We start from the raw sequence: 55,693 nt of genomic DNA, 5'->3' as shown, positions 1-55,693 counted from the left end.
GCAACAGGGCCAGGGCGCCCAGGAACAATCCCATGGGTTTGATCATGATGTCTCCATTTATCTTGATTGAAGGAAAACCGCGGACGGCTAGCCGTAGCGCCCGCCGCTGATATGCAGGACTTCGCCCGTGATGAAGCCGGCTCTTGCCGAGGCCAGGAAGGCGACCGCGTCGGCGACTTCTTGCGGCTGGCCGATGCGCTTGATGGGCATGCCGGCCAATGAACGGGCCTCGATGCCCGCGAATTGGGGCAGGTTCCGCAGCCGCTCTGTCTCGATGATGCCGGGCGCCACGGCATTGACCGTCACGCCGCGGGGTCCCAGCTCAATGGCCAGGGCGCGCGTCATGCCGATGAGGCCGGCCTTGGAGGCGGAATAGTTGGCCTTGTTGACGTCGCCGAAATGCGCGCGCGACGCCATGTTGACGATGCGGCCATAGGCGCGCTCGGCCATGAGGGGGGCGATCTCGCGGATGCAATGGAAGGCGCCGCTGAGATTGACGGAGAGCACGTCGGCCCATTGCGCATCGCTCATCTGCCCAATGGCGCTGTCACGCGAAAACCCCGCGTTGTTGACCAGGATGGAGATCCCGTCCCATTGCGCCAGCACATCAGCCACCGCCTGCTTGACCGATTCCGGCCGGCTGACGTCCAGCGCGCGGGCCAGCGCCGTGCCGCCCGCCTGGGCGATGCCCCTCGCCGCCTGTTCGGCCGCCGCCCCGTCGATGTCCGCCACCACCACCCGGCAGCCTTCGCGCGCCAGGGCCTGCGCGCAGGCCAGGCCGATGCCCTTGCCCGCCCCGGTGACAAACGCCACCTGATTCTCGATACCCAGTTCCATACCACCCTCGCAAGACCGGCGTGTCATCCGCCGTGATGCGAGCAGTTTGCAGGGGGTGGGCAGGCGACTGTTAGCGCGATATGGCGCTTTAATCACAATATGAACAAAGTGCTCACAGCGTGGCCCGGCCCGCGCCCCGGCGGGTTCAGCCGGCGCGCGAGAACGAGGGGATGAAGCCTCCCAGCTGCAATTCTTCGGCGATCAATTGCGCGATCCAGGCTTTGCGCTCGGCCGTCATGCGGCTGCGGATGGCCGCGACGCTGAGCGCGGCCTGGCTGCCGCTGGCAAACTCGAAGCGCATGCCCACGCCGCTGACCCCATCGGCCACCAGATCGGCGGTATCGGCATAGCCGCGGCGGCGGGTCTGCTGCACCAGCTTGCGCAGGTCGCCCAGGCTCAGGCCGCGCGGATCGAATTCGTCCTGGTGGCGGTGATACAGGGCGGCGATCTCGTCATCCGGCAGCGTGGACAACAGCGTGCTGCCGGCCGACCCTATGCCCAGCACGCGCATGCCGCCGACCTGCAAGACCAGCGCCTTGACGGGATAGCCGCCCTCTTCGCTATGCAGGCAATGACCGTAATCGCCGTTGCGCACGACCAGGAACACCGTGTCCTCGGTGCGCCGCGCCAGCCGGCGCATGATGGGCCGCAGACGCTCGACCACGGGCGCCGAGCGCATGGCGGCCAGGCCCAGCTGCATGGCCTCCACGCCCAGGCGGTAGTGGCGCGTCGCATCGCGTTCGGCCAGGCCGAACTCCACCAGGCTGGAGGCCAGCCGATAGGCCGTGGAGCGGTCCAGCCCGGCCTGGGCGGCCAGTTCGGCGATCCCTATGCCCTGCGGGTGGGCATGCGAGATATGGCGCAGCAGGCTGAGCGCGCGAAAGACCGCCTGGGCGCCCTTGGTCGAAGCCGTCATGGGCGGAGGGTGTCGTGGGGACGGTCATAGGCGGCCGCGCACAGGGCCGGCCAGGCCGGCGCGCCGCCTTCGGCCGCCTCGGCCAGCGCCGCAAAACGCGCCGGCCCGCCGGGCCATTCGCGCGCCACGCCTTGGCACAGGGCCCGCGTCTGACGGGCGTCCAGCACGAAGCCGCCGTCGCATCCGCCGGCACGGACCGTGCCGTCGGCCAGGGTCAGCGACAGGCGGCAGGCCCAGCGGGCCACCGAGGCGCAGGCGCGCACCCGCACCGAGGCCGCGCGCGCATGCAAGGGGCCGGGGCCGAACTGCGTGGAGAAATGCGCCATGCCCGGCTGGCCGTCGCGCAGCGTGGCCGCCAGCATGAACGGCGCGCTCATGATGGCTCCCGATGGCGTGGCAAACGGGCCGTGCGCGTCGATGCCCGGATAAGCAGCATCCAGCGGATGCATGGCGACGTCCACCGCGACCACCTGGCCGGCGTCCACCGTCTCCAGCAAGGCCCGCAGCGCATGCACCGCCGACTGGTTGAAGGCGCAGCCCGGATAAGGCTTGAACGCCATGCGGGGCAGATGCCAGCCCGAGAACACCGCCGTGTCAGGCGCCGGCGGCGTGCCGGCATAGGCCTGGGCAAAGCCGCTGCCGCCCTCCAGGCAGCGCGGCGCGCCTTGCATGCCGGCGCGCGCCAGCAGGGCCGAGTCGACCGCGTCGCGGCTGGCCTTGGCGACCTGCAGGCGCCACTCCTGCGAGCCGTCCACCCAGGGCTGCAATGTGCCCGAGGCATGTTGCGTGGCGATGGCCAGCGCCGACACCGCCTGCTCCGCCGGCAGGCGCAAGACGCGGGCACAGGCCACGGCCGCGCCCAATACCCCGTACAGCGGCGTGGCCCGGAACCCACGGCGGCTGGTCTCGCCCGCCAGACCCCGGGCCAGGCGGGGGATCAGCTCATAGCCCAGCAACAAGGCGTCCCAGATATCTTCCGGCGCGGCCTCGTCGGCCAAGGCCAGCACCGCCGGAATGACGATGCAGCCGATGTGCGTGACGGCCTCGGGATGGGTGTCATTCTGGCCGCGCGCGGTGATGAGCCCGGCGTTGACGAAAGCCGCGTCGCGGGCGCTGCGGCTGCCGCGCCCGCCCAGCAGCCGGCTCGTGCCGGCCTGCCCGGCCACCACCGCCAGGCTGTCGCCCAGGGGATCATCCGCGGGGTCCACGGCCAAGCCCATGGTCAGGTTGTACAGAAGGCAGTTGCGCAGCGCCTGGCGCACCGCTTCGGGCGCTTCCTCATGGCGCAAGGCATACGCCCAATCAACGAACTGGCGGGCAAGCGGAAGGTCCTGGACAGCGGTCATCGTGGCAGGGGGGCTGATGCCTCGCACAGCGCGCGGCGGAGGATGCCAACAATGGTGCCGGCCCCCCCCGGGGTCAATCCCGGCGCTGCCGATTGTTCACAATATGAACAAAACGTGCTGGGGACGAATACGGAAACCCCAATGACGTGCCTCTTTCTTCCAGAAGACCGACCGTGGCGGCCAGGGCGGCCCCCGCCTCCCACGACGAAGCCAGGGGCCCCCGCAGAGGCCAGGGCGCGGGCCGGCCCCTACGGCATTGCCGTATAATTCCGCATCCTTGGCTCTCGCCCCTGGCGCGGCGGCCCAGGCCACGGGGGCATGCCCCCCTGCCCGTGAACAGATCAAGCCATGAAAAAAGCAGCCCCGCCGCAGCGTCCCGCGCGGTGGCCGGCGTCGCGCATCAGTGAAGCCCGCAGCCGCGTCGGCCTGCCCCAGGCAGACTTCGCCGAATTGCTGGGCGTCAGTGTGCGCACTCTGCAGGATTGGGAACAAGGCCGACGCAACCCTTCGGGCGCGGCCCAGACCCTGCTGCGGGTGGCGATACGCCATCCGGAGACCTTGCGCGACCTGCCACCCATGGACGAACCGGCCTGAAAAACTCCCGCGACGCGGCCGCCCGCCGCGCGCGAACCTACGGTGAACAAGATTGGAAATCCTGGAAACATCCCGGGCCGGCAAGGGCCCCAGCATCACCGCGGGCCATCGCCCTGACAAGGACGCAGGCCATGGCGGCGGCGCCGGCAAGCCCGGCAAGGGCGGCGGCGACCGCTCTCCGCGCGTGGGCTTTGTCAGCCTCGGCTGCCCCAAGGCGCTCGTGGACTCGGAGCGCATCCTCACGCAGCTGCGCACCGAGGGCTATGAGGTCACGCCCGAATACAGCGACGCCGACGTGGTGGTGGTCAATACCTGTGGCTTCATCGACAGCGCCAAGGCCGAGTCGCTGGAGGCCATTGGCGAGGCCCTGGCCGAAAACGGCAAGGTCATCGTGACCGGCTGCATGGGCGTGGAAGAATCCGCCATCCGCCAAGTGCATCCCAGCGTGCTGGCCGTCACCGGCCCGCAGCAGTACGAGCAGGTCGTGCGCGCCGTGCACACGGCCGCGCCGCCGCGCCAGGATCACAACCCCTATGTCGACCTGGTGCCGCCGCAAGGCATCAAGCTCACGCCGCGCCACTACGCCTACCTGAAGATTTCCGAGGGCTGTAATCACCGCTGCAGCTTCTGCATCATCCCCTCCATGCGCGGCAATCTGGTGAGCCGGCCGGTGGGCGATGTGCTGAACGAGGCCGAGCGCCTGGTCAAGGCCGGCGTGAAGGAACTGCTGGTGATCTCGCAGGACACCAGCGCCTACGGCGTGGACCTGAAGTACCGCAGCGGCTTCTGGAACGGCCGTCCGGTCAAGACGCGCATGACGGAGATGTGCGATGCGCTCTCGGAACTGGGCGTCTGGACGCGGCTGCATTACGTCTATCCCTATCCGCACGTCGACGACATCATTCCGCTGATGGCCGATGGCCGCGTGCTGCCCTACCTGGACATCCCTTTCCAGCACGCCAGCCCGCGCATCCTCAAGGCCATGAAGCGTCCAGCCTTCGAGGACAAGACGCTGGCGCGCATCCAGCAATGGCGCGCCGCCTGTCCGGACCTGACCATACGCTCGACCTTCATCGTGGGCTTTCCGGGCGAGACCGAAGCGGATTTCCAGTATTTGCTGGACTGGATGAGCGAAGCGCAGCTGGACCGCGTGGGCTGCTTCCAATATTCGCCGGTCGAGGGCGCGCCGGCCAACGCCCTGGCCGATCCGGTGCCCGATGCCGTCAAGCAGGAGCGCTGGGAGCGCTTCATGGAACACCAGCAGGCAATCTCGGCGGCTCGCCTGCAGGCCCGCATCGGCCGCGAGATCGATGTGCTGATCGACGAGGTCGACGAGGACGGCGCCGTGGGCCGCTCCAGCGCCGATGCGCCGGAGATCGACGGCTGTGTGTATGTGTCCAGCGAGACCCCGGTCAAGCCCGGCGACATGGTCCGCGTGCGCGTCACCGACGCCGACGAATACGACCTCTGGGCCGACCGCATCTGATTGCCGGCGCCATCGCGGCCGGCGATGGCGCCGGCCGCGCTTCAGGGCTGGGGCCGGCTCAGGTGATCGACAAACAGCTTGGCCGCCGTGGGCAGGGCGTCGAAGGCGCGCACGCAGATCTGGATCTGGCGGCGCGCCCAGGGTTCGGTCAGCGGGATGATGCGGATGTTGAACATCACCGAGTAGCGCTGCGCCAGGTCCAGCGGCAGCACACCCACGCCCAAGCCTGAGTCCACCATGAAGCACAGCGCGTCAAAGCCGGTGACCTGCACCTTGAGCTTGACGTTGCGCTTGGCGCCGCTGGCCGCATGCGACAAGATGCGGTTGATGGCGCTGCCGCGATGCAGGCCGATGAAGTCATATTCGAGCGCATCGACGAAGCGAAACCCGGGCTTGGCCTGCAAGGGGTGGTCGGCCGGCACCACCAGCGCCAGCATGTCCTCCCGATACGGCAGGATCTCGACGTCGTGATCGGGCACCGTGCCCGAGAAAATTCCCACATCGGCGGCGTTTTCCGCCACGGCCTTGATGATGGCCGGGGTGATTTTCTCTTCGAGGTCGACTTGAACATTGGGATATTCGCCCAGGAAGTCCTTGATGTCCTTGGGCAGGAACTGCGTGATGGCCGAGATGTTCGCAAATACGCGGACAAAGCCGCGCAGGCCGCTGGCATATTCGCGCATGCGCACCGCCACCTCGTCCAGCTCATGCAGCGCGCGCCGCGCCATGGTCGACAGCGCGAAGCCGGCCGGCGTGGGCTGGATGCCCTTGTTGGTGCGGGTCAGCAGGCGTATGCCCAGGTTTTCTTCCAGTTCGCTCACGCGCTTGCTGACCGCCGCCGCGGCGATGTGCTCCTGCTCGGCGGCCGCGGCGATGGTGCCCAGCTCGACCACGCTGATGAAGAGCTTCAGGGAGGTGGGATCGAGACGCATGAAACGGCCAGCCCAGGAAAACAGTCAGGGCGCCCATTTTAGCCGCGCCGGCGCCCGTCATCGCGTTTGGCGATGGCGGCATCGCTAATGACTGCTTTAGCCGCCCGGCCCGCCATTGTTAGACTCGCCGCAAAATGGCCTTGATGTCACCGGCATCGGGCGATAAGTTCGATGTGGAAGACGAGACAGGCATGAAATTGCAGAATGCCCAGCTGCTGCGGCAGCAGGCCTATATCGGCGGGCGCTGGTGCGACGCCGACAGCAAGGCCACCATCACGGTGCGCAATCCCCACGACGGCAACATCCTCGGCACAGTACCCAATCTGGGCGCGGCCGAGACCGCCCGCGCCATCGAGGCCGCCGACGGCGCGCTGCCGGCCTGGCGCGCCAAGACCGGCAAGGAACGCGGCGCCATCCTGCGCAAATGGCAGCAGCTGATCGAGGCGCATGCCGACGATCTGGCGCTGCTGCTCACGCTGGAGCAGGGCAAGCCCTTGGCCGAGGCGCGCGGCGAGCTCAACTACGCGCTCTCCTTTGTCGAGTGGTTCGCCGAGGAAGCCAAGCGGGTCTACGGCGATGTGCTGCCCTCCCCGCGCGGCGACCAGCGCATGATGGCCATCCGCCAGCCGGTGGGCGTGGTCGCGGCCATCATTGCCTGGAACTTCCCTTCGGCCCTGGTCACGCGCAAGGTCAGCCCCGCGCTGGCCGCCGGCTGCACCGTGGTGCTCAAGCCATCCGAGCTCACGCCCTTCACCGCCCTGGCGCTGGCCTGGCTGGGCGAGCAGGCGGGGATTCCGCCGGGCGTGCTCAATGTGGTGATCGGCGATCCGGCGCCCATCGGCGCCGAGCTCTCGGGCAACACCACCGTGCGCAAGCTGACGTTCACCGGCTCCACCCAGACGGGGCGCCTGCTGATGCAGCAAAGCGCCGCCAACATCAAGAAACTCTCGCTCGAACTCGGCGGCAATGCGCCCTTCATCGTGTTCGAGGATGCCGACCTGGACGAAGCGGTGCAGGGGCTGATGGCCTCCAAGTTCCGCAATGCCGGCCAGACCTGCGTCTGCGCCAACCGGGTCTATGTGCACGGCTCCGTGGCCCAGGCGTTCACGGACAAGCTGCGGGCCGAGATCGGCAAACTCAAGCTGGGCGGCGGACTGGAGCCCGGCGTCACGCTGGGTCCGCTGATCGACCAGCGCGCCGTGGACAAGGTGTCCAGCCTGGTCGAAGACGCGCGCGCCAAGGGCGCCGCGGTGCTGGCCGGCGGCAAGCTCCAGGCGGCCGGCACGCTGCTGTACGAGCCCACGCTGCTGACCGGCGTGACCGACGCCATGGAGATTGCCCACCAGGAGATCTTCGGTCCGGTGGTCGGCATCAGCACCTTCGAGGACGAGGCCGCCGTGCTGGCCCGCGCCAACGACAGCGAGTCCGGGCTGGCCGCCTATTTCTACACCGCCGACCTGGAGCGCGTCTGGCGCGTCATGGAAGGGCTGGAGTACGGCATCGTGGGCGTGAACACCGGCGCGGTCTCCAATGAAGTCGGCCCCTTCGGCGGCGTCAAGGAGTCGGGCATCGGCCGCGAAGGCTCCAAGTACGGCATCGAAGAATTCCTGGAAATCAAATACGTCTGCCTGGCCGGCAAGACGTTCAACACCGCGCGCTAGAGCCGCCATGAACCAAGCACAGCAAGCGTCCCTGCGGGATGCGGACCGTTACGACTATGTGATCGTGGGCGCGGGCGCCGCCGGCGCCATCCTGGCCAACCGCCTGAGCGCCCAGGGCGCCACGGTGTGCGTGCTGGAAGCCGGCCCGCCCGACCACAGCCCCTGGCTGCACATCCCGGCCGGCTTCATCAAGGCCGTCTTCAACAAGAAATACGCCTGGCAGTTCTCCAGCGAGCCCACCGACCTCACCAATGGCCGCCGCGTGCCCATTCCGCAAGGCCGCACGCTGGGCGGCTCGACTTCGATCAACGGCCTGGTCTACAACCGCGGCCAGGCCGCCGACTACGACCATTGGGCCAGCCTGGGCAATCCCGGCTGGTCCTATGAAGAGGTGCTGCCCTACTTCAAGTCCATGGAGCGGCGCGCCGGCGGCGATGACCGCTACCGCGGCCGCAAGGGCGAGCTGCCGGTCACCGACATCGACTGGATCCATCCGCTGTGCGAGGCCTTCATCGCCGGCGCCGTGGAGCAGGGCCTGCCGCGCAATCCCGATTACAACGGCGCCAGCCAGGCCGGCGTCGGCTATTTCCAGCGCACCATAAGCCGGGGCTGGCGCATGAGCACGGCGCGCTGCTTCCTGCGTCCGGCCATGTCGCGCAAGAACCTGACGGTGCGCACCCATGCGCAGGCCACGCAAGTGCTGTTCGAGGGCAATCGGGCCGTCGGCGTGGCCTATTGCGATCCGCGCCAGCCTTCGGCCGCGCGCAGCGTGCGCGCCAACCGTGAAGTCATCGTCGCCAGCGGCGCCATCAACACGCCCAAGCTGCTGCAGCTCTCTGGCCTGGGCCCGGGCGATTTCCTGCGCGAGCTGGGTATCCCGGTGGTGCGGGACCTGCCTGGCGTGGGCGAGAACCTGAGCGACCACTATTCGGTGCGCGTCGTGGCGCGCGTCAAGCAAAGCCAGACCATGAACGAGCTGGTCAAGGGCCTGAACCTGGTCGGCCAGGTCAGCCGCTGGTTGCTCAAACGTCCCAGCATCATGGCCCTGAGCCCTTCGCTGCTGCACTACTTCTGGAAGTCGCTGCCCGAGCTGGATGCGCCCGACCTGCAAGGCGTCTTCACGCCGGCCAGCTACAAGGAAGGCTATGTGGGCGTGCTGGACGACTTCCCCGGCATGACGGCGGGTGTGTGGCAGCACCGTCCGCAAAGCCGCGGCCAGGTCCGCCTGCGCTCCGGCGATCCCATGCAGGATCCGCTCATCCACGCCAACTACCTGAGCCATCCCGACGACCAGATCACCCTGGTGCGCGGCATACGCCTGGCGCGGCGCCTGCTGCAATCGCAGGCGCTCGCGCCCTATTTCGATGGCGAAGCGCTGCCCGGCCCCATGTGCCAGTCGGATACCGAATTGCTGGATTTCGCCCGCCGCTATGGCGTGTCCTCGTATCACGTCAACGGCACGGCCCGCATGGGCCCGGCCGGCGACCGCCTCGCGGTGGTCGATCCCCAGCTCCGTGTCCACGGCGTGCAGAACCTGCGCGTCGTCGACTCTTCCGTCATGCCCTCGATGCCTTCGGCCAATATCTGCGCGGCCACCATGATGATAGGCAACAAGGCGGCGGACCTGATCAAGCAGTCCTGATCCACCAGCAGTTCTGATCGTTAAGGCGCCCCTGACAGGGGCAGCCCAGGAGACAACGCAGTGAAACACCACAACCCGCTCAAGGCCCTCGTCCTGACCGCCGCCCTGCTGGCCAGCGCCAGCGCCCTGGCCGACGACATCAAGATCGGCTTCAACAGCGATATGTCGGCCACCGGTTCGGCCGACTTCGGCATTTCGGCGCTGGCCGGCGCCCGCCAGGCCGCCGACGAACTCAATGCCGCCGGCGGCGTGCTGGGCAAGAAGGTCGTCATCGTCAGCCGCGATGACGTGGGCGCGCCGCCCAAGGCCATCCAGAACGCCAATGAACTGGTGAACAACGAAAACGTCGCCGCCATGCTGGGCGGGGTCAATTCCGGCAATATGCTGGCCTGGCTGCACATCGTGCAGCAACGGAAAATCCCGACGATCTCGCCGGTGGCGACCGCCACCGACATCACCGGCCGCTACGCCAAGTCGCCGCCGAACTATGTCTTCCGCGTCTCCATGCGCGACCGCGACCAGATCGCGCTGCTGGCCGCCTACGCGGCGCGCGCCAGCAAGACGGGCAAGATCGCCATCATCGCCGACACCACGGGCTATGGCCAGCAGGGCGCCAAGGACGCGCTGGAGATCCTGGCGCTGCACAACATCAAGCCGGTGGCCAACGAGAAGTTCGGGCCGAAAGACACCGACATGAGCTCGCAGCTCAACAAGATCAAGAGCGCCGGCGCCGATACCCTGATCGTCTACGCGCTGGCGGATTCCAATGCGCATGTCATGCGCAGCCTGGAGAAGATCGGCTACTTCCCGGTCACGCTGGCCTCCTGGGCCAACCTGAGCTCGCCCTTCTTGCGCATCGCCGGCCCCGACCTGGCCAAGAAGATGATCTTCACCGCCTCGATCACGGAGGATTCCTCGGCTGGGTCCAAGGCGCTGTACGACACGCTCATGAAGCGCGATGGCCGCCTGCCGACCTATGTAATGGCCGCCCAGGCCTACGACTCGGTCAAGCTGATCGCCGCCGCCATGGAGCAGGCCAAGTCCACCGAGGGCGAAAAGGTCCAGGCCGCCCTGGAGAACCTGCAGGAAGCCAAGGGCGTGATCAAGACCTATAACAAGCCCTTCACGGTGGAAAACCACGAGGCCCTGTCGGTCAAGGATTTCCGCCTGGTGCGCTGGGTCGACGGCAAGGTGGTCTCGGTCGATGACGAGATCGTCAAGGCCATCACGCCGGCAGACCTCAAGCTCTGATCGACGCAAGGCGCGCCCCTGTCGCGGCAGGGGCGCGCCGGCAAGGACTCCAGCATGCAATTACTACAAGCCATACTCAGTGGATTGGCCATGGGCAGCGTCTACGCCCTGGTCGCGTTCGGTTTCAGCATCACCTACACCACCACCAAGACATTCAACTTCGGCCAGGGGGCTTTCCTGGCGCTGGCCGGGCTGATCGGCATCAGCGCCATCGTGCTGCTCACGCAGGGCAAGCTGATCGGTTTCCCGGCGCCCGAGGACGTCACCTGGGGCAGTTTTCTGTTCGCGCTGGCCGCGGCCATGCTGGTGCTGGCCCTGCTGGGCTATGTGCTCTACATCACCGCCATCAAGCACTTCGTGGGCGAGGCGGGCCTGTCCTGGGTCATGAGCACCATCGGCTTTGGCATCATCATCCAGAACCTGGCCCTGCTCATCTGGGGTCCGGCGCCCATCGCCGTGGCGTCCCCGCTGGGCGAGGGCGTGGTCAACGTGCTGGGCGCTGGCGTGCGGCCGCAGGAAATCCTCGTCTTTGGCACCACCCTGGTCCTGATGATCGTGCTGGACTGGGCGCTGCACCGCACCAAGATGGGCAAGGCCGTGCGCGCGGTGGCCTTCAGCAAGTCGGCCGCCAGCCTGATGGGCATCAACGCCAACGCGGTCGCCGTCGGCGTATTCGCCATCAGCTCGGCCCTGGCCGCGGTGGCCGGCGTCATGGTCGCCCCCATCGCCACGGCCTCGGTCTTCGTGGGTGCGCTGCTCTCGCTCAAGGCCTTCTCGGCCGCCATCCTGGGTGGCCTGGAGAATCCGCGCGGCTGCATCTTCGGCGGCTTTCTGATCGGCCTGCTGGAGTCGCTCATCGGCCTCTGGTACTCCAATCTGCGCGAGATCGCCGTCTTTGCCCTGATCATCGTCGTGCTCTATTTCCGGCCTGCCGGCATCCTGGGCCGCGTCCACGCGGAGAAAGTATGAACCTGCGCCATCTGCTCGTGCCGCTCGGCGTGGCCGCCCTGGCCGTGGCCGCCGCCTATTCGGGCCTGAACGATTTCTACCTGCTCATTCTCTTTAACATCGGCATCTATTTCATTGCCGCCACGGGCTTCAACATCCTGGTTGGCCAGACCGGCCAGAAGTCGCTCGGCCACGCCGGCCTGTTCGGCGTGGGCGCCTACACCGTGGCGCTGCTGACCGTGAACTACCAGGTCAACCCCTGGCTGGCGCTGGCCGCCGCGGCCGGGGTCTCGGGCCTGTTCGGCGTGGCCATCGCGCTGCCCGCGCTCAAGGTCAAGGGCCCCAGCCTGGCCATGGTCACCATCGCCTTCGGCCTGCTGATCGAGAAAATCGTCTCCGAGTGGACCGATGTCTTCAAGGGCCAGGAAGGGTTCTACGGCATCGGCGGGCTGACCTGGGACGGCGCGCCGCTAGACGGGCGCCAGTGGGTGGTCGTGGTGGTCGCCATCGGCCTGGCCCTGCATGCGGCCACCTCGCTCTTGCTCAACGGCCGTTTCGGCCGGGGCTTTGCCGCCGTGCGCACCTCGGAGATCGCCGCCGGCAGCGTGGGCATCAGCGTCTACCGCTTCAAGATCCTTGCCTTTGTCATCAGCGCCATCACCTGCGGCATCGCCGGCGGCCTGGTGGCCCAGCAGAACCAGTACATCAACTCCGACTTCGTCAACTTCAACCTCTCGGTCTTCTTCCTGGTGCTGGTGCTTTTCGGCGGACGCACCCCGACCGGCTCCTTCCTGGGCGCGGTGGTGCTCACCGTGCTCGACGCCATGCTGGCGCGCTGGCCCGAGGTGCAGCACTTCGCCTATGGCCTGATCCTGCTGTTCGCCCTGTACGCCATGCCCGAGGGGCTGGCCGGCCTGCTGGCCCGGGTGCTGCCGCGCCGCAGCCTGCTCAGCCAGGATGAGCGCCGGGCCATCGAGCCCTGGTCGCCGCCGCAGGCCCGCTCCCGCGGCCAGGCCGACTTCCTCGTGGTCAAGGACCTGTACAAGGCCTTCGGCGGCGTGGTGCCCACCAACAAAGTGTCCTTCTCCCTCAAGGAGGGCAGCATCGTCTCGCTCATCGGCCCCAACGGCGCGGGCAAGACCACGACGCTGAATCTGCTGTCCGGACTGGTGACGCCCGATGCCGGGAGCATCCGCTTCAAGGGCCGCGACATCGTGGGCTTGCCCGCCGACCAGATCGCCGCGCTGGGCATCGGCCGCACCTTCCAGAACCTCAAGCTCTTCGAGGGCCTGTCCACGCTGGAGAATGTGATGGTGGGCCTGTACCGCGTGCAGCGCTCGGGCTTCTGGGCCAATCTGCTGGGCCTGCCCGCCAGCCTGGCCGAGGAGCGGCGCATGCGCCGCCAGGCCTATGCCCTCCTGAAGTTCTTCGAGCTCGAAGGCTACGCCGACGAGGCCGCCAACAGCCTGCCCTACGGTCTGCAGCGCCGCCTGGAGATCGCCCGCGCGGTGGCCGCCATGCCCGAGCTGCTGCTGCTCGATGAGCCGGCCGCGGGCCTGAACCCGGCCGAGACCGAGGCGCTGACCGGGCTGATCGCCAAGCTGCGCGACAAAGGCCTGACGGTGCTGCTGATCGAACACCACATGGACCTGGTCATGGCCATCTCGGACCAGATCGTCGTGCTGGACTATGGCGTGAAGATCGCCAGCGGCCTGCCGGCCCAGATCCAGGAGAACCCCAAAGTCATCGAAGCCTACCTGGGCGCCCCCGCGTAGGAACCAGCCATGAGCAGATTGCTAGACATCCAGAACCTGTCGGTCAACTACGGCGCGGTCAACGCGCTCAAGGAAGTGTCGCTGCACGTCGATCGCCACGAGATCGTGACCATCATCGGCGGCAACGGCGCGGGCAAAAGCAGCATGATGCGCGCGCTGTCGGGCATCGAGAAATCCACCGGAGAGGTGCTGCTCGAAGGCCGCAGCCTGGCCGGCATCGCCGCGCACCAGCGCGTGGGCCTGGGCATTGCCCACGTCCCCGAGGGCCGCCAGGTCTTCCCCGACCAGACCGTGCACGACAACCTGATGCTGGGCGCCTTCCTGCGCCGCGAATCGCAGGACGTGCTGGACCGCGAAATCCAGCACTGCTTCGACATGTTCCCGCGCCTGCGCGAGCGGCGCGACCAGTACGCCGGCACCCTGTCCGGCGGCGAGCAGCAGATGCTGGCCATCTGCCGCGCCCTCATGAGCAAGCCCCGCATCCTGATGCTCGACGAACCCTCGCTGGGCCTGGCCCCGCTCATCGTCGCCGAGATCTTCCGCATCATCAAGGCCCTCAAGGAACAGGGCATGACCATCCTGCTGGTCGAGCAGATGGCCAACCAGGCCCTGGCCATCTCCGACCGCGCCTATGTGCTGGAGGTCGGCAGCATCGTCATGCAGGGCAGCGGCCAGGAACTGCTCGCCAGCGAGCGCGTGCGGCAGGCCTATCTGGGCAAAAACAAGCATTGACGGGATTCAGCATGTCAACCAAACCCCTGAACGGCATCCGTGTCCTCGAACTCGGCCAGCTTATCGCCGGCCCCTTCGCGGCCAAGATGCTGGGCGAGTTCGGCGCCGAAATCATCAAGATCGAGCCGCCCGGCAAGGGCGATCCGCTGCGCAACTGGCGCCTGATCCACGACGGCACCTCCGTATGGTGGCAGGTGCAGTCGCGCAACAAGAAGTCCGTCAGCCTGGACCTGCGCCAGCCCGAAGCGCAGGAACTGATCCGCAAGCTGGCGGCCGAGGTCGATGTCGTCATCGAGAACTTCAAGCCGGGCACCATGGAAGGCTGGGGCCTGGGCTGGGAGGACCTGCGCGCCATCAATCCGCGCCTGGTCATGCTGCGGGTCTCGGGCTATGGCCAGACCGGCCCCTACCGCGACCTGCCGGGCTTCGGCGCCATCGGCGAGGCCATGGGCGGACTGCGCCACCTGAGCGGCGAACCCGGCCGCACGCCGGTGCGCGTGGGCGTGTCCATCGGCGACTCGCTCTCGGCCCTGCACGGCGTGATCGGCATCCTGCTGGCGCTGCGCTCGCGCGACGCCACCGGCCAGGGCCAGTGGATAGACGTCGCCCTGTACGAGTCGGTCTTCAACATGATGGAAAGCCTGCTGCCCGAGTACGCCGTCTTCGGCGAAGTGCGCCAGGCCGCCGGCAGCAGCCTGCCGGGCATCGCCCCCAGCAATGCCTACCGCTGCCAGGACAATAAATACGTGCTGATCGCCGGCAATGGCGACAGCATCTTCAAGCGCCTGATGGGCGTGATCGGCCGCCCCGACCTGGCCGACGCCCCCGAGCTGGCCAACAACGCCGGCCGCGTCAAACATGTGGAGATGCTGGATGCGGCCATCTCCGAGTGGACCGGCCGCCACGACCAGGAAAGCGTCCTGGCCGCCCTGAACCAGGGGCAGATACCGGCCGGCAAGATCTACGACGTGGCCGATATCGCGGCCGACCCGCATTACCGCGCCCGCGGCATGATCATCGACGAACAGCTGGCCGACGGCACGCCTATCCAGGTGCCCGGCGTCGTGCCCAAGCTGTCCGCCACGCCCGGCGAAATCGCCAGCGCCGCTCCCACTCTGGGCCAGCACACCGACGAAGTGCTCGAAAGCCTGGGCGTGGACGCGCAGCAGCGCGCGCAATGGCGCGCGCGCGGCCTCATCTGAGAACGCCATCATGGAAAACAAGGGCAAGAAGCTCTACATCCAGGAAGTCGCGCCGCGCGACGGCTTCCAGAACGAACGCCAGTTCATCGACACCGAAGACAAGATCGCCTTCATCGACAAGCTCTCGGCCAGCGGATTCGCCAAAATAGAGGTGACGTCGTTCACCTCGCCCAAGGCCATCCCGGCCCTGCGTGACGCCGAGATGGTCATGCACCGCATCCAGCGCCATCCCGATGTGATCTACACCGTGCTGGTGCCCAATGTGCGCGGCGCGCAGCGCGCCATGGAGTGCAAGGTCGACGAGGTCAACCTGGTCATGTCCGTCAGCGAAACCCACAACCGCGCCAATCTGCGCATGAGCCGCGAACAATCGCTGGAGCAGCTCACCGATGTCATCGCGGTGCTGCGCGACAGCGACATCGCCATCAATGTCTCGCTGTCCACCGTGTTCGGCTGTCCCATGGAAGGCGATATCAACGCCTTCGACGTCTACGAACTGGTGGGCCGTTTCGCCAGCCTGGGCGCGCAGGGCGTGACACTGTGCGACACCACCGGCATGGCCTATCCGTCGCAGGTGCGCCGCATCGCCGCCGAGACCCGGCGGCTGTTCCCGGGCCTGGGACTGACGCTGCACTTCCACAATACGCGCGGCATGGCGCTGGCCAACACCATGGCGGCGCTGGAGGCCGGCATCGACCGCTTCGACGCCTCGCTGGGCGGCCTGGGCGGCTGCCCCTATGCGCCGGGCGCCAGCGGCAATGCCTGCACCGAAGAACTGGTGCACATGCTCAACCTCATGGGCTATGACACCGGCATCAACGTCGAACGCCTGCTGGAGATCTCGGCCACGCTGCCCGGCCTGGTCGGCCACGACATCCCCAGCCAGCTGCTCAAGGCCGGCACGCGCTCGCGCCTGCACCCGGCGCCGGCCTGAGGCGCCGAAACGGCGGCGGCCTGACGCCGGGGTCGCCAGGCGCGTAAACTAGAGCGGTTCTTCATTCGGCCGGCCCCTGGCCGGCCCACCGCTTTAGCAGCCATGCCTCTGAAACAAATCTGTGTGTATTGCGGCTCCAACGGCGGCCGCCAACCCGAGTATCTCGAACAGGCGCGCGCGTTCGGACAAGAACTGGTCAAGCGCGACATCGGCCTGGTCTACGGCGGCGCGGCCGTCGGCCTGATGGGCGCCGTGGCCGACGGGGTCATGCAGGCCGGCGGCCGCGCCGTGGGCATCATCCCCGTGAGCCTGATGCAGAAAGAACTGGCCCACCGCGGCCTGACCGAGCTGCACGTCGTGCAGTCCATGCACGAGCGCAAGACCATGATGGCCGAACAGGCCGATGGCTTCGTGGCCCTGCCCGGCGGGGCCGGCACGCTCGAAGAAATCTTCGAGACCTGGACCTGGGCCCAGCTGGGCATGCACCGGAAGCCCTGCGGCCTGCTGAATATCGCCGGCTATTACGACGACCTGGCCCGCTTCCTCGACCACACCGTCGCCGAAGCTTTCATGCGGCCCCAGCACCGCGCCATGCTCGCCATCGAAAGCGACGCGGCCGCCCTGCTGGACCGCTTCGCTGCCTATGAACCGCCCACCGTATCCAAGTGGATCACCCAGGGCGAACACTGACGCGCACACCATGACCCCGACCGCCGCCTCGACCACAGCAGACTGCCTGCGCAATTATTTCCATGCCAAGGACGAGAATCGGCCGTGGTACATGACGCGCGCCTTCGCGTCCGACGCCACCCTGGAGATGCGCCTGAACACCCAGGCCATCGCCTTCCCGCCGCAGGCGCGAGGCCTGGATGCCATCACCGACACCTTGGTGCGCAAGTTCGGGCAGACCTATGAAAACGTCTTTACCTTCTACCTGGCCGCGCCGCCCGAGGCGCCGGCCCTGGCGGGCTTTTCCTGCGACTGGTTCGTGGGCATGACCGAGAAGGCCAGCGGCTCGGTGCGCGTGGGCGCGGGCCGCTATGACTGGCTGTTCCAGGCCGACCCCTATCTGGCGCGCCAGCTCAGCATCTCCATCGATGTCATGGAAGTGTTGCCGCCCTCGACGCTGCCGGCCGTGCTCGCCTGGCTGACCCAGCTGCCCTACCCCTGGACCGACGCGGCCCGGGTCGTGGCGGCCGCGCCGCCCATCGAGGCGCTGGCTCCCGTGATGCATTGGCTGCGCCACCAGACCGCCCCGGCCACCCTGATCCACGCATGAAGTACACCCTCGTGGCCTTCGATTTCGATGGCACCCTGGCCGATACGCTGCCATGGATGGAGTCCATCCTGAACGAGGTGGCCGAGAAATTCGGCTTCCGCAAGCCCGATGCCGAAGAGCGTTCGCGCCTGCGCCAGCACAATGCCTACGAAATCATGAAGGCACTGGGCATCCCGCTCTGGAAGGCGCCCGCCATCCTGGCCTTCGTGCGCCAGGCCATGGAAGACGCCGTTCCCAAGGTGACGCTGTTCCCCGGGGTGGACGCCATGCTGCGCGCCGTGCATGGCGCGGGCGCGCGCCTGGCCGTCGTGAGCTCCAACTCCACGGCCAATGTGCAGCGCGTGCTGGGACCCGAGCTGACGGCGCTGATCGCCGACTTTGCCTGCGGCACCGACCTCTTCGGCAAGTCCGCCAAGATGGAGCGCCTGCTGCGCGACACCCGCAGCCAAGCCAGGCAGGCCATCCTGATCGGCGACGAAATCCGCGATATCGAAGCCGCGCGCAAGGTCGGCGTGGACAGCGGCGTGGTGGTCTGGGGCTACAACCGCGAGACCGCCCTGCGCGAACACGCCCCCGACCTGGTCTTCAGCCATGTCCATGAGCTTGCCCGTTCCTTGTTGCCCGACACCTGACCCGCCATGACGCCCGATCCGCGCCACCTCATCACCGACGCCCGCGACCTCGCCGAACGCTATGGCGAGCCCGCCCAGCCTTCGCTGGCCAAGGAAGTCGACCACGTGCATCCGCACTACCGGGCCTTCATCGAGGCCGCTCCCTTCGCCATCCTGGCCACGGCCGGTCCCGAGGGCCTGGATGCGTCGCCGCGCGGCGACCCCGCCGGTTTCGTGACGATCGAGGACGAGCACACCCTGCTGCTGCCCGACAGGCGCGGCAATAACCGCATCGACAGCCTGCGCAACGTGCTCGACGATCCCCGCGTGGCGTTGCTCTTTCTCATTCCGGGCGTGGGCGAGACGCTGCGCGTCAACGGCCGCGCCCAGATCAGCGTGGACCCCGGATTGCTCGCGCGCTTCGCCATGGACGGCAAGCCGCCGCGCTCGGTGCTCGTCATCCACGTCGAGAAGGTGTTTTTCCAGTGCGCCCGGGCCATCGTGCGCTCGGGGCTGTGGGATCCGGCCACGCAGATCGCCCGCGACCAGCTGCCCAGCACCGGCCGCATGCTGGCCGACCTGAGCGCCGGCACCATCGACGGCGCGGCCTATGACCGCGACTTGCCCGAGCGCACGCGCAAGACGCTGTACTAGGCGCCCGGGGGCTGCCAGCCGCGCACGAAGACATCGGCCGGTTGGCGCTTGCCGCCGGCCTTTTGCAGCTCCAGCAGGCGCAACACACCCTCTCCGGTGGCCAGGTCCACGCCCTGGGCCGTGGCGCGCAGCACCGTGCCGGGCGCCGCGCCGCCCGGCTCGTCCAGCGCCCGCGCGCGCCAGACCTTGACCGGCTCGGCCAGCCCGGGCAGCCGCAGGCTGGCGCCCGGCGCCGGGTTGAATGCCCGGATGCGCCGCTCCAGCGTACGGGCGCTGGCCTGGAAATCGAGCACCGCCTCGGCCTTCTCCAGCTTGGCGGCGTAGGTCACGCCATCTTCGGGCTGCTTGCGCGGCACCAGGCTGTCCAAGTCCGCCAGCGCGGCCACGATGGCTTCGGCGCCGGCCTGGGCCAACGCATCGTGCAGCTCGGCCGCCGTCATGTCGGCGCCGATGGGCACCACGCGCTCGAGCAGCATGTCGCCCGTATCCAGGCCATCGTCCATCTGCATGATCGTCACGCCGGTGCGCGCATCGCCGGCCTCGATGGCGCGCTGGATGGGCGCGGCGCCGCGCCAGCGCGGCAACAGGCTGGCGTGGATGTTCAAGCAGCCCCGCGCCGGCAGCTCCAGCGCCCAGCGCGGCAGGATGAGGCCATAGGCCGCCACCACCATCACCTCGGGCGCCACCTCGGCCAGGCGGGCCTGGGCGGCACGGGCCTCGTCCGGATAGCGGCCGTCCAGGCGCAGGCTGCGCGGCTGGGCCACCTCGATGCCGGCGGCCAGGGCTGCCGCCTTCACCGGACTGGGCGTCAGTTTCAGGCCGCGTCCGGCGGGCCGGTCGGGCTGCGTCAGCACCAGCGGGATCTCATGGCCGGCGGCCAGGAGGGCCTGCAGGGCCAGGCGGGCGAAATCCGGCGTGCCGGCAAAAACGAGGCGCATGGAGAAACTTCCAGAGTGAGGCAAAAGGCTATTGTGAAACCGGCGCCGCAAAACACAAAGCCCGCCGGCAGGCGGGCCTCTTGGCGCCGGGCGGTCAAGCGCGCACGGCTTCGCGCTCGGCCTTCTTCAGGCGGGTCTTGATGCGGTTCTGCTTGAGGATGGAGAGGTATTCGACGAAGACCTTGCCGTCCAGGTGATCGATCTCGTGCTGCACGCAGACCGCCAGCAGCCCCTCGGCCTCGAACTCATAGGGCTGGCCCTGGGCATCGAGCGCCTTGCAACGGATGCGGGCGGCGCGCTTGACCTCGTCATAGACGCCGGGCACGGACAGGCAGCCCTCTTCGTAGACTTGCAGCTCTTCGCTCTTCCAGGTGATCTCGGGATTGATGAGCACGCGCAGCTCGTTGCCGTCTTCGGACACGTCGATGACGATGACGCGCTCGTGTACGTCGACCTGCGTGGCCGCCAGGCCCACGCCCGGCGCGTCGTACATGGTTTCGGCCATGTCCTTGACGAGCTGGCGGATGCGGTCGTCCACGACCGCGACCGGCTTGGCCACCTTGTGCAGGCGAGGATCGGGATAGCGGAGGATGGGAAGCAAGGCCATGGAAAAGTCGGAATTACGGAACAATAGGGCGTAGACCCATATGATAGTTCATCAGATACGGGATTTCTAATAGTTTTCAGCTAATACGGGTATAGGGCTGCGCCGCTCAGGTCACCGCCGCCCGCTCGCGAAACGCCGGCTGGTCCCAGGCGCGTGAATCCAGCACCTCGCGCAGGATCTCCACCGCGTCCCAGACGTCGGCATAGCCCAGATAAAGCGGCGTCAGCCCGAAACGCAGCACCTCGGGCTCGCGATAGTCGCCGATCACGCCGCGCGCGATCAGCGCCTGCATGACGGCATAGCCCTCGGGATGGCGAAAGCTCACGTGGCTGCCGCGCCGGGCATGCGCCCGAGGCGTGATGAGCGTGAGCGGGTGCGCGGCACAGCGCGTGCGCACCAGGTCGATGAACAGATCGCCCAGCGCCAGGGACTTGCGCCGGACCTCGGCCATATCGGCCTGCGCGGCGATGTCCAGGCCGCATTCGACCAGCGCCAGCGAGGTGACGGGCTGGGTGCCGCAGAGATAGCGGCGTATGCCCTCGGCCGGCTCATAGCGGTCCGACATGGCGAAGGGCTGCTTGTGGCTCCACCAGCCGGACAAGGGCTGCCAGAAGGCGTTCTGGTGACGCGGCGCCACCCACAGAAAGGCGGGCGAGCCCGGCCCGCCGTTAAGGTATTTATAGGTGCAGCCCACCGCGAAGTCCGCGCCATCGTCCGCCAAGGCCAGCGGCACGGCGCCCGCCGCGTGAGCCAGGTCCCAGATGATGAGGGCGCCATGCGCATGCGCCTGCGCCGACACGGCCGCCATGTCGTACATCGCCCCGCTGCGGTAATTGACATGCGAGAGCACGACCGCGGCCACCTGGTCATCCAGCGCGTCGGCCAGCGACAGCTGCTCATCGATCAGGCGCAGCTCATACCCGCGGTCCAGGAAATCCATCATCCCTTCGATCATGTAGAGATCGGTGGGAAAGTTGTCGCGCTCGGAAACGATGACGCGCCGCGCCCCCTGGAGGCGCAAGGCCGCTGCCAGCACCTTGAACAGATTGAGCGAGGTGCTGTCGGTGACCACCACCTCCTGGCCGGGCACGCCCAGAAGCGGGGCCAGCTTGGCGCCCAGCCGAGCGGGCAAGTCGAACCATCCGGCGCTATTCCAGCTGCGGATCAGCCCCTGGCCCCATTGCTCGCCCACCACGGCCTGCGCGCGCGCATCGGCCGCGCGCGGCTTGGCGCCCAGGGAATTGCCGTCGAGATACAGCACCCCGGGCGGCAGCGCAAACTGCGCCTTCAGGGGTGCGAGGACATCGGCCTGGTCTGCGGCCACGCATTCGTCACGGGTGTGCATGTTGTCGGAACGATAAGCAGGAGGGCTTCATACTAGCAGCGGCCCTCGCGGCCTGCATTGCAAAATCCCCATGACAGCGCCGCATATTTGCAGGATTATGCGAAGCGATGGAGAAAAAATCGCAAGATCTTCGAAAAATGACCTTGGATACGATAGACCTCAAGATGCTGGCCCTGCTGCAGAAAGAGGGACGGTTGAGTAATCAGCAGCTGGCCGAGCGAGTGGCCCTGTCGCCGTCGGCCTGTTTGCGGCGGCTGCGCGCCCTGGAGGACAGCGGGGTCATCCTGGGCTATCAAGCCATCGTGGATCCGGCGCGCACGGGCCTGCCCTTCGAAGCCATCGTCCACGTCAGCCTGGATCAGTCTCAGCCAGGCTGGCATGAGGCCTTCGTGGCCCGCCTTGCCGATTGGCCCGAGGTGCACGAGGCCAGCATCGTGAGCGGCGCCAGCAACTACATCCTGCAGGTACGCACGGCGGACCTGGAGGCGTTCTCGGGCTTCGTCGTCGATAAGCTCAACCGCGTGCACGGCGTGCGCGAAATCTGTTCGCACATCGTGATGCGCAAAGTGAAAGCGCCAGGCAAGCCGGCACCACGGGGGTGACCGGCCGTCCTGGCGCCGGAGCCGCTCAGCAGCAGGCGATGCGCTTGCCGCCGCCGTAGCGGGCGCTTTGCCGCTCGCGGAAGAAAGCCTCGTAGCTCATCGGCTCCTGGTCGGGGTGCGTGCGGCGCATATGGTCGACATAGTTCTGGTAGTCGGGCATGCCGACCATCAAACGCAGCGTCTGGCCCAGGTAGCGGCCAGCGGTGCTGGCCGCCTGGCCCATGTTGGCAAATAGCATATGCGCCTCCCTGTCAGTGCGTGCTCGCCGCGGCGGGCGTGGCGGGCATGGGTTGATACGGCGTTTCCTGGGCGGTGGGCTTGTTGCTGGCGCGCGCGCGGATCACCGAGCGGATGCCAAAGACCACCACGCTGAGCACCACCAGCATGAAGATGGCGCACAGGCCGGCGTTGATGTAGTCGTTCAGGACCACGCGGCCCATCTCCTGCAGGGACTTGGCCGGCGCCAGGACCTTGCCTTCGGCGATGGCGGCGTTATACCGGGAGGCATGCGCCAGGAAGCTCACCTTGGGGTCCGTATCGAAGATCTTCAGCCAGCCGGCGGTCAGCGTGCAGGCCAGCAGCCAGATGGTCGGCAGGATGGTGACCCAGGCGTAGCGGTCGCGCTTCATCTTGAACAGCACCACGGTGCCCAGCATCAGCGCCACCGCGGCCAGCATCTGGTTGGCGATGCCGAACAGCGGCCACAGCGTATTGATGCCGCCCAGCGGGTCGACCACGCCCTGGTGCAGGAAGTAGCCCCAGGCCGCCACGCACAGGCCGGTGGCGATCAGGTTGGCCGGCAGGGACTCGGTGCGCTTGAGCGAGGGCACGAAGGTGCCCAGCAGATCCTGCAGCATGAAGCGGCCCGCGCGGGTGCCGGCATCCACGGCCGTCAGGATGAACAGGGCCTCGAAGAGGATGGCGAAGTGATACCAGAAGGCCATCATGGACGGGCCGCCCAGCGCCTGGTGCAGGATGTGCGCCATGCCCACGGCCAGCGTGGGCGCGCCGCCGGCGCGCGAGATGATGGTGCTTTCGCCGACGTCCTTGGCCGTCTGCACCAGGTCTGCAGGCGTGATCACGAAGCCCCAGCTGGAGACGACCTGGGCCACCTGGTCCGGCGTGGTGCCGATCACGGCGGCCGGGCTGTTCATGGCGTAGTAGATGCCCGGCTCGATCACGCAGGCGGCGACCAGGGCCATGATGGCCACGAAGGACTCCATCAGCATGCCGCCGTAGCCGATATAGCGGGCCTGGGTCTCGTTCTCGATCAGCTTGGGCGTGGTGCCCGAGGAGATGAGCGCATGAAAGCCCGATACCGCGCCGCAGGCGATGGTGATGAAGAGGAAGGGGAAGAGATTGCCCGACCACACCGGGCCGGTGCCATCGACGAACTTCGTCAGCGCCGGCATCTTCAGCTCCGGGGCCACGAACAGGATGCCGATGGCCAGGCCGACGATGGTGCCGATCTTCAGGAAAGTCGAGAGGTAGTCACGCGGGGCGAGCAGCAGCCACACGGGCAGCACGGCGGCGACGAAACCGTAGCCGATCAGCACCCAGGTCAGGCCCACGCCGTCGAAATCGAAGTGCGGCGCCCAGGTCGGGCTCTCGGCGACGTTCTGGCCGAAGACGATGGCGGCCATGAGCAGCACGAAGCCGATGACGGAAATCTCGCCGATGCGGCCAGGCCGGATATAGCGCAGGTAGATCCCCATGAAGATGGCGATGGGCACGGTGGCGGCGACGGTGAAGGTGCCCCAGGGCGAGTGCGTCAGGGCCTTGACCACGATGAGGGCCAGCACCGCCAGGATGATGACCATGATCATGAAGGCGCCGAACAGCGCGATCACGCCCGGGATGGTGCCCAGCTCTTCCCTGACCAATTCACCCAGCGAACGGCCGTCGCGGCGCGTGGAAATGAACAGGATGGTGAAATCCTGCACCGCGCCGGCGAAGACCACGCCGGCCAGGATCCACAGCATGCCGGGCAGGTAACCCATCTGCGCGGCCAGCACGGGTCCGACCAGGGGGCCGGCGCCGGCGATGGCGGCAAAGTGGTGGCCGAACAGCACATGCTTGTTCGTGGGCACGTAGTCCAGGCCGTCGTTGTACTTCCAGGCCGGCGTCATCCGCGTGCCGTCGAGCTGGAACACCTTGTCGGCGATGAAACGGCTGTAATAGCGATAGGCGATCAGGTAGACGCAGACGGCGGCGATGACCACCCAAAGCGCGTTGACGGTTTCGCCACGGGCCAGGGCGACGGTGCCGAGCGCGAACGCGCCCAGTATCGCCACGGCCACCCAGACCAAATGCTGGCCCAGTCCCTTGCTGGTATGCATAGAGCTCCTCCTGCAGGCTGATCGCGATCTGTCGATCCGTGAGGCGGGTCTGCCTTGCCTGCTGTGTTGTCATGGAGCGGCCGATAGGCCGCCCACCCGATTCGGGCGGCCAATAGTATTTCCATTCGCGGCACGGCAAACAAGCGCGCCACTACGCAGTCCGGTTAAGTATTACTACGTAGCGCGGGGACACAGCACCTCCCGAAGCGTTTCCCCAATTTCGGCGAAAATGCCTGAAAAATCAATCCCCGACCCGCCCCATGAAACTCCGATCCAAGATCCTGCTGCTGGCGGTCGTTCCCCTGCTGGTGGCCGTGAGCGCCATCGCGCTGGGCATCACCATGCAGACGCTGGAGCTCGCGCGGCACCAGAAAGAGGTGCTGCGCGCGGCCTGGATAGACACCAAGGAAACCGAGCTGCGCCACTACGTGCGGCTGGCCTACAGCGCCATCGCCCCGCTGCTGCACGGGCCGGATACGCCCGAGGCGCGCGCCCGCGCCCTGGACACGCTGTCCAAGATGGAGTTCGACCGTGACGGCTATTTCTTTGTCTACAGCCTGCAAGGCGTGAGCTTGATGCACCCCCGCCAGCCGGAGCTGGTCGGGCGCAACCTGCACGACATGCGCGACCGCGACGGCAACTGGGTCATCCAGGACTTGCTGGCCGCCGCCCGCGCCGGCGGCGCGGCCGGCAGCCCCATCCGCTATCTATGGGAAAAGCCGTCCGTGCATGAGACCGTGCGCAAGCTGGGCTATGTGATGGAAATCCAACCCTGGGGCTGGATGATAGGCACCGGCATCTATATCGACGATGTGCAGCAGACGCTGGCCCAGGTCGACGAGGCGGTGCAAAGCAGCATCAGCGAAATGATCCGCTGGGTGGGCGGCATTTCGGCCCTTTGCCTGGTGTTCGTGGCCGTCTGCGGCCTGGCGCTGAACATCAGCGACCACCGCCAATCCGATGCCAAGCTGCGCCTGCTGGCGCGCCAGGTGGTGCGCAGCCAGGAAGACGAACGCGCCCGCCTGTCGCGCGAGCTGCACGACGGGCTGAGCCAGGTGCTGGTGTCCGTCAAGCTGCAGCTCGAAGCGGCGCGCGCGCGCCTGAAGCACGCCCCCGCCGATGCCGCGCGCACCGTCGATCCGCTGCTCGATGGCGCCCTGGGCCGGCTCAACGGCGCCGTGGGCGAAGTGCGCCGCATCTCGCATAATCTGCGCCCCACGCTGCTGGACGACCTGGGCCTGCCGGCCGCGCTGGAGCATCTCACGCGCGAACGCTGGGAAACACCGCAAGGCCCGCTGGACGCGCGGCTGCGGGTCGAGGGCGTGCCCGAGCCGCTGCCCGAAAACCAGGCCACGGCCTTCTTCCGCCTGGCGCAGGAGGCGCTGGCCAACGCCTTGCGTCATGCGCAGGCCAACCATGTCGAGATGCGCCTGCGCTACGCTGCCGGACAGACCGAACTCATCATCCATGACGATGGCCGCGGCTTTGACTTGCATGCCGTGCGCGACGATCCGCGCGACGGCATCGGCCTGCACAATATGAACGAACGCATGGCGGCCCTGGGCGGAGAGCTCTTCATCCAGAGCAGCCGGCAAGGCACCACGCTGCATGCCCGGCTGCCGCGCGCGGCCCCCAAGGAGGCCTTTGCATGACCCCTTCGCGTATCCTGCTGATCGACGATCACGCGCTTGTGCGCGACGGCCTGAAGCTGCACCTGGAGTCCCACCCCTGGCTCACCGTCGTCGGCGAGGCCGACAATGCCCTGGCCGCCCTCGACCTGTTGGCCAGCTGCCCGCCCCATGAGCTGCCCGACCTGGTGCTGCTCGACCTCTATATGCGGGGCATCGACGGCCTGGACCTGGCCAAGCTGCTGCACGAGCGCTACCCGCAGATCGCGGTCCTCATCCTGTCCATGCACGACAACGTCGAATACATGCTGCAGGCCGTGCGCGCCGGCGCGCGCGGCTATCTGCTCAAGGACGAACCGGCAGAAGACATCCTCGCGGCCATCGAGGCCGTGTCCGCCGGACGCAACTATTTCAGCGCGCGCGTGGCGACGAAGCTGGCCCAGAGCTGCGCGCCGGCCTCCCTGCTCACCCAGCGCGAGCGCGAGATCCTGCGCCACATCGGGCTGGGGATGGCCAACAAGCAGATCGCCCAAGCGCTCAATCTTTCGGTGCGCACGGTGGAGACCCACCGCCAGAACCTCAAGCGCAAACTGGGCATCGAAGGCCAGGCCGAACTCATCAAGTACGCCATCGAGCATCGCGTGCCCTGAGGCCGGGCCTGCCGGCGTCCGTGCAAGGTGCGACCTGGCGGCCACGCCCGGCGGCCCGCTTGCCTGCTACGCTTGCGGCTGCAAGCCACTCCCGATACCGACATGCCCCTGCAACACGACTCCGAAGAACTCGCCGCCTGGCTGCGGCTGTCGCTGGAACCCGGCGTGGGCCCGGTCACGGCCTGCGGCCTGCTGCGCGCCTTCGGCCTGCCCCAGGCGCTATATGCGCAAAGCGCGAGCGCCCTGGCCCGGCAGCTGCCCCAGCCCCTGGCCATCCAGCTGGCCGCCAGCCCCGCTCCCGACGTGCAGGCCCTCGTCCAGCGCGGCCTCGAATGGGTGGCGGACGACGATCACTACATCCTGACCTTGGCCGATCCGGCCTATCCGCAATCGCTGCTCAGCATCACGGATCCGCCCGTGCTGCTTTACGTCAAGGGCAGGCCCGAGCTGCTCAACCGCCCGACGCTGGCCGTCGTGGGCGCGCGCAACGCCACCCCCATGGGCACGCAGAACGCCCGCGCCTTTGCCCGCCACCTGGCCGCCCATGGCTGGTGCGTGGCCAGCGGCCTGGCCCTGGGCATCGACGCCGCCGCGCACGAGGGCGCGCTGGCCGCCGGCCCCGGCGGCGGCGGCACCGTAGCGGTCCTGGGCACGGGCGTGGACCGGGTCTATCCGGCCGGCAACCGCCGGCTGGCCCATGCCATCGCGGCCGGTGGCGCCCTGGTCTCGGAGTTCGCGCTGGGCACGGGCGCCCAGGCCCATCACTTTCCGCAGCGCAATCGACTGGTGGCGGGACTGTCGCGCGGCGTGCTGGTCGTGGAAGCGGCCCGCCAAAGCGGCTCGCTCATCACGGCGCGCCTGGCCGGCGAAGGCGGCCGCGAGGTGTTCGCCATCCCCGGCTCCATCCATTCGCCCCTGTCGCGCGGCTGCCATGCGCTCATCCGCCAAGGCGCCAAACTGGTCGAGACCGCGCAGGACATCACCGACGAACTCGGCTCGCCGCAACGCCCGCCGCAGCCGCCCGCGGCGGCCCCGGCCGCGCCGCCGCAAAGCGCGGCGCTCGATGCGCTCGGCTACGACCCGCAGCACCTCGATGCCCTGGCCGCCGGCAGCGGCATCGATGCCGCCACGCTCGCCGCTCAGCTCACCGAACTCGAAATCGAGGGTTGGGTGGCGCGCCTGGATGACGGGCGCTACCAGCGGCTCAAATAGCCGGCGCCCGCGTTTCGCCGCCAGGGCATGGGTGATCTACACTTGGGCAACAAGCGCCATCCCACCAGGAACAGACATGCCTTTGCCTACCCGCGTCAAGATTGTCGAAGTTTCCCCCCGCGACGGTCTACAGAACGAAAAAGACTTCATCTCCACCGACATCAAGGTCGAACTGGTCAATCGCCTGAGCGCGGCCGGCTTCCCCAATGTCGAGGCGGCATCGTTTGTCTCGCCCAAATGGGTGCCGCAGATGGCCGACGGCGCCGAACTGATGGCGCGCATCGAGCGGCGCCCCGGCACGATCTATTCCGTCCTCACGCCCAATCTCAAGGGCCTGGAAGGCGCGCTGGCCGCCAAGGCCGACGAAATCGTCATCTTCGGCGCGGCCAGCGAAGCGTTTTCGCAGAAGAACATCAATTGCTCCATCGCCGAATCCATCGCCCGTTTCGAACCGGTCGCCGAGGCGGCCCGCGCCGCCGGCGTGCGCGTGCGCGGCAGCATCAGCTGTTCGCTGGGCTGTCCCTACCAAGGCGAAGTGCCGATCTCCAGCGTGGTGGACGTGGCGCGCCGCTTCAAGGCCCTGGGCTGCGATGAAATCGACGTGGCCGACACCATAGGCGTGGGCACGCCGCGCCGCGTGCGCGAAGTCATGAACGCGGTCAGCGCCGTCATGGACCCCTCCCGCCTGTCCGGCCATTTCCACGACACCTATGGCCAGGCGCTGGCCAACATCCTGGCGGCCATGGAGACGGGCATCGCGATTTTCCACAGTTCGGTCTCCGGCCTGGGCGGCTGCCCCTATGCCAAGGGCGCCACCGGCAACGTGGCCACCGAAGACGTGCTCTACATGCTGCGCGGCCTGGATATCGACACCGGCATCGATTTCGATGCCGTGGTCGACATCGGCCAATGGATGGCCGCCAACCTGAACCGCAAAGGTTCCAGCCGCGCCGGCAACGCCATTGCGGCCAAGCGCCAGCCCTGAGGCAGGCGGCCCGCGTCGTCTTCCGGCCGCCATGACCGCAAACGCCCCCTCGCCCGACGCGCGCGCCGCGCTCCTGCGGGAGATCGGTCCGCTGCCGCTCAATGGCCAGGCCTGGCCCGACTGGGTCCGCATCCTGGCCTGGATCATCCTGGCCATCATCGGCGTGCAGCTGCTCAACAGCGCCATCGGGCTGCCGCCGGGCCGCGTCAACATGCCGCTGGCCGCCGCCGTCGGGCTGGGCTTCATGGGCCTGGCCCTGGTGTCCTGGCATATGCAGGTGTCGATCACCACCATCGACGAGCGCGGCCTGCGCCAGAGCTGGTTCACGCGGCGCGACGTCGCCTGGGAAGACATCCGATTCGCCAGGTTCATGCCCTGGCTGTTCTCGCAGCGCCTGGTGGTCGTCACGCGCCAGGGCCGCCCGGTGGTCTTCCAGGGCGGCACGCGCGAACTGCAAGCCGCCTTCGACAAGATCTCGCGGCTGTACCGCCCCGGCGCCTGACGGTCAGCGGATCGGCAGCGCGTACATCAGGCCGCCCTGGGTCCACTGCGCATTCAGGCCGCGGGCGATCTTCAGCGGGCTGCCCTGGCCGACGTTGCGCTCGAAGCTCTCGCCATAATTGCCCACCTGCTTGACGATGTTGTAGGCCCACTTTTCATCCAGGCCCAGGTTGGCGCCCGCGCCCGGCACCACGCCGAGGATGCGGCGGATGTTGGGATTTTCGCTCTTGAGCTGCTCGTCCACATTGGCCGAGGTGACGCCGTACTCTTCGGCCTCGATCATGGCCGACAGCGACCAGCGCACCACGTTCAGCCAGGCATCGTCACCCTGGCGCACGAAGGGCCCCAGCGGCTCCTTGGAGATGATCTCGGGCAGCACGACGTAGTCATCGGGCTTTTCCAGCTTGGAGATGCGTATGGAGGCCAGGCCCGAGGCGTCGGTGCTGAAGACGTCGCAGCGGCCCGAGGCAAAAGCATTGACCACTTCGTTGAACGTCTCGATCACGACCGGCTTGTAGCTGACCTTGTTGGCGCGCGCCCAGTCCGCCAGGGTGTTTTCGTTGGAGGTGCCGGTCTGCAGGCAGATGGTCGCGCCATTGAGCTCCTTGGCGCTCTTGACCCCGAGCTTCTTGGGCACCAGGAAGCCCTGCCCGTCATAGAAATTGATGCCGGCGTGGATGATGCCCAGCGCGGTATCGCGCTGCTGCGTCACGGTGGTGTTGCGCGTCAGCACGTCCACTTCGCCGGATTGCAGCGCGGTAAAGCGCTGCTGCGAATTCAGCGGCACGATCTTGATCTTCCCGGCGTCGCCGAACACGGCCGCCGCCACGGCGCGGCAAAGATCGACATCCAGGCCGCGCCAGACGCCCTGGGCGTCGGGCGCCGAAAAACCGGCGAAGCCCGTGGTCGTGCCGCACACCACGGCACCGCGCTTTTTGACCACGTCCAGCGTGGCGCCTTGCGCGCTTTGCGCGCCGGCCATGAACAGGGCGGCAAGCGCCACCAGACTTGCAATCTTCATTCCGTACTCCTCTCTATACCGAGCATGGCGCGCCTGGCGCCGAAACGTCCGCAAGCGTACCGAGAACCGGCGCGCGGGCAAAATAACCCGCGCGCGCCCCGATATAGCCGCGATGCCTAAGGCCGCGGCCAGCCCCTCACGCGGCCAGCGATATCGACACCGGCTCCTTGGCCTGGCAGGCATCGAGCGCCTGGACCAGGCGCTTGACGCCCAGGGCGATTTTTTCTTCGTTCATGGTGGCGAAGGACATGCGCATGGCGTAGGCGTCCGCCTTGGATTCATCGGCATAGAAGGCCTTGCCGGGCACATAGACCACTTCTTTCTCGATGGCATAGGGCAACAGGCGCGTGGCGTCGATATCGCCGGTCAGGCGCGCCCAGAAGAACATGCCACCCTGCGGCTTGGAGAAAGTGACACGGCCCGGCAGCTCGCGCGCCAGGGCATCGGCCAGCGCGTCGCAGCGCAGGCCATAGGCCTGCCGGATGCGCGGCACGTGGTGGGCGTAATGGCCATCGGCCAGGTACTGCGCCACGATCTCCTGTATCCAGGCCGAACAGGCCATGTCGTCGGCGGCCTTGGCGCTCACGCAGCGGCGCCGCACGTCGGCCGGCGCCACCATCCAGCCGATGCGCAGGCCCGGCGCCATGGTCTTGGACATGCTGGAGATATAGACCGCCCATTTGCGCTGTTCGGGATCGGCCAGCGCGGCGATGGGCGGGACCGTCTCGCCCGAGAACCGCAACTCGCCGTAGGGGTCGTCCTCGACGATGAGAAAACGGTGCTTGACGGCCAGTTCCAGCAGCCGCAGCCGGCGCTCCCGGCTGATGGTCGCGCCACAGGGATTGGAAAACGAAGCCACCACACAGACCATCTTGGGCTTGACCCGGGCGGCCAGTTCGTCCAGCGCGTCGATGTCTATGCCCTGCGGACCGGAATCGACGGTATGCACATTGGCGCCGGTATACAGCAAGGCCTGTACCGAATTCGGGAAGGCCGGGCTTTCGATGATGGCGTTGTCGCCTTTCTGCAGCATGACGCGGGCCAGCAAGGCCAGCGACTGCTGCGAACCACCGGTGACGGCCAGCTCGGTGTCCGGATCGCACTGCAGCCCGCGGGCGGCCGATAGCCGGCCCAACTCGTGGCGCAGGCTGGCCTGGCCGTCGATGTTCGAGTATTGCAGGCAGGCGCCCAGGCGGCCCAGGACCTGGGTCGATGCGGCGGACAGGCCGGCGACGTCGAACAGCTCCTGGGCCGGATAGCCGCCGGCCATGGAAATCGTGCCCGCGCGCATGGCGTAGGGCATGAGGGAGCGGATGGGCGGGATATAGGGCGCCTGGAACGGCGCGGCAAAGGCGTACTCGGGTGCGGCGAAGGACATGGGAACGGGACGCAGGCGATCCACGTCGCATGGCGGCGCGGCCAGCCCTGGCCGCGCTTGCGAGGCGCCAAGCAACGATGGCTTGTTTCTTGAAACATGAAATGCTGCGTCGATTCTATGCCCGCGGCGCACGCCGGGCAACGCGGCGCCGCCCGGCCGCCGCCGGACGGACCTAAACTATGGCGCAAAGGCCGCAATCCGGGCCGCCAACCGTGAGATCCCGCATGACCGACACCATGGCCACACGCCTGGCCGCCCTCGAACAACGCATCGCCCGGGCCTGCGAGCGCGCCGGCCGCCCGGCCGGCAGCGTCCAGCTGCTGCCGGTGAGCAAAACCTTCGACGCCGAGGCCGTGCGCCAGGCAGCCGCCCTGGGCCTGCGCCGTTTCGGCGAGAACAAGACCCAGGAGATCCGCCAGAAGGCCGACCCGCTGGCCGACCTGGGGCTGTCCTGGGTGATGATCGGCCACCTGCAGACCAACAAGGCCAAGGACGTCGTGCGCGATGTCGCCGAGGTCCAGTCCCTGGACCGCCAAGAGCTGGCCGACGCCTTGCAGCGCCGGCTGGAGACGGCCGCGCGCAGCCTGGATGTCCTCATCCAGGTCAAGACCTCGCCCGAGCCGAGCAAGTTCGGCCTGCCGCCCGAGGCCCTGCCCGCCTTGCTGGCGCACCTGCGCCAGGCCTGCCCGGCGCTGCGCGTACAGGGCCTGATGACCATGGCGGTCAACTCGGACGACAGCGCCGCGGTGCGCGCCTGCTTTCGCCGCCTGCGCGAGCTGCGCGACCGGCACGCCACGGCGGAACTGCCGCTGGCGCGCCTGTCCATGGGCATGAGCGGCGACTTCGAGATCGCCATCGAGGAGGGATCGACCGAAGTGCGTATTGGCAGCGCGCTGTTCGGCGCGCGCAACTACGCGATCTGAAGCGAGACAGGCGGCGACGGCGGCGGCATAATGGGCGCCGTAAAGGCGCGGGAGCGCGCCGATAACGATAATTCCCCGCAAGGAGACAAGCCATGCACAAGCATGCCAAGCGCCTGCTGGCGTTTGCCGCCCTGGGCTTTGCCGCCGCCGCCTCGGCGCAGACCTGGCCCACCCAAGCCGTACGCTGGATCGTGCCCTACCCGGCCGGCGGCGGCGCCGACGTCGTGGCGCGCAGCGTGGCCAGCGGCCTGGAAAAACCGCTGGGCCAGACCATCGTGGTCGAAAACCGCCCTGGCGCGGCCACCATCATCGGCGCCACCGCCATCGCCCAGGCCGAGCCCAATGGCTACATGATAGGCACGGCCGACTCCGGCACCCTGGCCTTCAACCCCTCGCTCTATGCCAAGCTGTCGTATGACCCGGCCAAGTTCAGCTACATCGGCGGCATCGCGCGCTTTCCGCTGCTGCTGGCCGTCAATGCCAACTCGCCCTTCAAGAGCGTCGACGACGTGCTGCGGGCCGCCCGCAAGGAGCCGGGCAAGCTGACCGCCGCTTCGGCGGGCGCGGGCTCGCCCCACCATCTGGCGCTTGAACTCTTCAAGCAGCGCGCCAACGTCAACATCCTGCACGTGCCCTACAAGGGCGCCGCTCCCGCCATCCAGGACCTGCTGGGCGGCCAGGTCGACGTGATGTTCATCGACCTCGCGGCCGGCCTGCCCAATGTCAAGGCCGGCAAGCTGCGCGTGCTGGCCTCGGCCACGCCCTCGCGCCTGAAGGCCCTGCCCGATGCGCCCACCATGGCCGAGCAAGGCGTGCCCGACTTCACCGCCTACGCCTGGCAAGGCCTGGTCGCCCCTGCCGGCCTGCCCCAGCCGGTCATGGACAAGCTGTCGGCCGAACTCGAAAAAACCCTCAAGTCCGACGCGGTTTCGCAAAAGCTCAACGACATGGGCGTCGAACCCATGCCCATGGGCCCGCAGGCCTTCAAGGCCTTTGCCGAAGGCGAGCGCGCCACCTGGGCCGAGGTCATCAAGAAGGCCAACATCCACCTGGAGTAACCAGCCGCCGGCAAAAAAAACCGGAAGACGGACCTAAGCCGTCTTCCGGTTTTTTTCGTGTCTCGCGGCTGCTCAGTGCTTCATGTTCATGTGGCCGTGGTCCATGCCCGGATTGTGGCTCACCGGCTTGACCTTGAAATCCACCTTGACCTCGCCGGCCTTCTCGAACTTCAGCGTGGCGGGCACGGTGCCGCCCTCGGCGAAGGGCGTCTTCAGCTTGAGGAACATGACGTGATAGCCGCCAGGCTTGAGCTCGACCTTGCCGTTGGCCGGCACCTCGATGCCGCCCTCGACCTCGCGCATGCGCGCCATGCCGTTTTCAGTCTTGACGGTGTGCAGCTCCACGCGCTCGGCGGCGGCCGATGACACCGCCACCAGGCGGTCCGGCGCCTTGGCGTCGTTTTCGATCTCGAAATAACCCGCGCCGTTTTCCTGGCCGGGGGCCGAAGCCCGCACCCACAGATCGTCCACTTCGATCTGGCCGACCTTGTAGTCCGCGGCCATGGCCGTCGCGCCCGTGGTCAAGGCCAGCGCGGCCGCAAGGACGAGCTTACGCAAAGTCATCGCATTACTCCAAAGCAGTGCCGGCGCGCGGCCGGCGGGTTACAGGGCCTGTCCCTGGCGCTTGCGCACCAGGGCGCGGGCGGCGGCCAGGACGGCGTCCGTCAGGGCTACCATGGCCTGGGAGTTTACCCGCCAATGCTGCCAGAAGAGCGGCACGTCTTCCCAGGCTCGGGCGCGCAGGGGCACCAGGCGGCCGCTGTCCAGGTCCTCCTTGATGAGCGGCAGCGGATTCATGGTCCAGCCCAGCCCGTCCAGCGTGGCCTGCACAAAGGCGCGGCTCGACGGCACCCACCAGACCGGCGGCTGCCAGGGCTCGCGCCCCATGATGCGGCGGGCGAACCGGGCCTGCAGCCCGTCCTTGCGGTTGAACACCAGCACCGGCGCCTGGGCCAGGGTGCGCGCATTGACTCCCTGGGAGAAATGCCGCGCCTGGAAGTCCGGCGAACAGGTGGCCACGTAGCGCATGCTGCCCAAAGGATGGATGCGGCAGCCCTGCACCGGCTCGGCCAGCGTGGTCACCGCGCCCAGCACGGCGCCATTGCGCAGCAGGGTCGCGGTGTGATCCTGGTCCTCGGACTGCATGTCCAGGGTGGCGCGCGACCGGGCGGCAAAGCGCGTGGCGGCATCGACGAACCAGGTCTCCAGGCTGTCATGGTTGACGGCCACGGGGATGCTCGCCTGCGTGATCTCGTCCTCGGCCACGCCCAGGCGCAGCAAGGCGTCGTGCTCCAGCAAGGCCGTCTGCTCGGCCAGCTGGACCAACACCTGGCCGTCGGGCGTGGGCCGCGCCGGCACCGTGCGCTGCACCAGCAGGCGGCCGCTGCGGTCTTCGAGCGCCTTGATGCGCTGCGAAACCGCCGAAGGCGTGACATGCAGGGCCGCCGCGGCGCGCTCGAAACTGCCTTCGCGCACGACGGCGGCCAGGGCGCGCAGATGATCGTGGTCCAGTCTCATGGGCAGGTCGCGGGCTTTGATTAAGTTTTGCTTAAGATGGTTTATTGAAATTAGCTGTATTTCACCGTCAAGGCAAGCCAGAATGACGCCATCCTCGCGGCCGCGGCGATTCGCCCGGCCGGTTTTCATTCCAGGCTGCAAAAGATGTTCACGCTCACCTCTCCCGCCTTCTTCACTGCCTGGGCCAGCGGCACCGCCACCGGCCTGGGGCTGTTTGCCGTGGTCGGCGCGCAAAGCGCCTTCGTCCTGCGGCAGGGGCTGATGCGCGCGCACATCATGACCGTGCTGGCGACCTGCGCGCTGGTCGACGCGGTATTCATCTTCGGCAGCGTCTGGGGCCTGCAGCGCCTGACCGAATGGGTGCCCGGCCTGGCCCGGGCCATCCTCTGGTTCGGCGTGGCCTTCCTGGCCTGGTATGGCCTGCAATCGGCGCGCCGCGCCTGGAAGGGCGGCTCGCTGGCCCATTGCCGCGAAGCCGTCCCGTCGCGCGGCGCCGCCCTGCTGGGCGCGCTGGGCTTCTCGCTGCTCAACCCGCATTTCTGGCTGGACATGGTGGTGGTGGGCTCGCTGGCCCACGGTTTTGCCGAAGCGCGCCCAGCCTTCGCGGTGGGCGTGCTGACGGCCTCGGTGCTCTGGCTGGCCGTGCTCGGCGTCGGGTCGCGCCTGTTCGCGCCTTTCTTCAGCCATGCGCGGGCCTGGCGCGTGCTCGACGGCGTCATCGCCGTCGTGATGCTGGTCCTGGCGGCCTCCCTGGCCACGGGCGACCTGGGCGGCTAATCCTGTCCCTATAATGGGACTCCCCATCCTGCCCCGGCCGCCATTGCGGCCCCCCAGCCCATGCGCGGAACCCGAGAGCCACGTCTGCCGTCCCTGGCCGCCATCCAGGCCTTTGAGGCCGCCGCCCGCCTGGGCGGTTTCGAGCCCGCCGGCGCCGAACTGGGCGTCACCGCCAGCGCCATAGGCAAGCGCATCGGCACCCTGGAGGCCCAGCTCGATACCGTGCTGTTCGTGCGCAGCCGGCGCGGCGCCACGCTGACGCCGGCCGGGCGCGAGTATCTCGAACAAGTGCGCAGCGCCCTGGGCCAGCTGTCGGCCGCGGCCCTCAAGGCGCGGGCCGAACCTCCGACGGAACTGCTGCGCGTCGTCTCCACCCCCACCTTCGCGCGGCAGGTCCTCATTCCCTACCTGCCGGAGTTCACCAACAGCCATCCCCAGGTCGACCTGGAGATCCTGTTTTCGGTGCCCTATCTCGAAATCGCCCCGCCCAATGCCGATCTGTGGATACGCTTTGGCAACGGACAGTACCCGGGCCTGCATGTCCAACAGCTGACCGACGACGAAGTCTTCGCCGTGTGCTCCCCGGGCTACCAGCGGCGCCATGGGCCCTTCGAGCGGCCCGAGGACCTGGCCCACGCCGCCTTGCTGCGCTGCCCCATGGAGCCCTGGCGGCCCTGGTTCGACCAGGCCGGGCTGGACTGGCCCGAGCCCACCAAGGGCGTCTGGCTGGTGGACCTGGGCATGGTGCTGGCCGCCGCCCATGCCGGACAGGGCGTGGCGCTCAGCCGCAAGACCCTGGCCGCCGAATGGCTCAACGAGGGCAAGCTCGTGCGGCTCTTCGACGTGACCTCGCGCGGCGAGTTCCAGTACTACCTCTGCCATGAGCAGCGCCGCCCCCTGCAGGGAGGGGCGCGCGCCTTCGCCGATTGGATCGCCGGCGTCTGCGCCCATATCGCCCACCGCTGAGCTCCTCACCGGAAAATAATTCCGGCACCCATCGGAATTCCCCTCCGATCAGGCCCTTTTCTTCTAGGGATTTACGAGAAACCGGCCACAAATATAAGTTTCGCGTAAGCATTCAAGACCAGAGTACCGAGCACCAAGAGGAGAGCGCCCGCGACGCAGCACGATAAAGAGTGGCGCAAAGAACTGGTTTTTCCGCAGTCGGACCGACCACAGCCAAAATCAGATTAGCGTGGGAGGCCAAATACCAATCTCAACGGAGACATCATGGACTTTCGTTTGAAGCTGCTTGCCGGTACCTTGACGCTCGCCCTTTCGGCGGGAGCCTACGCGGCGGATCCCATCAAGATCGGTGTGGCCGGTCCCTATACCGGCGGTTCTTCCTCCATGGGCGTGAGCATGCGCGACGGCGTGCGCCTGGCCATCGAGGAGATCAACAAGAACGGCGGCGTGCTCGGCCGCCAGCTGGTCGGCGTCGAACGCGACGACGAAGCCAAGAACGAACGCGGTGTGCAGATCGCCCAAGAGCTCATCAACAAAGAGCGCGTGGTCGCCACGGTGGGCTATATCAACACCGGCGTGGCCCTGGCCTCGCAGCGCTTCTACCAGGACGCCAAGATCCCGGTGATGAACAACGTGGCCACCGGCAGCGTGATCACCCATCAGTTCAAGGCGCCGGAGTACCCGGACAACTACGTCTTCCGCAACGCGGCGCATGACAGCATCCAGGCGCCCATGATCGTCGAGGAAGCCGTCACCCGCCGCGGCTTCAAGAAGGTCGCCATCCTGGCCGATTCGACCAACTACGGCCAGCTCGGCCGCGAAGACCTCGAAAAAGCCCTGGCCTCCAAGGGCATCAAGCCCGTGGCCGTCGAGAAGTTCAACATCAAGGACGTGGACATGACGGCCCAGCTGCTCAAGTCCAAGGAAGCCGGCGCCGAGGCCGTCCTGACCTACGGCATCGGCCCCGAACTGGCCCAGATCGCCAACGGCATGGCCAAGCTCGGCTGGAAGGTGCCCATCATCGGCAGCTGGACGCTGTCCATGGCCAACTACATCGACAACTCCGGCGCCAACGGCGAAGGCGCGCGCATGCCGCAGACCTTCATCCAGGATCCGGACACGCCGCGCCGCAAGGCCTTCATCGACGCCTACCTGGCCAAGTTCAAGCCCAAGAACAACCGCATCGACTCGCCGGTCTCGGCGGCCCAGGGCTATGACTCCATCTACCTGCTGGCCGCGGCCATCAAGCAGGCGGGCACCACCGACGGTCCCAAGGTGCGCGAAGCCCTGGAAAACCTCCAGACCCCGGTCGAGGGGGTGGTGATGACCTACAACAAGCCCTTCAGCCACGACAACCACGACGCCATCACCGAGAAAGAAGTCGTGATCGGCGAGGTCAAGGGCGGCCGGGTCGTCAAGGCTCAATAACACACAAGCTGTCCACCGCAGCGCGGGCCCGGCCGGGCCCGCGCGGTATCCGCTCGGCGCGCGGGCCGGGGTTCTCACTGCGCATACATGATGATTCTTCTACAGCTTATCTATAGCGGTATCGCGCTGGGCATGATCTATGCCGTCATAGCGTTCGGATATCAGCTCACCTTCGCCACATCGGGCACGCTCAACTTCGGCCAGGGGGAAGCCCTGATGCTGGGCGCGCTGGTCGGCCTGACACTGGTGGGCCTGGGCGTGAACTACTGGGTCATGATTCCCATCGTCTGCGTCTTCGGTTTCCTGCAGGGCATGTTCGTCGAACGGGTCGGCGTGAGGCCGGCCATCAAGACGCGCTCCGAGTTCGGCTGGATCATGGCCACCATCGCCCTGGGCATCATCTTCCGCAACGTGGCCGAGAATGTCTGGGGCCGCGATGACCTGCGCTTTCCCTCGCCGCTGCCCGAGGCGCCGCTGAAGGTCCTGGGCGCCAATGTGCTGCCCATGGAGCTGCTGGTGGTCTTCGGCGCGCTGGCCATGATGCTCCTGGTGGAGCTGTTCAACCGCAAGTCGATCTACGGCAAGGCCTTCGTGGCCACTTCCAACGACCGCGACGCCGCCGGCCTGATGGGGATCAGCACCGGCCTGGTCATCACCTTTTCCTACGCCATGTCGTCGCTGACGGCGGCCTTTGCCGGGGTGCTCGTCGCGCCCCTCACGCTGACCGGCGCCACCATGGGCGCGGTGCTGGGCCTGAAGGCCTTTGCCGTGGCCATCATCGGCGGGCTGTCCAGCGGCATGGGCGTGGTCGTGGGCGGCCTCATCCTGGGCATCGCCGAGACCACCACCGGCTTCTATCTGTCGACCGGCTACAAGGACGTTCCCGGCCTCGTGCTGCTGCTCCTGGTGCTGACCTTCAAACCCGCCGGCCTGTTCGGCAAGACCGCGATCAAGAAGGTGTAAAGCCGATGAAACCCCTGCACCGTGTCCTGGCCATCGTGGCCCTGGCCTGCCTGGCGGCCATCCCGCTGGGCGTGACCAACACCTATTATCTGCACCTTATCGAAACCATCATGATCTATTCGATCCTGCTGTTCGGGCTCGACATCGTGGTGGGCTATACCGGACAGGTATCGCTGGGCCATGCCGGCCTGTTCGGCGTCGGCTCCTACGTGGCTGGCGTGCTGTTTTTCCATCTCCAGATGCCCATCTGGGTGACCCTGCCGGCCGCCATCGTCATCGCCGCCGCTTTCGGCGCCGTCCTGGCGCTGCCCGCGCTGCGCGTGACCGGCCCTTACCTGGCCATGGTGACGCTGGCCTTCGGCACCATCATCCAGATCCTCATCAACGAGATGACCTTCCTGACCGAAGGGCCGCTGGGCATCAAGATCAACAAGCCCGCCTTCGGCGGGCATGTGCTCGACAAGCAGGAGTATTTCTGGCTCGTCGCCCTGCTGCTGGTGCTCTCCCTCATCGTGGTGCACCGCATCCTCAAGTCGCACCTGGGCCGCTCCTTCGAGGCCTTGCGCGACAGCCCCATCGCCTCGGACTGCATGGGCGTATCGGTCTACCGCCACAAGGTCATCGCCTTCGTGATCAGCGCCGGCTTCGCCGGCCTGGCCGGAGCGCTGTACTCCTACTCCGAGCAGTACATCTCGCCCAACACCTACAACTTCGAACTCACCATCCTGTTCCTGCTGGCCATCATCATGGGCGGGCGCAAGACGCGCACCGGCGCCATCCTGGGCGCTTCCATCATCGTGCTGCTGCCCAAGATGCTGGATGACATCGGCACCTTCCGCCTGATCGCGCTGGCCGTCGCCGTCCTGGTGACCGCGGGTTGCGCCGTGGCGGTGGCGCGCGGCCAGACCCAGCCTCGCCGCGTGGCCGTGCCGGTCGTCGGCACGATCGCGCTGGCCGTGTTCGCCTATTGGCTGGAAGCCGTGACCGACTGGCGCCTGACCATCTTCGGCGTGATGATCCTCTTTGTCGTGTACTACCTGCCCGACGGCATCGTGGGCTTCGTGCGCAACCTCTTCTTCTCGACCCGGCGCACGGCGCTGTCGGTCAAGGCCGAACTCGCCGACCATGCCGACGCCGTTCCCGCGGCCGCGGCCGGCCCCGCCGAGACCTTGCTGCAGGCCCAGGGCGTGCTCATGCAGTTCGGCGGCCTGAAGGCCCTCAACCAGGTGGACCTGACCGTCAAGCGCGGCACCATCCACGGCCTGATCGGCCCCAATGGCTCGGGCAAGAGCACCATGATGAACGTGCTGACCGGCATCTACGTGCCCACGGCCGGCAGTGTGTCGTTCTCGGGCCGCTCGTTGGTGGGGCTGACGCCGGCCGACATCGCCGCCAACGGCGTGGCGCGCACCTTCCAGAACGTGCAGCTCTTCGGCGAGATGACGGCGCTGGAAAACGTGCTGGTGGGCCTGCATCACAGTTTCACGACCGGGCTGGCCAATATCGCGCTGCGCACCGCCCGCTGGAAGCACGAAGAGCAACAGGCGCGCGCCCGCGCCCTGGCGCTGCTGGAGTTTGTCGGCCTGGCCGAATACGCCGGCGAGGAGGCCCGCAACCTGCCCTATGGCAAGCAGCGCCTGCTGGAGATCGCCCGCGCGCTGGCCCTGGACCCGCAGCTGCTATTGCTGGACGAACCCGCCGCCGGCCTGACGGCGCCCGACATCGCCGAACTGCTGGTCATCATCCGCAAGGTGCGCGACCACGGCATCACGCTCATCCTGATCGAGCACCACATGGACGTGGTCATGAGCGTGTGCGACACCGTGTCGGTGCTGGACTTCGGCCAGAAGATCGCCGAGGGCCTGCCCGGCGAGATCCAGCAAAACCCCAAGGTCATCGAAGCCTACCTGGGCGGCGCGACCGCCTGACGCCCGCCGGAGACATCGACAATGCTATCTGTGAAGAATCTCGAAGCGGGCTACGGCAAGGTCAAGGTGCTGCATGGCATCAGCCTGGACGTGCCCAAGGCCAAGGTCGTCACCCTGATTGGCTCCAACGGCGCGGGCAAGACCACCACCATGCGCGCGCTGTCGGGCATGATCCGCCCCACGGCCGGCGAGATCACCCTCGACGGCCGCGCCATCGCCGGACAGGAGTCGTTCCGCATCGCGCGCCTGGGCCTGGCGCATTCGCCCGAGGGGCGGCGCGTCTTTCCCACCCTGTCGGTCACCGACAACCTCCTGCTGGGCGCTTTCCCGCGCCTGACCGGCAGCCGGCCCCGCGGCGACGTCCAGGCCGACCTGGCCCGCGCCATGGACCTGTTTCCGCGCCTGAAGGAGCGCCGCGACCAGCTGGCCGGCACCCTGTCGGGCGGCGAGCAGCAGATGCTGGCCATGGCGCGCGCCATCATGCTCAATCCGGAGCTGGTGCTCCTGGACGAGCCGTCCATGGGCCTGGCGCCCATCCTGGTCGAAGAGGTTTTCCGCATCATCGCGCGCCTGAAGGAGCAGGGCGTGACCATGCTGCTGGTGGAACAGTTCGCCGCCGCCGCGCTGAACGTCGCCGACTACGGCTATGTGCTGGAGAACGGACGCATCTCGGTGCACGGGCCGGCCGAACAGCTCAAGCACGACCCGGCGGTGATCGCCGCCTACCTGGGCGGCGGCCACTGACCGACGCGGCTACGCGCACGCAGCCGCGTCGGTCAGGCCGTGAAGACCAGGGCGTTCGTCAGATCGCCCATGGGCGCCTGCCCACGGTCCGTCATGGCCTTGTCGCGCGCGGCCAGGCCTTCGAGCATGGGCAGGTCGAACAGGCGGATGGCCAGGCGCAGGATGGACCCGGTGTCATAGACGGTGTGGTCCACCGTGCCCTTCTTGGCGAAGGGCGAAATGACCAGCGCCGGGACGCGCGAGCCCGGGCCGAAGCGGTCGCCCTTGGGCGGGGCCACATGGTCCCACCAGCCGCCGTTCTCGTCCACGGTGACCACGACCACCATGTGCTCCCACTGCGGGCTCTTGCGCAGGCTGTCGATGATGTGCGCGATGTGGCGGTCGCCCGACTCCACGTCCGCATAGCCCGCATGCATGTTCAGGTTGCCCTGCGGTTTGTAGAAGGTCAGCGCCGGCAGCTTGCCGGCCTCGGCATCGGCCAGGAAGGTGTTGGTGGCCGCGATATCGCCCAGCCCGCCGTCGCGCAGATGCGCCGCGCGCGCCGCGGTGCCCGGTCCGGTGCTGGCGAAGTAGTTGAAAGGCTGGTGGTGCGCCTGGAAGTTGGGCGAGGACGGGAAACCCGTATTGCCCGTGGCGTCCACGGCGGCCTGCCAGCCGCCCGCATACCAGGCCCAGTCCAGCCCCTTGGCGCTCATCAGGTCGCCGATATGGGCGTGCGTCTGCGGCACCATGGTCTGCGGGTTGGTCGGATCGGCCAGCGTGGGATCGGTCGCGCTGCGGCTGAATGACGGCCAGTACGGCGGCGCCATGGTGTTCACGCCATAGCCGTCCGGAGTCAGCGCGCTGGCGCCGAACTGCGGCGCGCCGGCCAGGGCGCTGGCCGGCGAGGTGGCCTTGGGCTTGAGGCGCGGGTCGGCGGGATCATCGCTCTCGAGTTCGGCGATCTGCGTGCGGGCCACGGAGTTGGCGGCGTCGGGATAGAAGGGCGGACGGGCCGCGACCAGATACTGGTGGTTGAGGAAAGAACCGCCGAAAGCGCCCTGGAAGAAGTTGTCGCATAGCACGAATTCCTCGGCCAGCTTCCAGAGACGCAGGTTGTAGGCGGAATCGCTGTAATAGCCCATCACCAGGGCGCCGGAATCCGCCCAGGCCACGAAACGGTCGTTCTTGCCGCCGTTGATCTGCATCTGGTTCTGGTAGAACACATGCCACAGGTCGCGCGTGACCACGCCCTGCGGCAACGGCTCGCCCTGCGGGCCCTGCAGCGCGAACGGCGCATTGGGCAGGTTGTTCATATAGGCCGCGGCCTGGTCCACTTCATACGTGATGTGATTGGCCTGCTGCGATTGCGGCACCATGCCGCCCCACACCGGAGGCAGGACGGCCAGCGGCGTGCCGTCGCGGTCGTACTGCCGGTAATCGGCGGCCGACAGCTGCGACAGCGGCTTCTCGACGCCCGGGAAGTTGGCGAACAGATTATTGAAGCTGCGGTTCTCGGCGTAGATCACCACCAGTGTCTTGACGTTCTCGCGCAGCGCCTGCGTGGTATCGACGGGCGCGGCCGGCACGGCGGTCGTATCGTCATCATCGTCGTCCTTGCTGCCGTGACAGCCTGCCAGGGCGCCCAGCGTGGCGGCGCTGGCGCCCAGGGCGGCAACGCCGGTCAGAAATCCGCGGCGCGTGGAGCGGGCCGGCGCGGGTTCGTGGTGTTCACCGGACTTGCGGCCGGCGTCGTCTTCTTTTTCGGACATGAGGAAAACCTTGCGGGAGAAGGCGGCGCCCTGTCATGACGCCGCATGCCGCCGGATGACAGCCGGCATCGTGAACAGCCCGCAGGCTACAGAGACTTTGTTTTGACGATGTGACCGATCCCTGTCAGCAGGCTGTCGGACCGGCTGTCAGTACGCTGAACAGGGCAGGCAAAAACGCGCGCGCTCAGTCTTCGTCGATGGCGGCGTTATCGGCGCCGTAGTGCTTCAGGCCGTCGAGATCCATGACCCGCACCGCGCCGTATTCGACCTTGAGCAGGCCGGCGCCTTCGAGCTTGCGCAGGGCCTGGTTGGCGCGCTGGCGCGAGACGCGGGCCAGGTAGCCGACTTCTTCCTGGGTGATGGCCAGGCGCATGCCCATGCCGGGATACAGCAGGGGATTGAAGAGTTCGGCCAAGCAGCGCGCCACCCGCGCATCGGGATCGAGCAGGCGGTCGTACTCGGCCTTGCCGATGAATTGCGCCACGCGCTCGTTCAGCTGATGCAGCAGGTATCGATTGAAAGGGATACTGCTGTCGAGCAGCCACTCGAAGGTGCTTGCGGGCAGGCGCGCCACCACCGAATCGCGCAAGGCCACCACATCGTATTTGCGCACCTCGCGCTTGAGCAGGGAGCCCTCGCCTATCCATCCGCCGGCGGGCACGCCGGTCAGCGAAGCCACCTTGCCCTCGGCATTGCCCACCGAGACTTTCACCAGGCCCGACAGCACGCCTATCCATGCCTGGGCGAGCTCGCCTTTCCGCTCTATGATCGTGCCAGCCTGGACATGCTGCACCGAAACGTCGCGCTCGACGCGCGCCCGCTGTTCGTTATCCAGCATGCGAAACCAGGCGGCGGCGAGATGTAGCGAATCGGCTAGCTGCATCGGGAATACCCTAAATGTTCCTTGAATGTCGTGATGGTGACAGTTAGCGACGACCCAACCTTATACCTTAACTCCTGCCGTAAATCTAAAACGAACTGGTCAAGCGCACGTCGGGAAGCCTAGCTCGCAACACTCCCGTCCCCGCCCAAACCGGAGGAGACAACGTGGCACATTCCCAGCCCCCGGCCCGACCGGCGGCGGCGCAGACCTTTCCTGCGCTCCTGCTCGAACATGCCAGCGTGCGCCCGTCGCGTCCCGCGATACGCGAAAAAGACCTGGGCATATGGCAAACCCTAAGCTGGGCCGACGTGGCCGAGCGCGTCCGCCTGCTGGCCCATGGCCTGGCGGCGCTGGGCATCGGCCCCGGCAAGCATATCGCCGTCATCGGCGAAAACCGGCCCCGTTTGTACATTGCCATGATGGCGGCCCAGGCGCTGGGCGCCATCCCCGTCCCCCTCTACCAGGATGCCGTGGCCCAGGAGATGGTCTACGTGCTGCAGGACGCCGAGATCAGTGTGGCGGTCGTCGAAGACCAGGAGCAGGTCGACAAGATGCTGGAAGTGCGCGAGCAATGCCCCGCGCTCAAGGCCGTGGTCTATGACGATCCGCGCGGCATGCGCAACTACCACGACGACCTGCTGCAATCCTATGAGGCGCTGGAAGAGGCCGGGCGCCGGCATGCGCAGGCCAACCCGGATTTCTACCTGCAGGCCGCCCGCGCCGTGCAACCCCACGATACGGCGGCCATGTTCTACACCTCCGGCACGACCGGCAAGCCCAAGGGCGTCGTGCTGACCCATCATGCGCTCATCGACCGCGCGCGGGCCGTGGCCGAGATGGAGAAGCTGAGCGACCAGGAAGACGTGCTGGCCTATCTGCCGCCCGCCTGGATAGGCCAGAACATGTTCTCCTACACCCAGCTGCTGGTGTCGGGTTTCACTGTCAACCATCCGGAATCGCCCGACACGGTGTCCATCGACATGCGCGATATCGGGCCGACCTATTACTTCGCGCCGCCGCGCGTGCTTGAGGGACTGCTGACCCATGTGATGATACGCATGGAGGACGCAGGCCTCGTCAAGCGCAAACTGTTTCACGCCTGCATGAGCCTGGCGCGCCGCGTCGGCGCCCGCATCCTCGACGGCGAATCCGTCTCGGCCTGGGATGCGCTGCGCTACAAACTGGGCGACCTCATGATCTATGGCCCGCTGCGCAATGCGCTGGGCATGAGCCGCGTGCGGGTAGCCTATACCGCGGGCGAGGCCATCGGCCCCGACCTGTTCGTCTTCTACCGTTCCATCGGCATCAATCTCAAGCAGCTCTACGGTTCGACCGAAACCTCGGTCTTCGTCTGCGTGCAGCCCGACGGCCAGGTGCGCGACGACACCGTGGGTCCGCCCGTCGACGGCGTGCAAATCCGCGTGGCCGACAGCGGCGAGATCCTGGTCAAGAGCCCGGGTCTCTTCAAGGAGTACTACCGCAACCCGGCCGCCACCGCCGAAGCGCGCGATGCCGAGGGCTGGTTCCATACCGGCGACGCGGGCTATCTGGACAGCGATGGCCAGCTCAAGATCATCGACCGCGCCAAGGACGTGGGCAAGCTGGCCGACGGCAGCCTGTTCGCGCCCAAGTACATCGAAAACAAGCTCAAGTTCTTCCCGCACATCAAGGAAGCCGTGGCCTTCGGCGCCGACCGCGAGCAAGCCTGCGCCTTCATCAACATCGACCTTGAGGCCGTGGGAAATTGGGCCGAGCGCCGTGGCCTGCCCTACGCCGGCTACACCGATCTGGCCGGCAAGGAAGAGGTGTATGCCCTGATCCGCGACTGCGTCGAAAAGGTCAACGCCGACCTGGCCAATGATCCGCGCCTGGCCGCCTCCCAGATCCACCGCTTCCTCATCCTGCACAAGGAACTGGACCCGGACGATGACGAGCTGACCCGCACGCGCAAGGTGCGCCGCGCCTTCATCGCCCAGAAATACGGGGTGCTGATCGACGCGCTGTACAGCGGCAAGGACAGCCAGTTCATCGAAACCGAGGTCAAGTTCGAGGATGGCCGCAGCGGCAGGATTTCCGCCGACCTGCGCATCTGCGCGGCCAAGACCTATCCCGCCATCACCGCCAAGGCCGCTTGATATGAGCATCTCCTCCCGCGACCAGCAGATCGGCGAAGTCATGCTGGACATGCAGAACATCTCGCTGTCCTTTGGCGGCGTCAAGGCGCTCACGGATATTTCCTTCAACGTGCGCGAGCATGAGATACGCGCCATCATCGGACCCAACGGCGCCGGCAAGAGCTCCATGCTCAACGTCATCAACGGCGTCTACACACCGCAGCAGGGCGGCATCATGCTGCGCGGCGAGCGCTTCTCGCGCATGAACCCGCGCCGCGCCGCCGAGATGGGCATCGCGCGCACCTTCCAGAACTTGGCGCTCTTCAAGGGCATGAGCGTGCTGGACAACATCATGACCGGCCGCAACCTGCGCATGAAATGCGGCCTGCTGTCCCAGGCCCTGCGCCTGGGGCCGGCCGAGCGTGAAGAAATGGCGCATCGCGAATTCGTCGAGAACATCATCGACTTCCTGGAGATCCAGGCCTACCGCAAGGTGCCGGTCGGCCGGCTGCCCTACGGGCTGCAAAAGCGCGTGGACCTGGGCCGCGCGCTGGCCATGGAGCCGCGGCTGCTGCTGCTCGACGAGCCCATGGCCGGGATGAACATCGAGGAAAAGCAAGACATGAGCCGCTTCATCCTCGACGTCAATGATGAGTTCGGCACCACCATCGTCCTCATCGAGCACGACATGGGCGTGGTGATGGACATCTCCGACCGGGTCGTAGTGCTTGACTACGGCAAGAAGATCGGCGATGGCACGCCCGACGAAGTGCGGGGCAATCCTGATGTGATCCGCGCCTACCTCGGCGTGGCGCAAGGCTGAACGGACGGGGTACGAGATGGGATTCTTTCTGGAAACTTTCCTGGGCGGGTTGATGAGCGGCATGCTGTACTCGCTGATCGGCCTGGGCTTCGTGCTCATTTTCAAGGCCTCGGGCGTATTCAACTTCGCCCAGGGCGCCATGGTGCTGGTGGCCGCCCTGTCGATGGCGCGCTTCTCGGAGTGGATACCGCAGTGGCTGGGCTTCCAGAACATGCTGGTGGCCAATGTGCTGGCCTTCATCGTAAGCGCAGCCATCATGTTCGTGCTGGCCGTGGTGATCGAACGCCTGGTGCTGCGCCACCTGGTCAACCAGGACCTGACCACCCTGCTCATGGCCACGCTGGGCATCAGCTATTTCCTGGACGGGCTGGGCCAGATCACCTTCGGCAGCTCGGTCTACTCGATCAATGTAGGCATGCCCAAGGAGCCCTGGATGGTGCTGGACTCCATCTTCGAGGGCGGCCTGCTCATCAACCTCGAAGACCTGACCGCCGCGCTCATCGCCGCGCTGCTGGTGGCCGCGCTGGCGCTGTTCTTCCAGTTCACCTCGACCGGGCGGGCGCTGCGCGCCGTGGCCGACGACCACCAGGCCGCGCAATCCATCGGCATCCCGCTCAATCGCATCTGGGTCATCGTCTGGAGCGTGGCCGGCCTGGTCGCGCTGGTGGCCGGCATCATCTGGGGCTCGAAGTTCGGCGTGCAGTTCACGCTGTCGACGGCCGCCCTGCGGGCCCTGCCCGTGGTCATCCTGGGCGGCCTGACCTCGGTGCCCGGCGCCATCCTGGGCGGCCTGATCATCGGCGTGGGCGAAAAACTGTCGGAAGTGTATCTGGGCTCGCTGGTCGGCGGAGGCATCGAAATCTGGTTCGCCTACGTGCTGGCGCTGGTCTTCCTGCTGTTCCGTCCGCAAGGGCTGTTCGGCGAAAAAATCATTGACCGGGTCTAGACCCCCAGATTGGAGTCATCATGTTCTACCGCGAAAACGGCCAATTCAAGACCAGCTATCGCGCCGACCAGCAGATCTTCCCGATCCGGCAGGACCGCATCTTTTTCTCGCTTTTGATGGCGATCGCCTTCGTGGCGGTGCCGCTGCTCGCCAGCGACTACCTGCTGCGCGCCATCCTGATCCCCTTTCTCATCCTGGCCCTGGCGGCCGTGGGCCTGAACATCCTGGTGGGCTATTGCGGCCAGATCTCGCTGGGCACCGGCGCCTTCATGGCCGTGGGCGCCTACGCGGCCTGGAACATCGGCGTGCGCTTCCCGGGCTCGCCGCTCTTGCTGCAGATCCTGATCGGCGGCGGCTTCGCAACCCTGGTGGGCGTGATCTTCGGCATCCCCAGCCTGCGCATACGCGGCCTCTATCTCGCCGTGGCCACGCTGGCCGCGCAGTTCTTCGTGGACTGGGCTTTCCTGCGCATCCCCTTCTTCACCAACTACTCTTCTTCCGGCAATGTGTCCGTGCCGCCGCTCACGGCTTTCGGCCTGCCGGTGCAAAGCGCGCTGGAGAAATACCTCTTCGTCCTGATCCTGGTGGTGGTCTTCACGCTGCTGGCCAAAAACCTGGTGCGCGGCGCCATCGGGCGCCAGTGGATGGCGATCCGCGACATGGACGTGGCCGCCGCGGTGATCGGCATCCGCCCCATGTACGCCAAGCTTTCGGCCTTCGCGGTCAGCTCCTTCATCGTCGGGGTGGCCGGGGCGCTCTGGGGCTTCATCCACCTGGGCTCCTGGGAGCCGCTGGCCTTTGACCTCGGCCGCTCCTTCCAGCTGCTGTTCATGATCATCATCGGCGGCCTGGGCTCCATCCTGGGCAGTTTCTTCGGCGCGGCCTTCATCGTGCTGGTGCCGGTGGCGCTCACCAACATCCCCCATCTTCTCGGGCTGTCGCTGTCGGTGGACACGGCCGCCCACGTCGAACACATGGTGTTCGGCGCGCTCATCGTGTTCTTCCTGATCGCCGAGCCGCATGGCCTGGCGCGTCTGTGGAGCATAGGCAAGGAAAAGCTGCGCATCTGGCCGTTCCCGCATTGAATCGGCGCGGGCCCACCCGGCCCGCGCTCTCACACAACCCGGCTCCAGACCGGGCCAACCCCGGTGTTCGATAGCAAGCACCACGCAGGAGGTAAATGGAGATGAAGCGTCTTAACCTGAAATTGGCCGCGGCCCTGATGGCCGCTTCCGGCGCGATGGGCGCCTTCGCCACCCCGGCGGCCGCCGCCGAGGAACAGTTCGTGCCGCTGCTGGTCTACCGCACGGGCTCCTTCGCGCCGCTGGGCATCCCCTGGGCCGATGGCAAGCTGGACTATCTCAAGCTGGTCAACGAGCGCGACGGCGGCGTCAACGGTGTGAAGATCACCTACGAGGAATGCGAAACCGCCTATGCCACCGACCGCGGCGTGGAGTGCTACGAGCGCCTGAAGAACAAGGGCACCGGCGCCTCGGGCTTTGACACCCAGTCCACCGGCATCACCTTCGCCGTGACCGACAAGGCCATGGTGGACAAGGTGCCGGTCGAGACCATGGGCTATGGCCTGTCGCAATCGGTCGACGGCAGCGTCTTCGAATGGAATTTCCCGCTGCTGGGCACCTATTGGACCGCGGCCGACGTCATGATCCAGGACATCGCCAAGAAGGAAGGCGGGCTGGCCAAGCTCAAGGGCAAGAAAATCGCCCTGGTCTATCACGACTCGCCCTATGGCAAGGAGCCCATCCCGCTGCTGCAGAAACGCGCCGCCAAGGAAGGCTTCGAGCTGCTGCTCTACCCGGTGACCGCGCCGGGCGTGGAACAGAAATCCACCTGGCTGCAGATCCGCCAGCAGCGGCCGGCCTATGTGCTGCTCTGGAGCGCCGGCATCATGACGCCGACGGCCATCCGCGAAGCCCAGGCCAGCGGCTATCCGCGCGACAAGATGTATGCCATCTGGTGGGCCGGCTCCGAGGGCGACGTCAAGGACCTGGGCGATGTCGCCAAGGGCTATAACGCCATCACCATCCACAACAGCGCCGGCACCGGCAAGGTCTATGAAGACCTGAAGAAATACGTCTACGACAAGGGCCAGGGCGCCGACAAGTCCGGCAACACCACGCTGGGGACCATCGCCCACACGCGCGGCATGATGATCTCCATGATGCAGGTCGAAGCCATCCGCACCGCCCAAGAGAAGTTCGGCAAGGGCCGCGCGCTCACGCCCGAGCAAGTGCGCTGGGGCTTCGAGAACCTCAATCTCACCCAGGAACGCCTGAACGCGCTGGGCTTCGGCGACATCATGCGTCCGGTCAAGACCAGCTGCAGCAACCACATGGGCGATGACTGGGCCCGCATCGTCCAGTGGGACGGCAAGAAGTTCAACGTGGTCTCCGACTGGTACCAGGCCGACAAGGCCCTGGTGGATCCGCTGGTCAAGGAAGGGGCCGCCAAATACGCCCAGGAGAAGAAGATCACGCCGCGCAAGTGCGAAGGCTGATGATCACCGGCCGCCGGTTCCGGCCGGCGGCCTTTCGTATTCCGCAGGAAACGCCATGACTGTCGCTCCCTCTTCCATGCCGTCCAAGGTGCTGCTCGATGTCAACGGCATCGAGGTCATCTACAACCACGTGATCCTGGTGCTCAAGGGCGTGTCCCTGCGCGTGCCCGAAGGCAAGATCGTGGCCTTGCTGGGGGCCAACGGCGCCGGCAAGACCACCACGCTGCGCGCCGTCTCCAACCTGTTGAAGGGCGAGCGCGGCGATGTCACCAAGGGCTATATCCAGTACCGCGACGAGCGCATCGAAAGGCTGTCGCCCGCCGAGCTGGTCAAGCGCGGCGTGGTGCAGGTCATGGAGGGCCGGCATTGCTTCGCCCACCTGACCATCGAGGAAAACCTGCTGACCGGCGCCTACACCCGCCATCTGTCGCGCGGCGAGGTCAGCGCCGCCCTGGAGCGCGTGTACCAGTATTTTCCGCGCCTCAAGCAAAGGCGCGGCAGCCAGGCCGGCTACACCTCGGGCGGCGAACAACAGATGACGGCCATTGGCCGCGCCCTGATGGCCAGCCCCAACATGATCCTGCTCGACGAGCCCTCCATGGGCCTGGCCCCGCAGATCGTCGAGGAGATCTTCGAGATCGTGCGCGATCTCAACCAGCGCGAGCGTGTGAGCTTCCTGCTGGCCGAGCAGAACACCAATATCGCGCTGCGCTATGCCGACTATGGCTACATCCTGGAGAACGGCCGCGTGATGATGGACGGCGCGGCCAGCGACCTGGCGCAGAACGAAGACGTCAAGGAGTTCTACCTCGGTATCTCCAGCGGAGAGCGCAAGAGCTTCCGCGACCAGAAGTTTTATCGCCGCCGCAAGCGTTGGCTGGCCTGAACCGACTCAACACCGCGAAGGTGCCAACCCATGTCCGAGTTTTTCGATACCCTGGAAACCCGCGAGCCGGCCGCGCGCGAACGCGCCCTGATGCAAGCCCTGCCGGGCGCCATCGCCCAGGCCCAGGCGCGCGCGCCGGCCATCGCCGCCCAACTGCGAGGCGTGGACGCTTCGCGCATCACCAGCCGCCAGGCGCTGGCCTCGCTGCCCGTGCTGCGCAAGCATGAATTGCTGGAGCTGCAGCAGAAAAGCCGGGCGGGCGATGACCCTGCCGGCCCGCAGAAAGCCTTTGGCGGATTCTCGGCCGTGGGCTGGGGCCAGGCTGCGCGGGTCTTCGCCTCGCCCGGTCCCATCTACGAGCCGGAGACCGCGCGGCCCGATTACTGGCGCTTCGCCCGCGCGCTCTATGCCGCGGGCTTTCGCGCCGGCGAACTGGCCTACAACTGCTTTTCCTACCATTTCACGCCGGCCGGCTCGATGATGGAGACCGCCGCGCACGCCGTGGGCTGCACCGTCTTTCCGGGCGGTACCGGCCAGACCGAGCAGCAGGTGCACGCCATCCGGGACCTCGCGCCGTCCGGCTACACCGGCACGCCCAGCTTCCTGAAAATCATCCTGGAGAAGGCCGACGAGCTCGGCGTGCCCCTGACTTCGCTCAAGCGCGCCCTGGTTTCCGGCGAGGCCTTCCCGCCGTCGCTGCGCGACTGGCTGGCCGCGCGCGGCATCGCCGGCTACCAGGCCTATGGCAGCGCCGACCTGGGCATGATCGCCTTTGAGACCTCGGCGCGCGAAGGCCTGGTACTGGGCGAGGACCTCATCCTGGAGATCGTGCGCCCCGGCACCGGCGAGCCCGTGCCCGATGGCGAAGTGGGCGAAGTGGTCATCACCACGCTCAACCCCGATTACCCGCTGGTGCGCTTCGGCACCGGCGACCTGTCGGCGGTCCTGCCGGGCCGCTCACCCTGCGGACGCAGCAACACCCGCATCCGCGGCTGGCTGGGCCGTGCCGACCAGACCACCAAGGTGCGCGGCCTGTTCGTCCATCCTTCGCAGGTGGCCGAAGTCTTGCGCCGCCACCCCGAAGTCGGCCGCGCCCGCCTGGTCATCACCGGCACCACCGGCGCCGAGCAGATGGCCCTGCATGTCGAAACCGGACAATTGCCAACCGAACTGTCCTTGCGGCTGGTCGAGTCCGTGCGCGACATCACCAAGCTGCGCGCCGACATCGTCCGCGCCGAACCGGGCAGCCTGCCCAACGACGGCAAGGTGATCGAGGACCTGCGCAGCTACGAGTAAGACCGCCGGTGTCGGACGCCATGACAGACGACCGGGGGTCTGTCACGCGGCGCCTGGCATGGCCGCGCTCAACGACCGCGGTCCGAGGCCGGCCTCTGCCAGAAAGAAAACGCCCCCATGCCGACCAGCATGGCGATGGCGAAAGTCAGCGCGTCCTCATAGCCCTGGGCGGCTGTCACCACGGCCGGCCCCGGGCATAGCCCGGCCAGGCCCCAGCCTATGCCAAACAGCAAGGCGCCGCACAACAGGCGCCGGTCTATCTTGCGGGCCGTGGGCCATTGCAGGGGCGCGCCGGCGGTGATCGTGGCGCCGCGCCGCTTCAGGCGGGCATAGATGGGCGCGGTCAGCGCGATGGCGCCCAGCATGACAAAAGCCAGCGAAGGATCCCAGTGTCCGCCGATATCGAGAAAGCCCAGCACCTTGGCGGGATCGGTCATGCCGGAGACGATGAGACCCAGGCCGAACAGCAGGCCGCAGCATAGGGCGAAGACGAGATGCATATCAGTTCCCCAGGAGGTGGCGAACCACGGCGACGACCGCCATGCCGGTCAGCATGAAGACCAGGACCGAGGCGACCGAACGCACCGAGCCGCGCGATAGGCCGCAGATGCCGTGGCCGCTGGTGCAGCCGGAACCCAGCCGAGTGCCGAAGCCGACCAGCAGGCCGGCCAGGATGAGCGTGGGCGTGCTGGAAATGAAATGCGGGGTGGGCAGTTTGGCGAACAGGCCGTACAGCCAGGGAGACAGGACCAGCCCGCCGATGAAGGCCACCCGCCAGGCGGAACCCGCCGCCGGGGGCACCAGCGCCCCCAGGATGCCGCTGATGCCGGCGATGCGGCCCAGGGTGGCCATCAACAAGGCGGCGGCCGCGCCGATCATGAGGCCGCCTGCCAGGGCGCTGCCGGGGGTGAAGGATTCCCATGCGATATTCATTGCGCGTGCTCCAGGACCTGCCCGCAATACAGGCCCGAAAGGGTTTTCATGATCTGGCTCACCTCATGGCTGGCCATGCGGTAGTAAATGAATTTACCGGCGCGCCGGGTGGCGACCAGCCCCTCGTCGCGCAGCACGCCCAACTGCTGCGACAGCGTGGGCTGGCGGATGCCGGTCTGGGCTTCGAGTTCGCCCACGTTGCGTTCGCCTTCGACCAGCTGGCACAGCAGCAGCAGCCGGTCGGCATTGGCCAGCGCCTTCAGGAGCGCGCAGCACTGATCGGCCGAGGCGCGCAGCGCCGCGATGTCGGCCTCGGTGAGGGGAGCATGCATAAGGGAAGAAAACCGGATATTGATATACATTATTATATAATATTATTCAGTAGATTATCAGCCGGAAGCCGCCATGCAGCCCCAAGCCTTCTTCGATCCCACGACGGGCACCATCAGCTACGTCGTGCATGATGGACGCGATTGCGCCGTGATCGACCCGGTGCTGGACTATGACCCCAAGTCCGGACGGACCTCCACGGCCGGCGCCGACGCCATTGCCGCCTTTGTGCGCACCGAGGGCTTGCATTGCCAATGGATACTGGAGACGCATGCGCATGCCGATCATCTATCGGCCGCGCGTTATCTGCAAAGCCTGCTGGGGGGCACGCTGGCCATCGGCCAGGCGATCCGCGAGGTGCAGGCCGCCTTCAAACCTGTCTTCAATCTCGACCTGGCCACCGACGGCCGCCAGTTCGATCATCTGTTCATGCCCGGCGAAAGCTTTGCCATCGGCAGCCTGCAGGCCCGCGCCCTGCACGTGCCCGGGCATACGCCGGCCGACATGGCCTACCAGGTCGGCGACGCGGTCTTCGTGGGCGACACCCTCTTCATGCCCGATGTAGGCACGGCGCGCTGCGACTTCCCCGGCGGCGACGCCGTCCAGCTGTACCGCTCCATTCGCCGGCTGCTGGCCCTGCCCCCGGCCACACGTCTGTTCATGTGCCATGACTATCCGCCCGAACACCGCACCCCGGCCTGGGAAACCACGGTGGCCGCGCAGCGCGAGGGCAATATCCATGTGCGCGACGGCGTCAGCGAGGCCGACTTCGTCGCCATGCGCCAAAAGCGCGACGCCACCCTGGCCATGCCGACCCTGATCCTGCCGGCCATCCAGGTCAATATCCGCGCCGGCGAACTTCCCGCCGCCGAAGACAACGGCACCCGCTACCTCAAGATCCC

General features: G+C 67.2%; 55 protein-coding genes (1 of these 55 cut by a window edge). 36 read left to right on the top strand and 19 right to left on the bottom strand.

Annotation, left to right across the window (positions count from 1 at the left end; translation table 11 throughout):
• The 4 genes from AXA74_RS15770 to AXA74_RS15755 all read right to left on the bottom strand — a co-directional run.
• Positions 1–46, bottom strand: the beginning of a protein-coding gene (locus tag AXA74_RS15770; RefSeq protein ID WP_032958492.1) for a Bug family tripartite tricarboxylate transporter substrate binding protein. Its footprint begins 920 nt before the window's first position; 46 of the gene's 966 nt are visible here — the first part of the coding sequence; it begins with the start codon at positions 44–46; its stop codon lies off the left edge, out of view.
• A 41-nt stretch (positions 47–87) separates the two neighbouring features.
• Entirely contained in the window at positions 88–837 is a 750-nt protein-coding gene (locus AXA74_RS15765) for an SDR family NAD(P)-dependent oxidoreductase (protein ID WP_029579765.1), read from the bottom strand.
• A gap of 145 nt (positions 838–982) precedes the next feature.
• Entirely contained in the window at positions 983–1,753 is a 771-nt protein-coding gene (locus AXA74_RS15760) for an IclR family transcriptional regulator (protein WP_029579766.1), read from the bottom strand.
• Complete coding sequence (locus AXA74_RS15755; RefSeq protein ID WP_032979196.1) at positions 1,750–3,099, bottom strand: MmgE/PrpD family protein; 1,350 nt, start codon at positions 3,097–3,099, stop codon at positions 1,750–1,752. The genes AXA74_RS15760 and AXA74_RS15755 overlap by 4 nt, the downstream gene beginning before the upstream one ends.
• A gap of 348 nt (positions 3,100–3,447) precedes the next feature.
• On the opposite strand from AXA74_RS15755, the gene AXA74_RS15750 reads away from it, so the two are divergent.
• Both AXA74_RS15750 and rimO read left to right on the top strand, forming a co-directional pair.
• Positions 3,448–3,693: a helix-turn-helix domain-containing protein gene (locus tag AXA74_RS15750; protein WP_029579768.1), complete on the top strand. Its 246-nt coding sequence runs from the start codon at positions 3,448–3,450 to the stop codon at positions 3,691–3,693.
• Between the two features lie 184 nt (positions 3,694–3,877).
• Positions 3,878–5,179: a 30S ribosomal protein S12 methylthiotransferase RimO gene (gene rimO, locus AXA74_RS15745; RefSeq protein ID WP_032958754.1), complete on the top strand. Its 1,302-nt coding sequence runs from the start codon at positions 3,878–3,880 to the stop codon at positions 5,177–5,179.
• A gap of 41 nt (positions 5,180–5,220) precedes the next feature.
• Here rimO and AXA74_RS15740 read toward each other — a convergent pair whose 3' ends face one another.
• Positions 5,221–6,111, bottom strand: coding sequence for a LysR family transcriptional regulator (locus tag AXA74_RS15740; protein ID WP_032979197.1), 891 nt, complete (start codon positions 6,109–6,111; stop codon positions 5,221–5,223).
• Positions 6,112–6,302: 191 nt separating this feature from the next.
• Here AXA74_RS15740 and AXA74_RS15735 point away from each other — a divergent pair, with 191 nt between their 5' ends.
• The 12 genes from AXA74_RS15735 to AXA74_RS15680 all read left to right on the top strand — a co-directional run bounded on the left by AXA74_RS15735 (position 6,303) and on the right by AXA74_RS15680 (position 18,800).
• Positions 6,303–7,772, top strand: a complete 1,470-nt coding sequence (locus tag AXA74_RS15735) for an NAD-dependent succinate-semialdehyde dehydrogenase (protein WP_032963207.1) — start codon at positions 6,303–6,305, stop codon at positions 7,770–7,772.
• Positions 7,773–7,779: 7 nt separating this feature from the next.
• Complete coding sequence (locus AXA74_RS15730) at positions 7,780–9,414, top strand: GMC family oxidoreductase (RefSeq protein ID WP_048939731.1); 1,635 nt, start codon at positions 7,780–7,782, stop codon at positions 9,412–9,414.
• A gap of 60 nt (positions 9,415–9,474) precedes the next feature.
• Positions 9,475–10,665 carry an ABC transporter substrate-binding protein gene (locus tag AXA74_RS15725; RefSeq protein ID WP_029579773.1) on the top strand — a complete coding sequence of 397 codons (1,191 nt, stop codon included), beginning with the start codon at positions 9,475–9,477 and terminating at the stop codon, positions 10,663–10,665.
• Between the two features lie 54 nt (positions 10,666–10,719).
• The gene (locus AXA74_RS15720; RefSeq protein WP_080700484.1) at positions 10,720–11,634 is read left to right on the top strand and encodes a branched-chain amino acid ABC transporter permease; all 915 of its coding nucleotides are present in this window, start codon (positions 10,720–10,722) and stop codon (positions 11,632–11,634) included.
• Positions 11,631–13,388, top strand: coding sequence for a branched-chain amino acid ABC transporter ATP-binding protein/permease (locus tag AXA74_RS15715; protein ID WP_029579775.1), 1,758 nt, complete (start codon positions 11,631–11,633; stop codon positions 13,386–13,388). The genes AXA74_RS15720 and AXA74_RS15715 overlap by 4 nt, the downstream gene beginning before the upstream one ends.
• A 9-nt stretch (positions 13,389–13,397) precedes the next feature.
• The gene (locus AXA74_RS15710) at positions 13,398–14,120 is read left to right on the top strand and encodes an ABC transporter ATP-binding protein (RefSeq protein WP_032958499.1); all 723 of its coding nucleotides are present in this window, start codon (positions 13,398–13,400) and stop codon (positions 14,118–14,120) included.
• A gap of 11 nt (positions 14,121–14,131) precedes the next feature.
• A complete protein-coding gene (locus AXA74_RS15705; RefSeq protein ID WP_029579777.1) occupies positions 14,132–15,322 on the top strand; it encodes a CaiB/BaiF CoA transferase family protein in 1,191 nt (396 codons plus the stop codon).
• Positions 15,323–15,332: 10 nt separating this feature from the next.
• Entirely contained in the window at positions 15,333–16,256 is a 924-nt protein-coding gene (locus tag AXA74_RS15700; RefSeq protein ID WP_032958501.1) for a hydroxymethylglutaryl-CoA lyase, read from the top strand.
• A gap of 102 nt (positions 16,257–16,358) precedes the next feature.
• Positions 16,359–16,946, top strand: a complete 588-nt coding sequence (locus tag AXA74_RS15695) for an LOG family protein (RefSeq protein ID WP_032958503.1) — start codon at positions 16,359–16,361, stop codon at positions 16,944–16,946.
• A 10-nt stretch (positions 16,947–16,956) separates the two neighbouring features.
• Positions 16,957–17,535, top strand: coding sequence for a hypothetical protein (locus tag AXA74_RS15690; protein WP_032979198.1), 579 nt, complete (start codon positions 16,957–16,959; stop codon positions 17,533–17,535).
• On the top strand, positions 17,532–18,167 hold the full coding sequence (locus AXA74_RS15685; protein WP_029579781.1) for an HAD hydrolase-like protein: 636 nt from the start codon (positions 17,532–17,534) through the stop codon (positions 18,165–18,167). The genes AXA74_RS15690 and AXA74_RS15685 overlap by 4 nt, the downstream gene beginning before the upstream one ends.
• 6 nt (positions 18,168–18,173) lie before the next feature.
• On the top strand, positions 18,174–18,800 hold the full coding sequence (locus AXA74_RS15680) for a pyridoxamine 5'-phosphate oxidase family protein (protein ID WP_029579782.1): 627 nt from the start codon (positions 18,174–18,176) through the stop codon (positions 18,798–18,800).
• Here AXA74_RS15680 and fmt read toward each other — a convergent pair.
• The 3 genes from fmt to kynU all read right to left on the bottom strand — a co-directional run bounded on the left by fmt (position 18,797) and on the right by kynU (position 21,690).
• Positions 18,797–19,738, bottom strand: coding sequence for a methionyl-tRNA formyltransferase (gene fmt / locus AXA74_RS15675; RefSeq protein WP_029579783.1), 942 nt, complete (start codon positions 19,736–19,738; stop codon positions 18,797–18,799). The genes AXA74_RS15680 and fmt overlap by 4 nt on opposite strands.
• Positions 19,739–19,832: 94 nt before the next feature.
• On the bottom strand, positions 19,833–20,345 hold the full coding sequence (gene def, locus AXA74_RS15670) for a peptide deformylase (RefSeq protein WP_029579784.1): 513 nt from the start codon (positions 20,343–20,345) through the stop codon (positions 19,833–19,835).
• 106 nt (positions 20,346–20,451) lie between these two features.
• Positions 20,452–21,690, bottom strand: a complete 1,239-nt coding sequence (kynU, locus tag AXA74_RS15665; protein ID WP_032958508.1) for a kynureninase — start codon at positions 21,688–21,690, stop codon at positions 20,452–20,454.
• 137 nt (positions 21,691–21,827) lie between these two features.
• Here kynU and AXA74_RS15660 point away from each other — a divergent pair, with 137 nt between their 5' ends.
• Entirely contained in the window at positions 21,828–22,292 is a 465-nt protein-coding gene (locus AXA74_RS15660) for an Lrp/AsnC family transcriptional regulator (RefSeq protein ID WP_032958511.1), read from the top strand.
• A gap of 25 nt (positions 22,293–22,317) precedes the next feature.
• Here AXA74_RS15660 and AXA74_RS15655 read toward each other — a convergent pair whose 3' ends face one another.
• On the bottom strand, positions 22,318–22,530 hold the full coding sequence (locus AXA74_RS15655; RefSeq protein WP_197700142.1) for a YbdD/YjiX family protein: 213 nt from the start codon (positions 22,528–22,530) through the stop codon (positions 22,318–22,320).
• Positions 22,531–22,543: 13 nt separating this feature from the next.
• Complete coding sequence (gene cstA, locus AXA74_RS15650; protein ID WP_029579788.1) at positions 22,544–24,631, bottom strand: pyruvate/proton symporter CstA; 2,088 nt, start codon at positions 24,629–24,631, stop codon at positions 22,544–22,546.
• Between the two features lie 260 nt (positions 24,632–24,891).
• Between cstA and AXA74_RS15645 the strand changes: the two genes are divergently transcribed.
• From AXA74_RS15645 to AXA74_RS15625, 5 genes are all read left to right on the top strand, one after another.
• A complete protein-coding gene (locus tag AXA74_RS15645; protein ID WP_029579789.1) occupies positions 24,892–26,283 on the top strand; it encodes a cache domain-containing protein in 1,392 nt (463 codons plus the stop codon).
• A complete protein-coding gene (locus AXA74_RS15640) occupies positions 26,280–26,909 on the top strand; it encodes a response regulator (RefSeq protein ID WP_032979199.1) in 630 nt (209 codons plus the stop codon). The genes AXA74_RS15645 and AXA74_RS15640 overlap by 4 nt, the downstream gene beginning before the upstream one ends.
• 102 nt (positions 26,910–27,011) lie before the next feature.
• Entirely contained in the window at positions 27,012–28,121 is a 1,110-nt protein-coding gene (dprA, locus tag AXA74_RS15635) for a DNA-processing protein DprA (protein ID WP_032973730.1), read from the top strand.
• Between the two features lie 76 nt (positions 28,122–28,197).
• Complete coding sequence (locus tag AXA74_RS15630) at positions 28,198–29,106, top strand: hydroxymethylglutaryl-CoA lyase (protein ID WP_029579792.1); 909 nt, start codon at positions 28,198–28,200, stop codon at positions 29,104–29,106.
• Positions 29,107–29,137: 31 nt separating this feature from the next.
• A complete protein-coding gene (locus AXA74_RS15625) occupies positions 29,138–29,608 on the top strand; it encodes a membrane protein (RefSeq protein ID WP_029579793.1) in 471 nt (156 codons plus the stop codon).
• 3 nt (positions 29,609–29,611) lie between these two features.
• Here the strand turns inward: AXA74_RS15625 and AXA74_RS15620 are convergent, their stop codons facing one another.
• Positions 29,612–30,628: an amino acid ABC transporter substrate-binding protein gene (locus AXA74_RS15620; protein WP_029579794.1), complete on the bottom strand. Its 1,017-nt coding sequence runs from the start codon at positions 30,626–30,628 to the stop codon at positions 29,612–29,614.
• 136 nt (positions 30,629–30,764) lie between these two features.
• Positions 30,765–32,006: an aminotransferase-like domain-containing protein gene (locus AXA74_RS15615; RefSeq protein ID WP_029579795.1), complete on the bottom strand. Its 1,242-nt coding sequence runs from the start codon at positions 32,004–32,006 to the stop codon at positions 30,765–30,767.
• A gap of 224 nt (positions 32,007–32,230) precedes the next feature.
• On the opposite strand from AXA74_RS15615, the gene AXA74_RS15610 reads away from it, so the two are divergent.
• On the top strand, positions 32,231–32,929 hold the full coding sequence (locus AXA74_RS15610) for a YggS family pyridoxal phosphate-dependent enzyme (RefSeq protein WP_029579796.1): 699 nt from the start codon (positions 32,231–32,233) through the stop codon (positions 32,927–32,929).
• 92 nt (positions 32,930–33,021) lie between these two features.
• On the top strand, positions 33,022–33,987 hold the full coding sequence (locus AXA74_RS15605) for a Bug family tripartite tricarboxylate transporter substrate binding protein (protein ID WP_029579797.1): 966 nt from the start codon (positions 33,022–33,024) through the stop codon (positions 33,985–33,987).
• A 72-nt stretch (positions 33,988–34,059) separates the two neighbouring features.
• Here the strand turns inward: AXA74_RS15605 and AXA74_RS15600 are convergent, their stop codons facing one another.
• Both AXA74_RS15600 and AXA74_RS15595 read right to left on the bottom strand, forming a co-directional pair.
• Complete coding sequence (locus tag AXA74_RS15600; protein WP_029579798.1) at positions 34,060–34,551, bottom strand: copper chaperone PCu(A)C; 492 nt, start codon at positions 34,549–34,551, stop codon at positions 34,060–34,062.
• A 39-nt stretch (positions 34,552–34,590) separates the two neighbouring features.
• Complete coding sequence (locus tag AXA74_RS15595; protein ID WP_029579799.1) at positions 34,591–35,505, bottom strand: LysR family transcriptional regulator ArgP; 915 nt, start codon at positions 35,503–35,505, stop codon at positions 34,591–34,593.
• Positions 35,506–35,649: 144 nt separating this feature from the next.
• Between AXA74_RS15595 and AXA74_RS15590 the strand changes: the two genes are divergently transcribed.
• The 6 genes from AXA74_RS15590 to AXA74_RS15565 all read left to right on the top strand — a co-directional run bounded on the left by AXA74_RS15590 (position 35,650) and on the right by AXA74_RS15565 (position 42,311).
• Complete coding sequence (locus AXA74_RS15590; RefSeq protein ID WP_029579800.1) at positions 35,650–36,282, top strand: LysE/ArgO family amino acid transporter; 633 nt, start codon at positions 35,650–35,652, stop codon at positions 36,280–36,282.
• Between the two features lie 60 nt (positions 36,283–36,342).
• The gene (locus tag AXA74_RS15585) at positions 36,343–37,248 is read left to right on the top strand and encodes a LysR substrate-binding domain-containing protein (RefSeq protein WP_032979200.1); all 906 of its coding nucleotides are present in this window, start codon (positions 36,343–36,345) and stop codon (positions 37,246–37,248) included.
• Positions 37,249–37,512: 264 nt separating this feature from the next.
• The gene (locus AXA74_RS15580) at positions 37,513–38,676 is read left to right on the top strand and encodes an ABC transporter substrate-binding protein (protein ID WP_029579802.1); all 1,164 of its coding nucleotides are present in this window, start codon (positions 37,513–37,515) and stop codon (positions 38,674–38,676) included.
• A gap of 87 nt (positions 38,677–38,763) precedes the next feature.
• Positions 38,764–39,639 (top strand): branched-chain amino acid ABC transporter permease, encoded by an 876-nt coding sequence (locus tag AXA74_RS15575; protein WP_029579803.1) that lies wholly within the window; start codon positions 38,764–38,766, stop codon positions 39,637–39,639.
• Positions 39,640–39,644: 5 nt separating this feature from the next.
• Positions 39,645–41,567 (top strand): branched-chain amino acid ABC transporter ATP-binding protein/permease, encoded by a 1,923-nt coding sequence (locus AXA74_RS15570; protein WP_032958516.1) that lies wholly within the window; start codon positions 39,645–39,647, stop codon positions 41,565–41,567.
• A 21-nt stretch (positions 41,568–41,588) separates the two neighbouring features.
• Positions 41,589–42,311 (top strand): ABC transporter ATP-binding protein, encoded by a 723-nt coding sequence (locus AXA74_RS15565; RefSeq protein WP_029579805.1) that lies wholly within the window; start codon positions 41,589–41,591, stop codon positions 42,309–42,311.
• Between the two features lie 32 nt (positions 42,312–42,343).
• On the opposite strand, the gene acpA is transcribed toward AXA74_RS15565, so the two are convergent.
• Both acpA and AXA74_RS15555 read right to left on the bottom strand, forming a co-directional pair.
• Entirely contained in the window at positions 42,344–44,062 is a 1,719-nt protein-coding gene (acpA, locus tag AXA74_RS15560; protein WP_032973708.1) for an acid phosphatase, read from the bottom strand.
• Between the two features lie 184 nt (positions 44,063–44,246).
• Positions 44,247–44,945 (bottom strand): Crp/Fnr family transcriptional regulator, encoded by a 699-nt coding sequence (locus AXA74_RS15555; protein ID WP_029579807.1) that lies wholly within the window; start codon positions 44,943–44,945, stop codon positions 44,247–44,249.
• Positions 44,946–45,109: 164 nt separating this feature from the next.
• Between AXA74_RS15555 and AXA74_RS15550 the strand changes: the two genes are divergently transcribed.
• The 7 genes from AXA74_RS15550 to AXA74_RS15520 all read left to right on the top strand — a co-directional run bounded on the left by AXA74_RS15550 (position 45,110) and on the right by AXA74_RS15520 (position 53,528).
• Complete coding sequence (locus tag AXA74_RS15550) at positions 45,110–47,080, top strand: AMP-dependent synthetase/ligase (RefSeq protein WP_029579808.1); 1,971 nt, start codon at positions 45,110–45,112, stop codon at positions 47,078–47,080.
• A 1-nt stretch (position 47,081) separates the two neighbouring features.
• Positions 47,082–47,882: an ABC transporter ATP-binding protein gene (locus AXA74_RS15545; RefSeq protein WP_029579809.1), complete on the top strand. Its 801-nt coding sequence runs from the start codon at positions 47,082–47,084 to the stop codon at positions 47,880–47,882.
• Between the two features lie 16 nt (positions 47,883–47,898).
• On the top strand, positions 47,899–48,828 hold the full coding sequence (locus tag AXA74_RS15540; protein ID WP_032958521.1) for a branched-chain amino acid ABC transporter permease: 930 nt from the start codon (positions 47,899–47,901) through the stop codon (positions 48,826–48,828).
• A 20-nt stretch (positions 48,829–48,848) separates the two neighbouring features.
• Positions 48,849–49,913 carry a branched-chain amino acid ABC transporter permease gene (locus AXA74_RS15535; protein ID WP_029579811.1) on the top strand — a complete coding sequence of 355 codons (1,065 nt, stop codon included), beginning with the start codon at positions 48,849–48,851 and terminating at the stop codon, positions 49,911–49,913.
• A 95-nt stretch (positions 49,914–50,008) separates the two neighbouring features.
• The gene (locus AXA74_RS15530; RefSeq protein ID WP_029579812.1) at positions 50,009–51,346 is read left to right on the top strand and encodes an ABC transporter substrate-binding protein; all 1,338 of its coding nucleotides are present in this window, start codon (positions 50,009–50,011) and stop codon (positions 51,344–51,346) included.
• Positions 51,347–51,401: 55 nt separating this feature from the next.
• Entirely contained in the window at positions 51,402–52,232 is an 831-nt protein-coding gene (locus tag AXA74_RS15525) for an ABC transporter ATP-binding protein (protein WP_029579813.1), read from the top strand.
• 30 nt (positions 52,233–52,262) lie between these two features.
• On the top strand, positions 52,263–53,528 hold the full coding sequence (locus AXA74_RS15520) for a phenylacetate--CoA ligase family protein (protein ID WP_032979201.1): 1,266 nt from the start codon (positions 52,263–52,265) through the stop codon (positions 53,526–53,528).
• Between the two features lie 68 nt (positions 53,529–53,596).
• Here the strand turns inward: AXA74_RS15520 and AXA74_RS15515 are convergent, their stop codons facing one another.
• Genes AXA74_RS15515 through AXA74_RS15505 form a run of 3 tightly spaced genes read right to left on the bottom strand, consistent with a single transcriptional unit; the run spans position 53,597 to position 54,793 of the window.
• Positions 53,597–54,028 (bottom strand): YeeE/YedE family protein, encoded by a 432-nt coding sequence (locus AXA74_RS15515; RefSeq protein ID WP_032958526.1) that lies wholly within the window; start codon positions 54,026–54,028, stop codon positions 53,597–53,599.
• A gap of 1 nt (position 54,029) precedes the next feature.
• Complete coding sequence (locus tag AXA74_RS15510; RefSeq protein ID WP_029579816.1) at positions 54,030–54,461, bottom strand: YeeE/YedE family protein; 432 nt, start codon at positions 54,459–54,461, stop codon at positions 54,030–54,032.
• A complete protein-coding gene (locus AXA74_RS15505; RefSeq protein WP_029579817.1) occupies positions 54,458–54,793 on the bottom strand; it encodes an ArsR/SmtB family transcription factor in 336 nt (111 codons plus the stop codon). The genes AXA74_RS15510 and AXA74_RS15505 overlap by 4 nt, the downstream gene beginning before the upstream one ends.
• Positions 54,794–54,866: 73 nt before the next feature.
• Here AXA74_RS15505 and AXA74_RS15500 point away from each other — a divergent pair.
• Positions 54,867–55,693, top strand: an 827-nt coding sequence (locus AXA74_RS15500) for an MBL fold metallo-hydrolase (protein ID WP_060833218.1), incomplete at its 3' end; no start/stop codon positions are given.

Source organism: Bordetella hinzii LMG 13501, from assembly GCF_001548475.1.
Taxonomy (GTDB): Bacteria; Pseudomonadota; Gammaproteobacteria; order Burkholderiales; family Burkholderiaceae_B; genus Bordetella; species Bordetella hinzii.
Note: the sequence above shows the minus strand (reverse complement) of the source record. Positions and strands in the feature narration are given on the sequence as shown.

Bases quoted from the DNA above. Each gene is read 5' to 3' on its own strand.
- AXA74_RS15765 (WP_029579765.1), bottom strand. From the start codon at position 837: ATGGAACTGGGTATCGAGAATCAGGTGGCGTTTGTCACCGGGGCGGGC.
- AXA74_RS15760 (WP_029579766.1), bottom strand. From the start codon at position 1,753: ATGACGGCTTCGACCAAGGGCGCCCAGGCGGTCTTTCGCGCGCTCAGC.
- AXA74_RS15755 (WP_032979196.1), bottom strand. From the start codon at position 3,099: ATGACCGCTGTCCAGGACCTTCCGCTTGCCCGCCAGTTCGTTGATTGG.
- AXA74_RS15750 (WP_029579768.1), top strand. From the start codon at position 3,448: ATGAAAAAAGCAGCCCCGCCGCAGCGTCCCGCGCGGTGGCCGGCGTCG.
- AXA74_RS15740 (WP_032979197.1), bottom strand. From the start codon at position 6,111: ATGCGTCTCGATCCCACCTCCCTGAAGCTCTTCATCAGCGTGGTCGAG.
- AXA74_RS15735 (WP_032963207.1), top strand. From the start codon at position 6,303: ATGAAATTGCAGAATGCCCAGCTGCTGCGGCAGCAGGCCTATATCGGC.
- AXA74_RS15730 (WP_048939731.1), top strand. From the start codon at position 7,780: ATGAACCAAGCACAGCAAGCGTCCCTGCGGGATGCGGACCGTTACGAC.
- AXA74_RS15720 (WP_080700484.1), top strand. From the start codon at position 10,720: ATGCAATTACTACAAGCCATACTCAGTGGATTGGCCATGGGCAGCGTC.
- AXA74_RS15715 (WP_029579775.1), top strand. From the start codon at position 11,631: ATGAACCTGCGCCATCTGCTCGTGCCGCTCGGCGTGGCCGCCCTGGCC.
- AXA74_RS15710 (WP_032958499.1), top strand. From the start codon at position 13,398: ATGAGCAGATTGCTAGACATCCAGAACCTGTCGGTCAACTACGGCGCG.
- AXA74_RS15705 (WP_029579777.1), top strand. From the start codon at position 14,132: ATGTCAACCAAACCCCTGAACGGCATCCGTGTCCTCGAACTCGGCCAG.
- AXA74_RS15700 (WP_032958501.1), top strand. From the start codon at position 15,333: ATGGAAAACAAGGGCAAGAAGCTCTACATCCAGGAAGTCGCGCCGCGC.
- AXA74_RS15695 (WP_032958503.1), top strand. From the start codon at position 16,359: ATGCCTCTGAAACAAATCTGTGTGTATTGCGGCTCCAACGGCGGCCGC.
- AXA74_RS15690 (WP_032979198.1), top strand. From the start codon at position 16,957: ATGACCCCGACCGCCGCCTCGACCACAGCAGACTGCCTGCGCAATTAT.
- AXA74_RS15685 (WP_029579781.1), top strand. From the start codon at position 17,532: ATGAAGTACACCCTCGTGGCCTTCGATTTCGATGGCACCCTGGCCGAT.
- AXA74_RS15680 (WP_029579782.1), top strand. From the start codon at position 18,174: ATGACGCCCGATCCGCGCCACCTCATCACCGACGCCCGCGACCTCGCC.
- fmt (WP_029579783.1), bottom strand. From the start codon at position 19,738: ATGCGCCTCGTTTTTGCCGGCACGCCGGATTTCGCCCGCCTGGCCCTG.
- def (WP_029579784.1), bottom strand. From the start codon at position 20,345: ATGGCCTTGCTTCCCATCCTCCGCTATCCCGATCCTCGCCTGCACAAG.
- kynU (WP_032958508.1), bottom strand. From the start codon at position 21,690: ATGCACACCCGTGACGAATGCGTGGCCGCAGACCAGGCCGATGTCCTC.
- AXA74_RS15660 (WP_032958511.1), top strand. From the start codon at position 21,828: ATGACCTTGGATACGATAGACCTCAAGATGCTGGCCCTGCTGCAGAAA.
- AXA74_RS15655 (WP_197700142.1), bottom strand. From the start codon at position 22,530: ATGCTATTTGCCAACATGGGCCAGGCGGCCAGCACCGCTGGCCGCTAC.
- cstA (WP_029579788.1), bottom strand. From the start codon at position 24,631: ATGCATACCAGCAAGGGACTGGGCCAGCATTTGGTCTGGGTGGCCGTG.
- AXA74_RS15645 (WP_029579789.1), top strand. From the start codon at position 24,892: ATGAAACTCCGATCCAAGATCCTGCTGCTGGCGGTCGTTCCCCTGCTG.
- AXA74_RS15640 (WP_032979199.1), top strand. From the start codon at position 26,280: ATGACCCCTTCGCGTATCCTGCTGATCGACGATCACGCGCTTGTGCGC.
- dprA (WP_032973730.1), top strand. From the start codon at position 27,012: ATGCCCCTGCAACACGACTCCGAAGAACTCGCCGCCTGGCTGCGGCTG.
- AXA74_RS15630 (WP_029579792.1), top strand. From the start codon at position 28,198: ATGCCTTTGCCTACCCGCGTCAAGATTGTCGAAGTTTCCCCCCGCGAC.
- AXA74_RS15625 (WP_029579793.1), top strand. From the start codon at position 29,138: ATGACCGCAAACGCCCCCTCGCCCGACGCGCGCGCCGCGCTCCTGCGG.
- AXA74_RS15620 (WP_029579794.1), bottom strand. From the start codon at position 30,628: ATGAAGATTGCAAGTCTGGTGGCGCTTGCCGCCCTGTTCATGGCCGGC.
- AXA74_RS15615 (WP_029579795.1), bottom strand. From the start codon at position 32,006: ATGTCCTTCGCCGCACCCGAGTACGCCTTTGCCGCGCCGTTCCAGGCG.
- AXA74_RS15610 (WP_029579796.1), top strand. From the start codon at position 32,231: ATGACCGACACCATGGCCACACGCCTGGCCGCCCTCGAACAACGCATC.
- AXA74_RS15605 (WP_029579797.1), top strand. From the start codon at position 33,022: ATGCACAAGCATGCCAAGCGCCTGCTGGCGTTTGCCGCCCTGGGCTTT.
- AXA74_RS15600 (WP_029579798.1), bottom strand. From the start codon at position 34,551: ATGACTTTGCGTAAGCTCGTCCTTGCGGCCGCGCTGGCCTTGACCACG.
- AXA74_RS15595 (WP_029579799.1), bottom strand. From the start codon at position 35,505: ATGAGACTGGACCACGATCATCTGCGCGCCCTGGCCGCCGTCGTGCGC.
- AXA74_RS15590 (WP_029579800.1), top strand. From the start codon at position 35,650: ATGTTCACGCTCACCTCTCCCGCCTTCTTCACTGCCTGGGCCAGCGGC.
- AXA74_RS15585 (WP_032979200.1), top strand. From the start codon at position 36,343: ATGCGCGGAACCCGAGAGCCACGTCTGCCGTCCCTGGCCGCCATCCAG.
- AXA74_RS15580 (WP_029579802.1), top strand. From the start codon at position 37,513: ATGGACTTTCGTTTGAAGCTGCTTGCCGGTACCTTGACGCTCGCCCTT.
- AXA74_RS15575 (WP_029579803.1), top strand. From the start codon at position 38,764: ATGATGATTCTTCTACAGCTTATCTATAGCGGTATCGCGCTGGGCATG.
- AXA74_RS15570 (WP_032958516.1), top strand. From the start codon at position 39,645: ATGAAACCCCTGCACCGTGTCCTGGCCATCGTGGCCCTGGCCTGCCTG.
- AXA74_RS15565 (WP_029579805.1), top strand. From the start codon at position 41,589: ATGCTATCTGTGAAGAATCTCGAAGCGGGCTACGGCAAGGTCAAGGTG.
- acpA (WP_032973708.1), bottom strand. From the start codon at position 44,062: ATGTCCGAAAAAGAAGACGACGCCGGCCGCAAGTCCGGTGAACACCAC.
- AXA74_RS15555 (WP_029579807.1), bottom strand. From the start codon at position 44,945: ATGCAGCTAGCCGATTCGCTACATCTCGCCGCCGCCTGGTTTCGCATG.
- AXA74_RS15545 (WP_029579809.1), top strand. From the start codon at position 47,082: ATGAGCATCTCCTCCCGCGACCAGCAGATCGGCGAAGTCATGCTGGAC.
- AXA74_RS15540 (WP_032958521.1), top strand. From the start codon at position 47,899: ATGGGATTCTTTCTGGAAACTTTCCTGGGCGGGTTGATGAGCGGCATG.
- AXA74_RS15535 (WP_029579811.1), top strand. From the start codon at position 48,849: ATGTTCTACCGCGAAAACGGCCAATTCAAGACCAGCTATCGCGCCGAC.
- AXA74_RS15530 (WP_029579812.1), top strand. From the start codon at position 50,009: ATGGAGATGAAGCGTCTTAACCTGAAATTGGCCGCGGCCCTGATGGCC.
- AXA74_RS15525 (WP_029579813.1), top strand. From the start codon at position 51,402: ATGACTGTCGCTCCCTCTTCCATGCCGTCCAAGGTGCTGCTCGATGTC.
- AXA74_RS15520 (WP_032979201.1), top strand. From the start codon at position 52,263: ATGTCCGAGTTTTTCGATACCCTGGAAACCCGCGAGCCGGCCGCGCGC.
- AXA74_RS15515 (WP_032958526.1), bottom strand. From the start codon at position 54,028: ATGCATCTCGTCTTCGCCCTATGCTGCGGCCTGCTGTTCGGCCTGGGT.
- AXA74_RS15510 (WP_029579816.1), bottom strand. From the start codon at position 54,461: ATGAATATCGCATGGGAATCCTTCACCCCCGGCAGCGCCCTGGCAGGC.
- AXA74_RS15505 (WP_029579817.1), bottom strand. From the start codon at position 54,793: ATGCATGCTCCCCTCACCGAGGCCGACATCGCGGCGCTGCGCGCCTCG.